The organism is Variovorax paradoxus, from assembly GCF_022009635.1.
Taxonomy (GTDB): Bacteria; Pseudomonadota; Gammaproteobacteria; order Burkholderiales; family Burkholderiaceae_C; genus Variovorax.
Map to the genome: position 1 here is coordinate 6,258,855 of NZ_CP091716.1, position 55,704 is coordinate 6,314,558.

Sequence of the window (55,704 nt, forward strand, 5' to 3'; positions counted from 1 at the left end):
CGGCACGCAGCGCCTGCCGCGCGCGGTGGGCAAGAGCAAGGCCATGGACATGGTGCTCACGGCCCGCATGATGGACGCGGCCGAAGCCGAGCGCGCCGGCCTCGTGAGCCGCGTGGTGCCTTTCGAGAAACTCGCCGACGAGGCGCTGGGCGCGGCGCTGATCATCTGCGGCTACTCGCAGATTTCGGTGATGGCGGCCAAGGAATCGGTCAACCGCGCCTTCGAGGGCGGCCTGAGCGACGGCGTGATGTTCGAGCGCCGGCTGTTCCACGCGCTGTTCGCCACCGTCGACCAGAAGGAAGGCATGGACGCTTTCCTGAACAAGCGTCAGCCGGATTTCAAGAACGCCTGATTCCGGCGCGCGCCGGGCTGCCGGCCGTGCTCAGCGCGTGAGCAGCGAGCGCAGCGCGTCGAGCGCCTGCGCGGGCGGCGTGCCGACGAGCGCGCTGCCGTTGGGCTGCGGTGTCCAGCGCACCTGGCCGCCAGCAATCTCCAGCACGGCGACGAGCGTGCTGCCCCGATAGAGCGACAGGCGCGCCTCGACCGGTGCGACGAGCGGCTCGTCGCCTGCCGCGGCCGAACGGGCCACCGTGCCGACGAGCGCGGGCAAGCCTTCGACGTCGCCGCGCTCGTGGCGCACGTCGGCACCCGGGCCTGTGAAGCTGAAGGATGTCCATCGATCCAGGGCCGTGAAGGCCGTGGCGCCTTCGCTCCGTGCGACCGCCTTGGGGGCTGCGGCACGTGATGCGGGGGCGCGCAGCGCGCCTGAGGCGTCCGCGCTCGGGCTGCCGCCCTGGTACTGCGGGGCGGCCGCTGCTGCTGCCGGAGCAGGTGCAGCAATCGGCGCAGGTGGTGGCGGCGCGACGCTGGGCGCGGGCGCTACGGCCGATGCCGGGGCCTCGACGGCATAGGCGCGGCGGCGTTCGTTTTCTACGCGCTCTTCACGTTGCTCGTCGCTGCGCGCGGGAGCGGCCTGCTCGGCCACTGCGGCTGGAGGCGATGCAGGAGCCGGCGCGACGGGCGCAGGAGCCGCCTGAGGTGGTGGTGGTGGCGCAGGGCGACGAACGGTATCTGCATCTGCACCAGCGATGCCAGGAGCTTCCTTGGAAAAAGCATCGCGCTGGGCCTGCGCTTGTTTCTGTTCAGCAGCAGGCGCTCTTTTTGCGGCAGCCGATGGCGGCGGTGCCTGCTGAGGTGCGGCCGCAGCGGCTACTGGCGGTTCGGCCGGAGGCGCGGCCTCTGCCGCGGGTTGAGCCGGCGCAGAAGCTGGTGGCGGGGCCGCCGCCGGTGCCGCGGCGCCGGCAACACGCGCCTCGCCATCCAGCTGCGCATCCGGCACCGGCTCGCGATGCCAGAGCACCGTCACGAAAGTCGCCAGCAGCACCGTCGCGAAAGCCGCATTCCACGGCATGCGCGAACGCGGCTCCCCGCCACCCCCGAACACGCGGCGCCACCACGGCGCGGCGCTCGCGCTGTTGGCGGCAGCGTTCTTTGCAGCCGGCACGGTGGCGGCAAGGTTGTGCGCCATCTTCAGGATGGCATCGCGCGTGCGTGGATCGGGCGTCGCGTTGCTGTCGGGCGCATGGTCCAGCGCGCGGCGCAGCGCCGGATCGCGCAGGTCGCCGCCGTCGTCGCGGTCGAAGCCTGTGGTGCTGCTCATGCCCGCTGCTCCAGCACCGCCAGGTAACGCGCCATGCAGCCGCGCAGCTTCTGCAGGCCGTAGCGCAGGCGGCTGCGCACGGTCTCGAACCCGATCTCCAGGCTCGCGGCCAGCGCCTCGACGGTCAGGCCGTCTTCATGGTGCAGCAGGAACGCAGCACGCTGGTCGGTCGGCAGTTCGTCGAGGCAGGCGAGCAAACGGCGGCCCGCGGCGCGCCAGAACGCGAGTTCCTCGGCCGACGGGTGCGCGGCAGCGTCCACCGCGCCGCGCACGCCGCGGTCGAGCGTGGGCACGGGGTCGCTGTCGTTGTCGGGATGCGCGTCGAGCGCCACTTCGCGCCCGCTCACGCGCAGGCGGTCCATCGCGAGGTTGTGCGCGATGGTGAAGGCCCAGGTGCGCCACGTCGCGCCCTGCGGCGAGAAGCTGTCGCGCGCAGAGATGATCCGCACCCAGGTGTCCTGGAACACCTCATCGGCCTGCGCCGCCAGCCGCGCGCCCAGCAGCCGCTTGACGAAGCGGAACAGCCCGCCTTCGTGGCGCGCGTAGAGCACGTCGAACGCGGCGGCATCGCCTTGCGCGTAGGCCAGCATCAACTGGTCGTCGGGCATGGCCTGTCGCTCGGTGGCGCTGTTGGCGGAAGGGGCGCGGGGAAGCGCGGACATCGGAGGATTTTCACCTGAGCTTGTACGTGCGACGAACCGCATCGGGGTTCGGGCCGGCAAAAATCGACTCGAAGAAACCGCAGGCCGTTGAACTCGGGCAAAAAGCTGGGCTATAATTTTGGGCTCGGCACCAAACAATGCCGAACGGCTCTTTAGCTCAGTCGGTTAGAGCGATGGAATCATAATCCACAGGTCCGCGGTTCGAGTCCGTGAAGAGCCACCAACAATAAAAGCCTTGCAGGTCAATGACTTGCAAGGCTTTTTTCTTGCCTCGGTGGATAATCCGCGCCGATGCCAGCCCCCTCCCGCCCCGCACCGACCATGCTTGCCGCCCGCGCAGGCCTGATCCGCTGGGTCTTGCTGTGGTTCGCGCTGTCCCTCGGCGTGGCCATCGCGTCGCCGGTGGTGCATCCCCAGGCCGTGGAGCTGGTCTGCTCGAGCGCCGGCGCGGTCAAGGCCATCGTGCACACCGACGATGGAGCGCAAGAGCTGGGCATGGGCCATATGGACTGTCCGCTGTGCGTGCTGGCCGGCGCGCCGCCCGTGACACCCACGGTCGAACTGCCCGTGCTCATGCCTCTGTCCCATGCGGTGCGGCCGGTTCCAGCCGCGCACATTGCAGCGGCCGCCGCGGCGCCCCTGCCGGCGCGCGGGCCTCCTTCGCTCTCCTGACGCTTCCCGTTTCGTTCGTTCGCGCCTGTCCGTGATGCCCTCGCCTGAGGGCAGCTTCATGGCATCGCGCGTCCCCGCACAACGCATCGATCGGCGCTCGCGCACGGGCGCCAGAGAGCTTTTTCCTCATGACTCATTCCACGCTTTCACGCCGCGGCCTGCTGCTGTCCGGCGGCACCGCGCTCGCGGCAATGGCCCTCGCTGGCTGCGACAGCAAGGTGCTGCCCGCCAGCTTCAACGGCATCGACATCAGCGGCGCCAAATATGCGCAGGACTTTCGCCTGACCGACCCCGACGGCCGCGAGCGCACGCTGGCCGACTTCAAAGGCAAGGCCGTGATGATGTTCTTCGGCTTCACCCAATGCCCCGACGTGTGCCCTACCGCGCTGGTGCGCGCCGCCGAGATCAGGCGGCTGCTCGGCGCCGACGGCGAGCGCCTGCAGGTGATTTTCGTCACGGTCGACCCCGAGCGCGACACGCCAGTGGTGCTCAAGGCCTACACCCAGGCGTTCGACCCGAGCTTCATCGGCCTCTACGGCGACCTGCAGAAGACCAGCGATACCGCCCGGGACTTCAAGGTGTTCTACAAGAAGGTGCCGACCGGTTCGTCGTACACCATGGACCATTCCGCCTTCAGCTACGTGTTCGACCCCAAGGGAAAGATCCGCCTCGTGCTGCGCCACGAGCAGAGCGCGCAGGAATGCGCGCAAGACCTTCGCCAGATCCTCGGATCGGCGTCCGCCTGATCTTCGCCATCACTTCAAACCCAGGAGATTCTTTTCATGAAACCCATCGCACACGCCCTCCTCGCCGCCGCCGCGCTCATCGCCGCGGCTTCCGCCCATGCGCAAGTCACCGTCAAGGACGCGTGGGTCCGCGCCACCGTGCCGCAGCAGAAGGCCACCGGCGCGTTCATGCAGATCAATGCGGCGAAAGACACCAAGCTGGTGTCCGCAAGCTCGCCCGTCACGCCCGTGGTCGAAGTCCACGAAATGGCCATGCAGGACAACGTGATGCGGATGCGGCAGGTTCCCGCCATCGAGGTGCCCGCCGGCAAGACCGTCGAGCTCAAGCCCGGCGGCTATCACGTGATGTTGCTCGACCTCAAGCAGCAGGTGAAGGAAGGCGACACCGTGCCGCTGACGCTGTCCTTCGAAGGCAAGGACGGCAAGCGCGAGACGGTGGAGGTGAAGGCGCCGGTGCGGGCGCTCAATGCGTCAGCGCAGCCGGCTGCGGCGCACAGCGATCACAAGCACTGATCGCATCAGCCCATTGCGGGCAAGCCGTTACCAGCAAGCGGCGGCGCCCAAGGTTCCGCTGCTGCTCTGGGTGCCGAGCTGGTCGATGGTGTACGTGCCGCACAACGTGTCGCTGGCCTGCGCATTCACGGGCGTGGCGGTGGCGGTGAAGCCCGTCGCCGACGACGCGGTGACGTTGAGCTGATAGAACGCGGTGCCGCTGGTAAGCACGTCGAGCGGGAAAGGCCCGCCGTAACCCAGCTTGTCCGCCGCGCCTACATAGGTGTTATTCATCGTGAAGTAGCGCTCCTGGCGCGTCGCCAGATCCAGCAGTGCTGTTTTGGCGTCGGTGCGGCGCGACTTCTGGATCTGCCGCTGGTACGCCGGGTAGGCGATGGCAGCAAGGATCGCCACGATGGCCACCACGATCATGACTTCGATCAGCGTGAAGCCCGCGCCGGCACGCCGGCTCGTATTGGAACGTTGTTGAAGTGTTTTCATGGCGGTCAGCGCAGCTTGATCCAGGTGAGCCGCTTGCCTTTGCCGTTGGCGGCGGGGTTGATCTTGGTGACCACGCCCGTGCCGCCCACCGTCTGCTGCACCAGGTAGGGCCACTTGTTCGCGGTGACGATCGACGGCGTGCCTGTCGCGCTCAGGCCGATGCCGCTCACGATGCCGCCGTTGTAGGTGACGAAGTTACCGTTCTGGTCGCCGAAGAAAGAAGCGCCTGGCGCGCCGCCGGTGTTCAGCGACACCGCCATCGTGTAGCCCGCCGCGGGCTGCGTGTCGCAGGTGAGCACCTGCGACACCGCCGGAATCGTGGTGTTGACCAGCAGCATGCCGTAGGCCGTGGTCGGGTTGTAGATGACCTGCTCGTTGCCGGTGCTGGGCAGCGGCAGCGTCCAGCCGAACTGGGTGTTGCCGGTCTTGCAGCTGGGCGAACCCTTCCAGCAGACCTTGTTGGTGCTCAGCGTCCGATAGCCGGAAATCGAACCACTGCCGGGCTGCGTCGCGGTGATGCTCTGGGCCTGCAGCGTGGTGGTGTCGACCGTCTGCGGCGAGGCGAGCGCGGCATATTGCGCGGACGCGCCGCCCTTGGCGTTCCAGCCGCTCATGTCCCAGTCCCAGATGCCATACAAGGCCTGGGTCGCGGACGCGTAGGTAGCCGAGTTGACCTGCGTCTGCGGAAACTGCTGCCCCGTGCCGAAGCTCACGACCACGCCCGGCTGGCCGGCGGCGCCGATGCCCAGCACGGACGAGACCGTCACCCGCGTCGTGATCGGCTGGCCGGCCGCGGTCTTGAAGATCGGCGCCGACGATGCCGCCCACTTGGTGGGGTCGGAGCTGGTCAGGTCGAAGCGCCACAGGTTGCCCAGCACGTCGCCGGCGTAGACATAGTCCGTCACGTGGTCGCCGTCGAGGTCGGCCGAAGTCACGTAGGCGATGCCGTTGCGTGCGGTGACCGTGGTCCCGGTCATGGTGGGGCCGGCGCCGGTGTCGATGAAGCGGAAGGTGATGCCGCCGGTGGCCGGGTCGACCAGCATGACGAACAGGCCCGCCGTGCCCGTGCTGCTGTTCAGGCCGTTGCCGAACAGCGCGGCCCACTGGCCGTTGTGCAGCCGGCGGATGATCGGCGTTCCGAAGGTGCTGCCGAGGTTGTTGCCGCAGTTCGCATTGCCGGTGCAGGTGATGGCGCCGGTGCCCGTGCCGGAAGTCCATTCGCCGCGCACCAGCGAAGCTGCGTTGGTTTCCGAGAACTGCGTCGGGTCGGTCACGTCCAGCGCATAGATCACGCTACTGGCCACCGTGGTCTTGTCGCCGATCGGTCCCGTGGTGCTGCCCCCAGGGCCCACGCCGCTGACCAGCCATGTGTGCCACGCCCCGCCGTAGTAGAGGTCGCCGGTGCCCGGTGTGGCATCGGTGTAGAGGTTGTGCGAGTACTGCGTCGAGCTGAAGTCCAGACCCGGCGTGGTGGAGTGGATCATCTTCGTGATCGCTCCGGGGATGTACGCGAGCACCTCGTTGCCGTCGTTCGTCGTCTTGACGAAATTACCGCTCGCGTCGTACGTGCCGCTGCGAAAGCCGTGAAGGAAGCCGTCGTTGGCGCCGATGTAGACCACGTTCTGGCGACCGCCCTGGGCCGTGGTGGCGGTGGTGCCGGCGAAGTCGGCGTAGGAGCCCGCGGGCTCCGCCGCGGTGCTCTTCGGATAGAGCGCGTCGAGCCAGGGGCCCTTGTAGGGCAGCGACGGCCCACCGATCCAGGTCGGGCTGGAGTCGATGATGTCGCCGAGCACGCCGGTGCGCGTGCGCAACGTGCCGCCGCTGCTGGCCAGCTCGTTGCTCCGGTCGCCGCGCAGATAGCGCAAGCGAATGTCCGTCTGCGTGGAGTCGCCGGCGCTCAGAGCCGTTTGCTGCGTCGTGCTGAGCTTGTTCCACTGGAACGGAATGCCCCCGGTGCCGTTCCAGCTCAGCATGGTGCGGTTCGCCGACGTCTGCGCCGTGTTGGTCTTGGTGGTGGCCTGGCAGGCCCCGCCGGTCAGCACGCAACTGGCGTCCCAATTGGCGATCGGGTTGATCGACACGATGCCGGAGGTGGGATCGCTCACCAGGTCCTGCGCGGTGAGTTCGCCCCATGAATTGGTCTGGTGGTAGTAGGCCAGGTACACCTGCGTGCCAGCCTCCACGCGCGCCGACTGCTGCACGTTGGTACCCGCCGAGCTGCTCGACTGGTTGACGGGCGCGGCCTTGAAGCAGGTGATTTCGTGGACGTTGCTGGAGCCGCCTGTACCCGCCGAGAAGCCGAAGCGGAAGTTGTCGGGCAACGGTCCATTGGTATCCGTGATCGACTGCTTGTTGATGACGTTCTGAGCCGCGCCACCATTGACGCTGTACGAAAGGCTCAGCAAGCCGTCCTGCGTGATCTGCAACGCGTAAGTGATAGGTGTGGCTTTGCCGCGCAGAGGCATGTTGACGCCCTGCTGGTTCGAGATCGAAAGTCCGGCCGGCAAGTTGCTGTATGCAGTCCCGTTGAGAAGCAATGGGTAATCGGGCAGCGATGTCGCGGTCGCTTTTCCCGATGGAGTCGAGGTGGCGACGGCGGTGCAGTTGTTGCCGTTGCTGTCGCACTTCGTCTTGGTGGTGACGCTGTAGTCCATCACCTTGCCGGTCTTGCAGGTGTTCTGCACGGCGGCTTTCTGCTGGTCCGGGGTCAGTATCGTCCCGGGAGGATAGTGAACCGGATCCATCGCCGACAACGAAGCCCAATTGATGTTGCCGGCCCCACGAACGCTGATGCGGCCAGCCTTGAAACCCGGTCCGCTGTTGGTGTTGTCACCGGGATTGGAGAAGTTTCCGTACTCGTCGATGCCGATACCGAGGTAGCCACCCACCACGCCGTCGTATTGGGCATTCACGTTGGAACAGCTGTAGCCCAGGCTACCACCGAGGCCTCCGACGGAAGGGGCGTATTTCCCGTCCGATAGAAAGAAGCTGATGCCATCCGCGCCAGTGCCATTGTTGCCGTCGCCACCGTAGGTCACAGTGGTGAAGGTGACCTGCAAACCTTGATTGGTCGGAAAGGTCTTTGTTCCGACCACAGCTCCGGTTTGGTTGTCGCCATTGGAGCCGCCATTCGTTATGTCGCCATTCGTCAGGCGCAGCGCGCCGAAGCCCACCGTGTCAGGCAGGCGGCCGTTGGTCCCCCCCACCAGCAACGAGTTGTTTTGCGTGTAGTAGGTCAGTTTTTTTCCGATGCACGCCGGAATGGTGCCCGTGTCGTTCCCTGCCGTCAGGCATGCGCCGTTGAGCGCCTGCCAGTCATAGGACGACGACGCCCCCGTCAGCGTGTCGCTGATGATCAACTGCGCATGCGCTGCCCACGGTGCGCAGGCCAGCATGCCGAGCAGCATCGTGCCCAGGAATTTCCGCGAACGATTCATGTCCATGTTCCCTCGCTTCCCTCGCTCAAGGTTGGTCGAGCGGCTTGTTGCCACCTGATACCTGGTAGGTGCTCTGCACCACCGCGGCCGTCGTCTGGCGGCCTCCGTACCCGAAAGCCGAAACCTGGTAGAGCAGCGACATGCCGTCGGTCGAGAGTCCGAGGTAGCCGATGCTCAAGCCGGGCTTGGCGTAGTAGTTGATGTCGCCGCTGCTCGTCGTGCCTCCGCCGGCCTGCGGCGACCCCATGTTGGGGGGCAGGTAGTCCGCGCGCGCCGACCAGGGCAGGGTCGCCGGATTGGCCTGCGGCGTGGCGCATACCTGCATCTGCGACAGCGTGTTCGCGTTCAGCACACCCGAGCAGGCGGAGCCGGTGGTCCCGTTGCCCTGGCTGAGCCACCATTCGCCGTATTGCAGCGCGCTTTGCGCCGCTTCCAGCGCGCGCTCCTTCTCGCGCGTGTTGCCCGCGATGCGCTCCTGCAGGTTGTAGCTGCGGAACATGCTGACGGACAGCACCGTCAGCACGATCAGGAACAGCATGGCGACGATCAGGACGAAGCCGCGCTCTCGCGAGCGGACGGCGGGCGGCGTACGCGCATGCATGCTCATGACCTGTTCATCAGGTTGACGATCTGCGTCCAGGCGATGGTGGCCGGCTGGCCTGCCTGGGTGGCAAAGGGATTGGCGAAAGTGATCGTGATGCGCGCGGTACGCACCTGCGGCCACCAGCCATGCGAGGTCACAGTCGCGGCATCCACGTACTGCAACGCGGTGCCGTCGCCCGTGGTGTCGGTGGCATACACCACCTGCATCGCGGTGACGCCGCCGGTCGCGCCGCCGACGAGCGGCGTGCTAGTGGTTCCGCCGTCGTTGGAGCACCGCAGTTCGTTGGAAGCGCTGACCGTGAAGGTATTCATCATCAGCTTGGTGGTGCCCGAGGAAGCCGGGTTCACGTTGCCAAGGCAATCCATGACGCCGTCTCCATTCGCAGTCACGTAGCGCGAGGTGATGGTGTCGCTGGCGCCGGAACTTCCCGTCAGCCCGACCAGGCCCTGGCCCGCCGCGAGGCTGCCATAGCCGGTGCCCGAGGCGGCAGGCATCAGGCCGACCGAGGTGTTCACCCGCGGATCGGGAAAGTAGCCCGCCGCCTGCACGGTGGTCGTCAACACGGTGAGCACCATCCGCTCGTTGTCCTGCAGCTGCGCCAGTTGGTCCTGCGAGGTGAAGGCCTGCTTCATGTTCAGGAACAGCACGCCCAGGCCCGCCAGCAGGAACAAGCCGATCAGCAGCGCCACCATCAGCTCGACCAGCCCCAGGCCGGCCTGGCGCCTCGAGCTTCTGGACAGGGAGGTCATGCGGTGGTGGTTCATGGTTCGACGTAGAGGCTGTACTGAAGCGCGGACGAGCCCTGCACCGCGCCGCTCGCAGCAGCGGTCGAGCGATTGACCGCGACGTACTTCTCGGTCCAGTTCAGGCCGATCACGCAGCTCACCGGCGTGCCGATGACCGTGGTGCACTGGATCGTGGCCGCATAAGTAGGGAAACGCGCGCTCATGCTCTTGGCCCACTCCTGCAAGTCGTAGGCCGCCATCTGCGCGGCGGAGCATCCCTTGGCGGCGCCGGAACTGCAGTCCGCCGTGGCATTCAGGATGCCCGAGGCATCGGTCACCGTGGTTCCCGTGACGCTCACCGAGCCCGGCGCGGTGCCCGCGGCCCAGAACCCCGGGTTGCCATGCATGGCTTCCGCAAGGCTGGAGACCTGCAACGCGATCAATGCGCGCGAGCGCGCGTTCTGCGTATTCGAGAGCGCGGCGGCCTGCATCTTCGACAGGCCGATGAGGCCCAGCGAAACGATCAGCAGCGCGACCAGCACTTCGAGCAGCGAGAAACCGCGGGACAAACGCCGTGCAAGCTCAGCCTTCATGCGCAGCCTCCCTGTCCGCCCTGCAGCACCACCTGGTGGCCGACACGGTTGATCGAGACGCAGCGCGTGGCGTTGGCATTCACCGGCGCCGTGCGCAGCGCGAGCATGATCCACGAAGTCGGCGAGGCGACGGGCAGGTTCGCGAAGCCGTCCCTGCTGTAGGTCACGACATTGATCGACGGTGTTCCCGCGAACGTGTCCGTGCTCGACCAGGCCGGGCGGGTGCGCAAGAGGGTGTCTCCGGCAGTGAAGGTACCCGAGCCATCCGGATCGGCGAACACGATCCAGCCGCTCTGCCAGCTGTTGGTGCCCAGGCAGCTCTTGCTGTCCGACGATGCGCACACGCTCACCGGCACGCCCTGCCTGATCGCCTCCGAACGCGCGTACTGCAGATCGCCGGCGAAGGAATTGACCTCGGTGCTAACCCTGTTGCTCTGTATGAGGCTCACGAAGGACGGCACCGCGATCATCGTCAGGATGGCCACGAGCGCGACCACGACCATCAGCTCGATGAGCGTGAAACCCGTCTGGTGTCGAGGCATGTTCATGGACGTTTCTCTTGCATGGGCCGCTTGCCTTTGCGGATTTGCACGGATGAAGTCAGGCGTAACAAGTGTTTTAAAAACGTACTGACTTGCTACTGACCGTACGGAGGCTTGCGCCGACAAACGGCCATGCCTGCCGGTCGAGCGGTCGAATGAAAGCCCATTGAAAGCAATGAGGAAGCGCCTCCCGGCGCTGCGCCTCATCGGCAGGCACTGCGCAATGTGTTCAGTGCGCCGATGCCACCGGCGCCACGCGCAGATGCAGCGCCTTGTCAGGACGCAGCGTCACATTGAGCACCGGCCGCGGCGCCTGCTGCCCTTCCGGCACCGACAGCACATGGCGCTGCAGCAGCAGCGCGGCCACCACGGTCATCTCCGTCATGGCCAGGTGCTGGCCCAGACATACGCGTGGTCCGGCACCCAACGGCATATATGCACCGCGCGGCACTTCAGGCGCGCCGGGCGCGAAGCGTTCCGGACGAAACGCCATCGGCTCCTCGAACCAGCGCGCATCCCGATGCAGGAGCTGCACCGGCACCATGAACATGGTGCGCGCCGGAAACTGCCACGCACCCAGCGTGACCGGCCGCGTCGCGCGGCGACTGAAGAGAACGGGCGCCGCGGGATAGAGGCGCATGGCCTCCTGCAGCGTGCGGTTCAGCATCCGCAACTCGGGCAGGTCTTGCGATGTGGGCGCGCGGCCCTGCAGCAGTTGCCGCACTTCGTCGGCGGCCTCGCGTTGTGCTTCGGGGTTGGAGGCAAGGCACCAGGACCACCATGTGAGCGTGGCTGCAACGGTCTCGTGCCCCGCGAGGAACGCGGTCATGCATTCGTCGTGCACGGCCTGCAGTGGCCACGCCGCGGGATCGTCGCTGTGCAGTTGCAGCAGGCGCGTCAGCAGGTCGTCGGGGCGGGCTTCGGGCGCGACCTTCAGGCGCGCTTGCAGATGCCGGTCGATGAGCGTCCTCAGCGTTGCCTTGGCGCGGCGCTTGGCGCGCTTCCAGGGCATCGCGTCGGGCCAGCTCGCGGGCCAGTAGAACTCGCTGTCGGCGGCCGCGCCGACGGTGTGCACGGCTTGCGCGGCCAGTGCCGCGTCGTCGCCCATCGGGCGCGAGAACAGCATGCGCACGATCACGTCCATGGCCAGCGAGGTGAGTGCGTGTTCTATCGGCCAGTCGGTGTCGCTGCGCGGCCATGAGCGCAATGCCTGTTCGGCGGTCTCGGCGATGGTGGGTACGAAGCTCTGCACGGACTTCGGAGAAAAGGCCGGCTGCAGCGCATGCCGCTTGTCGCGCCATGCAGCCCCTTCGGAGACCAGCACGCTGTGGCCATGCACTTGCGAGAAGACGCTCATGCCGCGCTCCCAGCGGATGAGGCTGCCATGGTTCGCGACCAGCAGCTCGCGCACCAGCGCCGGGTCGGTCACGACGACCTGGTGTTCGGGCCAGATGCGCAGGTGCACCATGTCGCCGTAGCGCTGCTGCCAGTCGCCCAGCGTGCCCAGCAGGTCGCGCGACATGCTGTTGAGCAAGCCCCAGCCCGTCACGCCGGAGGGCGGACCGGGCGGCCAGTGGCCCAGTGGATGAAGCGCCGGCGGAGCCGCGGGCGCGGTCGCGTGCATGGGGCATCCGGATGAGGAAGCGGGGGACGAGGCGGTGTTCATGCCCGCATGGTCCGCCTTCCCGCCCGCGCCGTCTTGAACCGAAACGACATCGGCGCGGCCGCCTGCATAAACTCGATGCCCGATGCGCACCGCTCTCCAGTCTTCACCGCCCGCCTGCCCCGATCCATTGGCGCGCGCACCCCGCATCGGCCCGCAGGATGCCGCGCGCTTCCTGCCGACACCGCCCGTGCTCCAGGGCTCCATGGTTGCCGTGATCTGCCGCGACACGCGAAGCCTGCCGCTCGACGACGCCCAGCGCCTGACGCACTTCCCGGCCTCGCCGCTGATGAGCCTGTCGTGGTTCCAGGACGTCGAGGTGAGCCTCGCGGCGCGCGGCGATGCGCAGCCCGCCACGTGGCAACCTGTCGGCGCGAAGGTCGTGGTCTCCGGAAGCCAATCGCTCCCCACCGTCTGCTGGGCGCCCTCGACCGGGCGCGCCGGAATGATCTGCTTCACCGCGGACATCGCACGCACCCTGTTCGGCATCGACCCCGCCGCCGTGCACGACCGCTTCCGCGACGCGCGCGAGGTCATGGACGCCGCATGGTCCCCGCTGCTCGACGCATTGATCACGGCCCCCGATGACGCCGCCACGCTGGCCGCTCTGCGCGAACACATCGCACCGCGTTGGCAGGCGCTGCACGGGCGCTCGGCCCATGCGCCGTCGCTGCGCCAGTTCGGCCGCCATTGGGTCGAACGTCTTGCGTGGCAGGCCCACGAATGGCGCCGCACGCACAGCCCGCGGCAGGTGGAGCGCCGCGTCAAGGCGTTCAGCGGCCGCTCGCTGCGCGAGTGGCAATCTCTGGTGCGCACCGAAAGCCTGTTCTTCGCGGCACGCGAGCGCTACGAGACCGGCCAGCCCTTCGACTGGGCCACGCTGGCGCTGGACCACGGCTTCGCCGACCAGTCGCATCTGGTGCGCGCCGCGCGACACATCGCGGGCTTCTCCCCGGGTGAATTTGCCGAGCGTTTCGCGCAGGACGAATCCTTTTGGCTGTACCGGCTCTGGATGTAGGCCGCGTCTTTTTCGCGCAGCACGCGAGGCTGCCTATTCAACAGGCAACGTGGTGGGAACCCACGCCAGTCCTTGCTCCGCCGATTCGACTCCCCGCACAACCCACAGAGTTGTCCACAGAAAAATCGAACAAGTCATCAAACCGTCAAACGGATGTCGTTGCCGTGTAACCCTTGAACTGCTCGCGCAGCTTTGTCTTCAGCAGCTTGCCGGTGGCGGTGTGCGGAAGGCTGTCGACGAAGACCACGTCTTCCGGTAGCCACCATTTGACGACGCGCTCTGCAAGGAATGTGAGCAGTTCCTCCCTTGTCACTTCCGAGCCGGCACGCTTCACCACGATGAGCAGCGGCCGCTCCTGCCACTTCGGGTGCGCAATGCCGATCACCGCCGCCTCTGCCACCGCCGGGTGCAGGCTCGCCGTGTTCTCCAGGTCGATGGAGGAAATCCACTCGCCGCCCGACTTGATCACGTCCTTCGCGCGGTCGACGAGTTGCACGTAGCCGTCCTCGTCGATGTTGGCGACGTCGCCGGTGGGAAAGAAACCTTCCGCGTCCAGCACCGGCCCGCCTTCGCTCTTGAAGTAGCCGCTCGCGATCCACGGCCCGCGCACATGCAGGTGGCCGAAGGCCTTGCCGTCGTGCGGCAGGCGCTGACCGTCCTCGCCGACAATCTTCAGCTCCACGCCCCACACGCCGCGGCCCTGGCGCATCTTCACGCGCAGTTGCTCTTCCTTGGGCATCGACAGGTGCTTGGGCAGCAGGTTGCCGATCACGCCGATGGGACTGGTCTCGGTCATGCCCCAGCCCTGCACGAAGTCGGCGCCGAAGTCGCGCTCGAAGCGCTCGATCATGCTGCGCGGCGTGGCGGCGCCGCCCACGCCGATGCGCTTGAGGCCGATGGCGCGGGTGTCGATCTCCGGATGCGCATCGAAGTACTGGAACAGCATCAGCCAGATGGTGGGCACCGCCTGCGAGAAGCCGACCTTCTCGTCGCGCATCAGCTCGTACAGGCTCTGGCCATCCATGTGCGGGCCGGGCATGACCAGCTTCATGCCGGTCATCGCCGCCGCATACGGCATGCCCCAGGCGTTGGCATGGAACATGGGCACGGCGAGCAGCAACGTCATCTGCGAATTGACGCCGAAGGTGTCGGGCGCGCATTCCATCAGCGAGTGCAGCACGGTCGAACGGTGCGAATACAGCACGCCCTTCGGATTGCCGGTGGTGCCCGAGGTGTAGCAGAGCGACGAGGCGGTGCGCTCGTCGAACTCGGGCCAGTCGTAGGCCTCGCTCTGCGCGCCGACGAGCTCGTCGTAGCACAGCAGGTTGGGCACGTCGATGGCGGGCATGTGCGCGCGGTCGGTCATGGCGATGAAGGCGCGCACCGACTTCAGTCCGGGCGCGAGCTTCTCGACCAGCGGCGCGAAGGTGGTGTCGAAGAACAGCACCTTGTCTTCGGCGTGGTTGACGATGTAGTCGATCTGCTCCGGAAAGAGCCGCGGGTTCACCGTGTGCAGCACCGCGCCCGAACCCGACACGCCGAAGTACAGCGCGAGGTGGCGGTACGTGTTCCAGGCCAGCGTGCCGACGCGGTCGCCGGACTCGACGCCCAGCGTCCGCAGCGCGTTGGCCACCTGCTTGGAGCGGCGCTGGATCTCCGAATAGTTCGTGCGGTGCACCGGCCCCTCCACCGTGCGGCCCACGACTTCGGCATGCGGGTGGAAGGTCGCTGCGTAGTCGATGAGCGACGAGATCAGCAGCGGGCGGTCTTGCATCAATCCGAACATGTCTTGTCTCCTGTACGCTGGGGCGATGCTAGGCAGCAGCCATGCCGCGCGGCATCGTCGGAACGGACGATTGAGGCCATCCGAGGGTTGCCCCTAGCATCCCCATCAAGAGGACTTTTGCATGAACGTTCAGGAAGCCGTCGCCACCCGCCGCTCGGTGCGCGAATTTCTAGACACGCCGGTGCCCGGCGACGTCATCCGCCGCGTGCTCGCGCAGGCGCTGCGCGCGCCTTCCGGCGGCAACCTGCAGCCGTGGCACCTGCACGTGGTGGGTGGAGAAAAGCTCGCCGAGCTGAAAGCCATCATGCGCACCCGCGTGCAGGAGGCACCCGCCGGCGAAGGCAGCGAGTACGACATCTACCCGCGCGAACTGGTCGCGCCCTACCGCGACCGCCGTTTCGCCGTGGGCGAGGCCATGTATGCGCGCCTGGGCATTCCGCGCGAGGACAAGGCCGCGCGCCGCGAATGGTTTGCGCGCAACTACCAGTTCTTCGGCGCGCCGCTCGCGTTGTTCTGCACCGTCGACCGCCGCATGGGGCCGCCGCAGTGGTCCGACCTGGGCATGTTTCTGCAGAACGTCATGCTGCTGCTTCGCGCCGAAGGGCTCGACAGCTGCCCGCAGGAGTGCTGGGCGATCTATCCGCAGACCATCGGCCGGTTCATCGAACTGCCGCCGGAGCGCATGCTCTTCACCGGCATGTCCATCGGCTACGCCGACAGGAGCAGGCCGCTCGATGCGCTGGTGACGGAGCGGGCGCCGCTGGACGAGGTGGCGGAGTTCGTCGGCATCTGAGCGGGGCGGGAAGACGCAACGCAAGGAACGGCGGCTGATGCCCAGCGAACGCACCCTCCTCTACGCCGGAACCGAGTTCACGGTGGAACACGTGTGCTCCCGCACGCACGGGCCGGACTGGAGCGCGCAGTACACCATCGACTCGCGGCGCATCGTCCTGCCGGTGGGGCGCACGGTGCTCGACGTGCGATCGGGCGACAGCACCTGGCTGGTCGACGGACTGACCGCCATGCATCTTCACGATGCCATGGTCTACCAGCTGCGTCCCTCGTCGGCGCACGCACCTCGGCACAGCATGGTGGTCAGCGGCCATGGCTCGCCTCAGGCAAGCGAGGCGCCGGTTTTCAGCCTGCTGTCGCCGGCTGCGCTGTACCGTGTGCACGCGACGCAGAGGCAGCTGCTTTCCGGCGGCGCGGGTCCGCGCGTCGTCACTTCGCTGCTTGAAGAGCTCGGCACTGCGCGCCGACTGATGCCTTTGAACGGCACAGTGGCGCGCGCGAAGAGATTGCTCGCGGAAACCGCCGACCGCGAGGCCCGGCTTTCGATGCACGCGCTGGCCGATGCTGTCTCACGCTCGCCGTTCCACCTGGCGCGAAGCTTTCGCCAGCAGACCGGCCTGAGCCTGCATCAGTACCGCCAGCACCTGCGGCTCGCCACAGCCATGGATCGGCTGACGAGCGGTGACCGCGACCTCGCGGGTATCGCGCACGATCTCGGCTACTGCAGCCAAAGCCATCTGGGTGCGGTGTTCCGGCGCGAGGTGGGCGTGACGCTGGGCGAAGCGCGCCGCACCCTGGCCACCGCACGAATCTGATAGCCGCAGCGCAGCGTGGCGGCGAAACTCCACACGATGGACAAGAAGAACCTGCGCACCGGTGTTCTCGCCGCGCTCGCCGCGGCACTGATCGGCAGCGCATGGCAACTGGCCTCGCGCCACGGCGTGACCACCACGCTGGGCCCGATGGAACTGGTGCTGCTGCGCTACGGCATTCCGGCCCTGCTGCTCGCGCCGCTGTGGCTCGGCAAGGGCCTGATCCCGCCCAAGGCCCCGCGCCTTGCGCTCGTGCTGCTCGTCATCGGCGGTGGTCTGCCCTTCGGCCTGCTCGTGCTGGCCGGCGCGCGCTGGGCGCCCGCCAGCCACATGGGCATCCTCATGGCGAGCAGCCTGCCGCTCTTCACCGCCATCGGCGCGTGGCTGCATAAAAGGCAGAAGGTGGGCGGCATCCGGTTGCTGGGGCTGGGCTGCATCGCGGCCGGCATCGCGCTGTTTGCGGCGGAAAGCTTTCGCGGCGGCTCGCTCGACTGGCGGGGCAACCTGCTCTTTCTTGCGGCGGCGGTGCTGTGGACCGTCCACTCGCTCGCCTTCGCGCATTGCGGGTTTACGCCGTGGCAGGGCGCGGCGTTCGTGAACGGATGGTCGAGCCTTCTCCTGCTTCCGCTGCTGGTCACGGTCGGTGCACCGCGCCTGCTGACCGCGCCATGGACGGACGTCGCCCTGCAGGCCGCGATGCAAGGCGTGGTCGCGGGGCTGCTGGGACTGGTGGCCTATCTGCTGGCCGTCGAGCGGCTGGGCGCGGCGCGTGCGTCGCTGTCCGCGGCGCTGGTGCCCGTGTTGACCACGCTGGGCGCCGCGGCATGGATGAACGAACCGATCACCAACGAAGTGCTGCTGGCCCTTTCGCTGGTGGTGCCCGGCATCGTGCTGGCAAGCGGTGCGGTCCGATGGCCAGCCCGGGCGATGCGGCCGCGCTCATAACGTCTTCAGGCCGGGCGGGCAGAATGCCGCGAACATCGAAAGGACGCCCGCCTTCATGAAAAAGCTGATCCTCCTTGCCGCCTCGCTGCTGTGCTTTGCCACCGCCTCCTGCTGGGCACAGGAACGCAGCACCGTGCGCGTGCCCACGCCCTTCGTCGAAGGCGGCGCACCCGTCACGCTGGAGATGGTGATCTTCAAGCCCGAAGGCGCCGGCCCCTTCCCCACGGTGGTGTTCAACCACGGCTCCACGGGCATCGGCAACGATCCGAAGCTGTTCAAGCACACCTACGCACCCGAGCGGCTGGGCAAGTGGTTCACTCAGCGCGGCTGGCTGGTGGCGTTTCCGCAGCGGCGCGGGCGCGGCCAATCGGACGGGCTGTACGACGAAGGCTTCACGCCCAAACGCGATCACTACAGCTGCGACCCCGCGCTGTCGCTGGCGGGCTTCGACCATGCGCTTGCCGACGTCGACGCCGCCGTCGAGTGGCTGCGCAAGGACCCCGACGTGGACACGAAGCGCATGGCCATCGCCGGTCACTCGCGCGGCGGCATCCTCGCCATCGCCTATGCGGGCGCGCGGCCCGATGTGTTCCAGGGCGTGATCAATTTCGTCGGCGGCTGGATGGGCGACAAATGCCCCGGCAACACGGCGGACGCGATCAACCCGGCCAGCTTCAAGCGCGGCGCGGCGTTCCCTCGCCAGACACTCTGGCTCTACGGGGAGAAAGACAGCTTCTACGCGCTCTCGCACAGCCGTAAGAACTTCGAAGCCTTCACCGCCGCAGGCGGCAAGGGCAGCTTCTCGACCTATGCGCTGGAGCCCGGGGTGAACGGGCACGAGCTGGTAGTGCAGCAGGAACTCTGGGGGCCGACTGTCGAGGCGTACCTGGCGAAGTGAGCGCGCGGCACCGCACTGGCCGAAGACGACCCGATACCAACTGACGAGGAAACGTGATGACGAAGCAACCCTACTGGTTCCCCGCCAAGCGCTACGGCTGGGGCTGGGGCCCGCCCACCTGCTGGCAGGGCTGGGTGGTGGTGGCCGTGTATGCGGCGCTGCTGGTGACTGCCGTGGTGACGATCCGCCCCGCGCAGCAGCCCTTTCTCTTCGCCGGGGCCGTCGCGGGCCTGAGCATCGCGCTGGTCGCGGTGTGCTGGATCAAGGGCGAGCCGCCGCGCTGGCGCTGGGGCGGCAAGTAGCCGGCAACGGCCATTGGACATGAGCAATATCGGAAACCTCGAAACCCGCATGCGCGCCCTGATGGACGCTTCGGCCATTCCCGGTGCCTCGCTCGCGGTGCTGCGCCGCGGCAAGGTCGACGAACTCATCGCGCTCGGCACGCGGGACGCCGCCACCGGCGAGCCCGTGACCGCGCAGACCGTCTTCCAGGTCGCCTCGCTCACCAAGCCGATGGCCGCCTATGCGGCGCTGCAACTGGCGGATGCCGGCGTGCTCGATCTCGACGAGCCGCTCGCGCGCTTCGTGCCCACGGTGCTGCCCGGCGATGCCGCATTCGCCGCCATCACCGCGCGCCATCTGCTCACGCACACCTGCGGCCTGCCCAACCTGCGCGCCAGAAACCAGCCGCTGAAGGTTCACTTCCAGCCCGGCGCCTGGTTCAGCTACTCCAGCGTGGGCTTCACCTATCTGCAGACCGCTGTCGAGGCGATCACCGGCGAGCCTCTGGAGGCGACGATGCAGCGGCTGGTGTTCGAGCCGCTGGGCATGCGCTCTTCGAGCCTCGAGCCGCAGGCGCGCTTCATCCAAAACTTCGCCACGCCGCACGAGGGCGACGAGCGGGTGAGCGTGCAGCCGCATACGGCCAATGCCTCCTACTCGCTGCAGACGACGGCGGCCGACTACGGCGCGTTCCTGGGCGCCGTGCTGCGCGGCGACCAGCTGAAGGAATCGACACACCTCGCATGGCTGGCACCGCATGTGCACGTTCCGAAGGGCGGCCGGGCGGAGCACCTGCATGCCGCTCCCATCGAGACCGAGCCCGACATCGCCTGGGGCCTGGGTTGGGGACTGGAGCCAACCCACGGCAATTTCTTCCAGTGGGGAAAGATGGACGGCGTGCGCGCCTTCGCCATGGGCAGCGTGGCCGGGCAATCGGCGGTCGTTCTGCTGACCAACAGCAACAAGGGACTGCGGCTGATGCGCGAGGCCGCAGCCTGCGTGCTGCCCGGCGCGCATCCGGCCATCGGATGGCTCGAAACCTGCGTGAACGAATGACGAAGAAGGGCTACGCCTGCGCCCTGGCCGGCGTGCTGCTTGCATGCGCGTCCTTTCCCGCATCGGCCAACGGCAGCCTCTTCTGCGAAGGGCGCCCGTACTCGGCCGAGGTCCAGTTCAGCCTGTCCTCCGGCCGCCTGACCGACCTGATCGTTTCACGCGACGACGGCGTTGCGCCTGCGTCGTCCGAGCGATTCGAGCTGCAACGCCGATCCGTCGACTACCGCCGCCAGTCTTTGCGCGCCGGCGCCGGCAAAGGCGTAGCGCTGCGGGTCGCCAAGACCATGGGCACGCTGACCTACGCCGGCAAGCGGCACACGCTGCGCTGCGACTGGTCCAGCCTCGGCTGAAAAGAGAAGGAAAAGAAGAACCGCCAGCGCGTTCAGGCAGCCGCGATCACCTGGTCGCGCCCCATCGCCTTGGCCTTGTAGAGCGCAGCGTCGGCCCGTGCCAGCACCTCGTCGACGCCGCGCCCGCCGTCGCTCGCGGCCACGCCGATGCTCACCGCGATCGAGCCGACCTCGGCCATCGGCGAGTCGGGCGCGAAGGGTTCGCCGATGGCCTGCTTGAGCCGGGCGGCGATGGCCATTGCCTCGACCTTGCCGGTGCCGGGCAGCAGCACCACGAACTCCTCGCCGCCGTAGCGCCCGAGCACGCCCGCGTCGCCCACCGCGCGCTGCATGCGCCGCACCGCCTCGCGCAAGACCTTGTCGCCCATCTGGTGGCCGAAGCGGTCGTTGACGGCCTTGAAGTGGTCCAGGTCCACCATCAACAATGCCATGTGCCGCCGGTCGGACGCGAAGGCGCCGCGGCAGGCGTCCAGCAGCGCGCGGCGGTTGAGCGCGCCGGTGAGGGAGTCGCGCGTGGCCATGTACTCGAACTCGGTGTGCACGCGGTCCGTGGCCATCAGGATGACGGAGATGGACAGCAGCAGCACCGAGAACGAATACATGCTGATGTAGAGCGACTGGATCCAGTTGCCGTCCATCAGGTTGCTGCCGGCCATGCCCATCACCACCGACACGAAGCGCAGCGCCGCCACGATCGCCTGCGCCAGCAGCAGGCCGATCATCAGCCGCTGGCCGAACACGCGCGGCCGGTGGCGCAGGTAAAGCAGGGCATGGGAGAAGAACAGCAGCGACACCGCGAAGGTGACGATCAGCAGGCGGGCTTCGAAGTCGGGCTTGATGCTGCTGAACCAGAACATCGACAGCCCGATCACCCCGTTCAGCAGCGTCCAGCCCCGCACGTCGCTGTGCCCCAGCAGGAACTTCTGGCTGCCCGAGTAATAAAGGATGCAGCCCTGGAACAGCACGACGTTGGCAACCACGATCGTGAGGAAGTCGGGGATGTAGTCGCGCCCCGCGAACAGCATGGTGCTGGCGAACGCCACCAGGGGTGCGAGCGCCCAGTCGCCCAATCCGCGGATGCTGGGCGGGTAGCTGCGCCGCATGAAGAACATGACCAGGGCCATCATCACGCCCATGAGGCCGGCCAGCACGATGACGGAGCGGGGGTCGAGGAAGGATGGCAATGCGCCCATGGGGCGAGATTATTGATTATGTTGACATTGCCGGCTTCACTCTTTCCGGGGAGCCGCGTAAGCTTCCCCGCGCGCGGGTCAGAGCCGCTCGACGATGGTCACGTTGGCCATGCCGCCGCCTTCGCACATGGTCTGCAGGCCGTAGCGCTTGCCGCGCTGGCCGAGGGCATGGACCAGCGTGGCCATCAGCTTTGTGCCGGAGGCGCCGAGCGGGTGGCCCAGCGCGATGGCGCCGCCGTTCACGTTCAGACGCGCGGGGTCGGCGTCCAGTGTCTGCAGCCAGGCCAGCGGCACCGGTGCGAAGGCTTCGTTGACCTCGTACAGGTCGATGTCGCCGATCTTCATGCCCGCCTTCGCCAGCGCCCGCTGGGTGGCGGGAATGGGCGCTTCCAGCATGATGACCGGGTCGTGGCCCATCACGCTCATGTGGTGGATGCGTGCGAGCGGCTTCACGCCCAGCGTCTTCAGGCCGCGCTCGTTCACCACCATCAGCCCGCTCGCGCCGTCGCAGATCTGGCTGGCCGTGGCGGCGGTGCATCGCCCGCCCTCGGCGATCAGCTTGACGGCGGCGATGCTCTCCAGCGTGGCGTCGTGCCGGATGCCTTCGTCGACCGTGTGCAGCTCGCCGGGCTCGGTGCCGTCGGCCATGCGCACGGCCACCGGTACGATCTCGCGCTCGAAGTGGCCGGCCTTTGTCGCGGCGATGGCGTTGCGGTGGCTGCGCAGGGCGTAGGCATCGAGCTCGGCCTTCTCGATGCCGTAGTTGCGCGCGATCATCTCGGCGCCGGTGAACTGGCTGAACTGCACGTCGGGGTAGCGCTTGGCCATTTGCGGGCTGACGTAGAAGCCCAGCCCGTTCTTCAGCGGCAGCGTGGTGGGCAGGCCCATGGGCACGCGCGTCATGCTTTCCACGCCGGCCGCGATGACGATGTCCATGGTGCCCGACATCACGGCCTGCGCCGCGAAGTGCAGCGCCTGCTGCGACGATCCGCACTGCCGGTCCACCGAGGTGGCCGGCACCGATTCCGGCAGCTTCGACGCCAGCACCGCGTTGCGCGCGATGTTCGAGGCCTGCTCGCCGGCCTGGCCGACGCAGCCCATGATGACGTCCTCGACCAGCGCGGGGTCGGCGCCGGTGCGCTCGACCAGCGCGTCGAGCACCTGCGCGGCAAGGTCTGCCGGATGCCAGCCGGCCAGGCGGCCGTTGCGGCGGCCGCCCGCGGTGCGCGCGGCGGCGACGATGAATGCTTCGGGCATGAAAGTCTCCTGTGTTCCGGGGTGGTGCGGGTTCAGCGCGGCGCCATGCGGATGGCCCCGTCGAGCCGCACGCTCTCGCCGTTGAAGTAGCCGTTGGTGATCATCAGCTCGGCCAGCGTCGCGTACTCCGCCGGATTGCCCAGCCGCTTGGGGAACGGCACCGACGCCGCCAGCGCCGCCTTCACGTTGTCGGGCGCGCCTTGCAGCAGCGGCGTGTCGAAAATGCCGGGCAGGATGGTGTTGACGCGGATGCCCTCGCTCATCAGGTCGCGCGCGATGGGCAGCGTCATGCCGACGATGCCGGCCTTCGAGGCGGTGTAGGCCGCCTGGCCCATCTGCCCGTCCTGCGCGGCCACCGAGGCGGTGTTGACGATGGCGCCGCGCTCGCCGTCCTGCAGCATGTCGAGCGTGAGCATGCCGGCCGCCGACTTGGCGATGCAGCGGAAGGTGCCGACGAGGTTGATCTGGATGATGCGGTCGAAGTTGGCGAGCGGAAAGTGCTTGATCTCGCCGGTGGCCTTGTCGCGGCTCGCGGTCTTCACCGCGTTGCCGGTGCCGGCGCAGTTGACCAGCACGCGCTCCTGCCCGTGCGCGGCGCGGGCCTTGGCGAAGGCCGCGTCCACCTGTTCCTCGGAAGTGACGTCGACCTTGCAGAAGACGCCGCCCAGTTCCCTGGCCAGGGCCTCGCCCTGTTCGGCGTTGAGGTCGAACAGCGCGACCTTCACGCCGTGGCCGGCCAGGCGGCGCGCGGTGGCGGCGCCCAGGCCCGAAGCGCCGCCGGTGACGACGGCGGCAATGCTGGAATCGAGTTGCATGAGATGCGGTCCTTGCAGGGTAAGTGGCGGTTTTCGCGGGCCAGTTTAGGAAGCAGAATCGACGGCGGCATCGTCGGAAACGACGGAAATCCGGGCCGCTCGGGCTCCGGTGCGCCAACTTGCATTGCCCGCACGCCGATGTCGCCTCCCACGCCCCGCATCCTCGAAACCAAGCTGAACCCGCCGGCCGCCACCGCCACGCAGGTGCCGCGCACCGCGATCCGCGAAGAGATCGCCGCGGCCACCGTCAAGCTGGTGCTGGTGCGCGCGCCGGCCGGCTTCGGCAAGACCACGGCCATGGCGCAGATCCGCGAGCGCATGGAGGCGCAGGGCATCGCCACCGCCTGGCTCACGCTCGACCGCGCCGACAACGACGTCTCGCGCTTCCTCGACTGCCTGGCCGAAGCCGCGCAGCGCCTGGGCGTGGAAGAGCCGCGCGCCAACGGCCCGTTCGACGCGGTGGCCGCGCTGGCGGCGCACGACGCGCCCTTCACCCTGTTCCTGGACGACTTCGAGGTGGTGCAGGAGCCGGCGGTGCTCGGCCTGGTGCGCGAGATCGTCGAGCACCTGCCGCGCCGCGGCCAGCTCGTGATCGGCTCGCGCGGCCTGCCGGACCTGGGCCTGGGCCGGCTGCGCGCACGCGGGCAACTCATCGAGATCGACACCGACCGGCTGCGCTTCAGCCTGGAGGAAACCAGCGCCTTCTTCGGCCTGCGCATGGCGCATGCGAAGCAGGCGCTGCAGACGCTGCCGGCCGAGCTGCTCTCGCAGCTGCACCGCAAGACCGAGGGCTGGGTGGCCGCGATCTGGCTGGCGTCGATGGCGCTGGAGCGGCACGGCACCGAGACCGGGTTCGTCGAGCGCTTCTCGGGCTCCGACCGCGCCGTGGCCGACTACCTGGCCGAGGACGTGCTCGCGCACCAGCCGCCGGACATCCGCGACTTCCTGCTGCGCACCAGCATCCTGCGGCAGCTCGACGCCTCGGTGTGCCAGGCGCTGTGCCCGCGCGCCGACTGCGCCGCCATCCTGGAGCGGCTGGCCGCGTCCAACCTGTTTCTCACGCCGGTGAGCGGCGACGGCGCAGACAGCGCGTGGCGCTATCACAGCCTGTTCGCCGACTTCCTGCGCGCGCGGCTCGCGCACGAGCAGCCCGGCGAAACCGCGCGGCTGCATCTCTCGGCGGCCGGCTGGTACGAGTCGCACGACCGGCCGGTGCCCGCCATCGACCATGCGATCGAAGGCGGCGACCATCCGTATGCGCTGGCGCTGCTCGACAGCTACGCAGCGCAGTTCCTCGAGCAGGGCCGCATGCGCATGCTCGCGCGCTGGTTCTCGGCCATTCCTGAACACCAGTTGCGCGAGCACCCGTTCCTGCAGCCCATTGCGCTGTGGGCCACCTGCTTCACGCACGGCCCGTGGGAGGCGATGCGCATGCTCGAACAGTCGGGCTGCCTGGACAGCCCCATCGCCGAGGTGCGCGCGAGCGCCCACACGCTGGTGCCGCTCTTGCTGGCCATGCAGGACCGGCACGATGAGGCTTACGAAATCGGCCGCCAGAGCCTGGCGCGCCTGCCCACCGGCCTGCCGTTCGCCGACAGCGTGCTGCTCAATGCCATGGCCCACATCCTCGCGGTGCGCGGCGACCAGCACGAGGCGCGCCGCATGCTCGAAGCCGCGCGCGAGCGGGGCAGCAGCACCTTCAACCGCATGTACACCGAGTCGCTGGCCGGCCTGTTCGACCTGCACGAAGGGCGGCTGCGCCAGGCCACCGCGCGGCTGCGCATGGCGGTCGACTCGACGCATGCCGTGTCCTACAACCACAGCCACGGCAACGCCTGGGCCGGCGTGCTGTACGCGGGCGCGGTGTACGAGACCAACCAGCTGGTGCAGGCCGAGCACCTGCTGAACGTGTACCTGCCGCTGGCGCGCGACGTCGGCCTGCCCGACCACATGATCCTGAGCCACGTGATGCGCTCGCGGCTGGCGTTCCATGCGGGCGACATCGACGCCGCGTTCCAGGCGCTGACCGAGCTCGAATACCTCGGCCACCACCGGCAGTTGCCGCGCGTGGTGGCGGGCGCCAAGCTGGAGCGCTCGCGCATGCTGCTGCTGCAGGGCAACGGCCCCGCGTCGCGCGACGAACTCGCCCGCGCCGACGACCCCGCCCTGTGGGACCGCGAGAAGCGCCAGCGCCTGCCGGCGCACGACCTCGACTACATGGCGCTGGCGCGGGCGCGCTGGGACATCGCGTTCGGCGACGCGCGCGCCGCGCTGGACGTGCTCGACGCCGAGCTGCACACCGCGCTGGCATCGGCGCACAACCGCCGCGCGCTCAAGCTGCGGGTGCTGCGCGCGCTGGCGCTGCAGGCCGCGGGCGACACGGCCGCCGCCGTGCGGGAGATCGAGACCGTGCTGCAGGCCGCGAGCCAGGAAGGCTTCGTGCGGCTGATCCTCGACGAAGGCCCGGCCGTCGGCACGCTGGTGCACCGCTACGCGCTCTCGGCGCAGGATGCCCCCGCCGCGCGCGGCGACCCGATCCTGGCGGACTACCTGCAGCGCCTGCTGCAGCTCGCCGGCCCGATGCCGGCGGCCGAGCCGGAATCGCCCGCCACCGGCGCCGACGCGATGAAAGAGCCGCTCACGCGCAAGGAAATCCGCGTGCTGCAGCTGCTGGCCGAGGGATATTCGAACAGCGCGATGGCGGAAAAACTGTTCGTCTCCGACAGCACGGTGCGCACGCACCTGCGCAACATCAACATGAAACTCGACGCGAAGAGCCGCACGCAGGCGGTGGCCATCGCGCGCCGGCTGGGCGTGATCCGGTAGCGGGGCCACCGGCGGTATTACAAATACTACGGATTCCGGTGATACCGCCCCCCTCTCGCCGTCCCTAGCATTCCCTCGGAGATCAGAGCCTTCCAACTGCCGCGATTGCCTTGATGCAGCGCGGCGGCGGAAGAGTGATGCCCAGCCCGATCCCGCAGGCTGCGCAGGGAGCCATAGACACGCGGAGCGTCAGGAGTAGAGCCACCATGCCCAAAGGAATACCCAACCCGGCGCCAATGTATGGCATCGCCCCTCGCGCCTGGGGTTTCGAGGTCTCGATCGTGCGCAACGGCAACCGCTTCTACAAGCAGTTCGGTCGCGCCAGCTACGGCAGCGAAGAACAGGCCCTGCTGCAGGCGCAGGCCTGGCGCGACGAGATCGTGCGCAGCTTTCCGCCGGTCGCGCGGCGCACGCGGGCCGAGAAGCTGCGCGCCAACAACACCACCGGCGTGTCGGGCGTCTTCTGCCAGGTCGCGTCGGGCGGCAAGGTGCGGGCCTGGGTCGCCAAGACCTACCTCGGAGAACACGAGATCCTGCGCACCGACTTCCCGGTCGGCACCGCCGGCGGCGACGCGCAGGCGCTGGCCATCCAAGAGCGCGCGCGGCAGCTGGAACACATGTCGGGCCTGGCCCGTCTGCATCCGGCCGAGGAATCGATCCGCAAGAGCCAGACCAAACTGCCTGTGGAGCTGTTGTCGCCCAAGCGCTCGAAGTCCGAGATCCGGCGCAGCACCAATTCCAGCGGGGTGAGCGGCGTGCATTTCAAGGCACCCAACGTCGGCCACCCGGGCTACTGGCTCGCCATCACCTACACGGCCGGCAAGGGCAGCGTGAGCAAGGCCTTCTCGATCAAGGAACACGGGCCCGACGAAGCCAAGCGCCTGGCCATCGCGGAGCGCGAGCGCCAGCTCGAGGCCAAGCTGTCGGGCAGCAGCACCCGCGCCGGCACCGGCGTCCGCACCGACACCGCCATCGCCCCCGTTGCCCCCATCGCACCGATCGCCTACCTGCAGGAAACGCTGCCGCTCGGCGGCGCGGCACCGGCCGGCGCGCCAGAGGCAAGGCAGGCCCGGCTGTGAGGCTTCGGCGGCGGCGACGGCATTCGGGCAGGGCGTGCATATTCGCGGAACCGTCATGCCGCATCGGCCAAAATAGCGGGCAAATGCGTGCGCCGACGAGCGCCGCGCAGTTCGGGGAGCCCGCCATCTGCGGTGCTGAAAAAAGCAGCACGTCGAGAATGCCCAAAGGTATCCCCAATCCGGCCGCCATGTACGGCATCTGCGTCAGACCCTGGGGTTTCGAAGTCTCCATCGTGCGCAACGGCGTGCGCTACTACAGGCAGTTCGGCAAGGCCAGCTACGGCGGCGAGGCGCAGGCACTGCTGCAGGCACAGGACTGGCGCGACGCGGTCGTGCGCAGCATGCCGCCGCCCACGCGGCGCGAGCGCGCCGAAAAGCTGCGCGCCAACAACAGCACCGGCGTGCCGGGCGTGTTCCACCAGATGTCGGCCGGAGGACGGGTGCGGGCCTGGATGGCCAAGACCTACATCGGGCAGGGCGAGATTCTTCGCGCCGACTTCATCGTCGATCACCTGGGCGACGCGGCGCAGTCGCTGGCGATCCGCGAGCGCGAGCAGCAGCTCGAGCGCATGTCGGGGCTGGCGCGGCCGCATCCGGCCGAGGAAGCCATCCGCATGGGCCTTTCGACCCATTCGCCAGGGCCGCGCTCGGCCAAGCGCTCGAGGTCCGAGATCACCCGGCGCAACAACACCAGCGGCGTGAGCGGCGTGCACTTCAAGACGCCCAACGCCAGCCACCCCGGCTACTGGCTGGCCATCACCTACACCACCGGCAAGGGCAGCGTGAGCAAGGCTTTCTCGGTGAAGGAACACGGATACGAAACGGCCAAGCGCCTCGCGATCGCCGAACGCGCGAATCAACTCGCCGCGAAGCTGGGCCAGGACCACTGATGACGCAAGACAGACACGGCTTCGCCGTTGCGGCGAAGCTCGCCAGCCCTCGCGCGCCCGCGGCGTTCCGCTGCATCGACTGCAGGCGGGGCGCCCGGCCATGACGCTCAAGTCCATTCACCAGCTGCTGCGCGTGGCGTCGCACCTGCTGGACCAGGCCGCCACGGAAGTCCATGCGACCGGTCTGGAGCCCGTGCAGGACAACGTCGAGCACATCGGCCGCGCGCTGATCGAGGTGATCGAGGTGCAGCGCCGCATCTACGACGAGCAGCCCGAGCTCGCGCCCAAGTCTCTGGCCGCCTCGCCGAAGGAGGCCGACGCCAGCCGGCTCTTCACGGAATTCACGATGGAGGCGCTGGCGCTCGAGGAGGCTGGCCACACCGACGCGGCGCGCGAAAAGTACACCGCCTTCATCGGCATCTCGCCGTCGCACCTGCACCGCGAGATCGCGCGGGCGGAGATCCGGCGCCTTTCCTGACCGGCGGCGCGGGTCAGAGCGCGCGCGAGATCACTTCCTTCATGATCTCGTTGGTGCCGCCGTAGATGCGCTGCACGCGGGCATCGGCGTACATGCGCGCCACCATGTATTCGTTCATGAAGCCGTAGCCGCCGAACAGCTGCAGGCACTCGTCGATCACGCGTCCCTGCGCTTCCGAGCCCCAGAGCTTGGCCATCGACGCGGTGGCGGTGTCGAGCTTGCCGGCCACCAGGTCTTCGACGCAGCGGTCGATGAAGGCGCGGCCCACCTTGATCTGCGTCGCGATCTCGGCCAGCTTGAACTTGGTGTTCTGGAACTCGGCAACCGGCTTGCCGAAGGCCTTGCGGTCGCGTACGTAGTCGAGCGTGGTTTCGTAGGCGCCCTCCATGGTGGCCAGCGCGCTCAGGCCGATGATGGTGCGCTCGTACGGCAGGTCGCTCATCAGCTGGAAGAAGCCCTGCCCTTCCACGCCGCCCAGCAGCGCGTCGGCCGGCACGCGCACGTCGTCGAAGAAAAGCTCCGAGGTGTCCTGCGCCTTCATGCCGATCTTGTCGAGCACCCGGCCCACGCGAAAGCCCTCGCAGCCCTCGGTCTCGACGATGAGGATGGACGTGCCCTTGGCCCCCTGCGCCGGATCGGTCTTGGCCACCACCAGCACCACGCCCGCGAGGTAGCCGTTGGTGATGAAGGTCTTGGAACCGTTGATGACATAGCCGCCATCCGCCTTCTCGGCGCGGGTGCGCACGCCCTGCAGGTCGGAGCCGGCGCCGGGCTCGGTCATGGCGATGGCGCCGACCATCTCGCCGCGCGCCATGCGCGGCAGGTAGCGCAGCTTCTGTTCTTCCGTGCCGTGGTTGAGGAAGTAGTGCGCCACGATGGCGTGCACCGAGGTGGCCATGCCGGTGAGCGCGCGGCGCGACATCTCTTCGTAGAACACGGCCTCGTGGCGGAAGTCGCCGCCGGCGCCGCCGTACGCTTCGGGAATGTCGGCGCACAACAGGCCGAGCGCGCCGGCCTTGCGCCAGACCTCGTGGCCGACGTGGCCGCGCTTTCGCGCTTCCTCGTCGTGCGGCAGCACTTCGGTCTCGATGAAGCGCACCACGTTGTCGCGGTACAGCTCGAGGTCTTCGTCGCTCCAGGAGCGGCGGAAATCGATGGGCATTTTCTTCTTCCTTGAGTATTTTTTCGGTCAGCCGACGCGGCGGCTCCTGCCGGCCCAGAAGGGCTCGCGCAACTGGAACTTCTGCAGCTTGCCGGCGGCCGAGAGCGGCAGCGCGTCGCGGAACTCCACGCTGCGCGGGCACTTGTAGCCGGCAATCTGCTCGCGGCAATGCGCGATGACGGCCTCGGCCTCCAGCGCCATGCCTTCGCGCCGCACGATCACCGCGTGCACGCGCTCGCCCCACTTGTCGTCGGGCACGCCGATCACCGCGGACATCAGCACCTGCGGCAGCTGCGCGATGGCGTTCTCGACCTCGGCCGAATACACGTTCTCGCCGCCGCTCACGATCATGTCCTTCATGCGGTCGACCACGAAGACGAAGCCCTCCTCGTCCATGTAGCCGCCGTCGCCGGTGTGCATCCAGCCGCCGCGCAAGGCGGCCTCGGTTTCCTTCGGCTTGTTCCAGTAGCCCTTCATGACCATCGGCCCGCGCGCGACGATTTCGCCGACCTGGCCGAAGGGCACTTCGTTGTCGTCGCCGTCCACGATGCGCAGCTCGGCGATCGGGATGGGCGTGCCGGCCGAGCGCAACAGGCGCTCGCGGTCGGGACCCGGCGCATGGCAGTGGGACGGCAGCGCGGTGACCACGGGCGACAGCTCCGTCATGCCGTAGACCTGCGCGAACGCGGTGCCCGGAAAGGCGCGCATGGCCTGGTCGAGCAGCGCCGCGTCGATGGGCGCCGCGCCGTACGACAGCAGGCGCAGGCTCGACAGGTCGAACTCGGCGAATCGCGGATGCTCGATCACGCGCTTGATCATGGTGGGCACCAGGAACATCTCGGTGATGCGCGCCGACTGCAGCGTGCGCAGCACCGCCAGCTCGTCGAACACCGGCACCACGTGCACCGGCACCAGCCGCATGAGGCTCTGCAGCGCCACGCCGCAGCCGGCCACATGGAACATGGGCGCCGCGACGATGGCCGCGGCGTCCTGCGTGTCGCGCGGCAGTGCGGCCACCGTGCCCAGCGCGTTGATGCACAGGCTGCCGTGCGTGAGCATCACGCCCTTGGGCTGGCCGGTGGTGCCGCCGGTGTACATGACGGCGGCCAGCTCGTCGCTGTCGTGCGGCGCGTCTTCGGCGGGGTCGGTGGCGGCGAGCAGCGCCTCGTAGCCGACCATGCCTTCGGGCACCGCGCCGTCGCCGCAATAGACCACGGTGCGCAGCGAGCTGGAAAGCCCGCGCAGCTCGGCGGCCATGGGCGCGAAGACGTCGTCCACCAGCAGGATGCGGGTGTCGCAGTCGTCGAGCGAGTACGCCACTTCCTTGGGGTTCCAGCGGATGTTGACCGGGTTGATGACGCCGCCGCCCCACCAGGTGCCGAAGAAGTATTCGACGAAGCGGTGCGAGTTGAGGCTCATCATGCCGACGCGGTCGCCCGGCCGCATGCCGAGCTGCCGCAGCACCGCGCCGAGGCGCGCGACGCGGTCGGTGAACCCGGCGAAGTCGAGCCGCGTGTCGCCGCAGACCACGGCGGCGGCCTTGCCTTTTTCGCGCCGGCCCTTGTGCAGGGGTTGGGTGAGGAACATGGGGTCTTGTCTCCGTTCTTCGTTGTTCTGCTCTTCCTGTCTTCTCAGGAAGCGCCCGGCGGCGCGACGGCCTCCGCCGCCGCGCCCCAGCGGCGCAGCAGCGCGGGGCCGTCGTCGTGCGCGGCGGCCGGCGGCATCACCGGCGCGGTGCGGCTGAAGCGCGGCGCGGGCGCGGGCTGCACCACGCCGCCCACGCTGGCGAAGGTGCCGCGCGCCACGTTGTGCGGGTGGGCCGGCGCCTCGTCCCAGTCGAGCACGGGGGCGAAGCAGGCGTCGCTGCCCTCGAGCAGCACGCACCACTCGTCGCGCGTGCGGGTGCGGAAGATGTCGGCCATGCGCAGCTTCAGCACCGGCCAGCGGTCGGCGTCCATCTGCGCGTCGAAGGCCGGGTCGTCGGCGATGCCGCAGCGCTCGCGCATCAGCGCATAGAACTGCGGCTCGATGGCGCCCACGGCCACATGCTTGCCGTCGGCGCAGGCGTAGGTGTCGTAGAAGTGCGCGCCGCCGTCGAGCATGTTCTCGCCGCGCTGGTTGCTCCACTGGCCGGCCGACTTGAAGCCGTACATCATGGCCGACAGCAGCGCCGCGCCGTCGGTCATGGCGGCGTCGACCACCTGGCCGCGCCCCGACTGCTTCGCCTCGTGCAGCGCGGCCAGGATGCCGAAGGCCAGCAGCATCGCGCCGCCGCCGAAGTCGCCCACGTAGTTCAGCGGCGGCACCGGCGGCTCGCCGGCGCGGCCGATGGCGTGCAGCGCGCCGCTGATCGCGATGTAGTTGATGTCGTGCCCCGCCGCGTGCGCCAGCGGACCGTGCTGGCCCCAGCCGGTCATGCGGCCGTAGACGAGGCGTGGGTTCCGCTCGTGGCAAGGCGCGGGGCCCAGGCCCAGCCGCTCCATCACGCCGGGGCGAAAGCCTTCGATCAGCACGTCGGCCTTGTCGATGGCGTCCAGCACCTGTTGCGCCGCGCCCGCCGCGCGCAGGTCGACCTGCAGCGTGCTGCGGCCGCGCGCGAGGATGTCGTGCGGCGCGGTGCGCGTGCCGGGGCGCTCGATGCGCAGCACCTCGGCGCCCATGTCGGCGAACAGCATCGCGCAGAACGGCCCGGGGCCGATGCCCGCCATCTCGATCACCCGTAGTCCCTGCAATGGGCCTGCCATGGCTAGTCTCCTGTTGCGAGCGGCCATCTTGGCGCGCGGGCGGCGGCGCTGCATCGTCCAAAACGACGAATGCGGCGCCCGGTGCATCAAGTCGGGCCGCGCAGCCGCGCCACGCGGCGCAGATGCCATGCGGGCGGGCCGAACTGGCTTTCGACGAGCGTGGCGCGCCGGAAGTAGTGGCCCACGGCCAGTTCCTCGGTCATGCCCATGCCGCCGTGCATCTGCACCGCGCCCTGGCCCACGGCCCGGCAGGCCTTGGCGACCGCCACCTTGGCGGACGACACGGCGCGCGCCCGCTCGTGCGGCGTGGCGTTGTCGATCGATTCGCCCACGCTCGCGGTGAGCGCATCGGCCTGCTCCAGCGCCATGTGCATGTCGGCCAGCCGATGCTGCAGCACCTGGAAGCTGGCGATGGGCACGCCGAACTGCTTGCGCTGGCGAACGTAGTCGAGCGTGTCGCGCATCAGGCGGCGCATGACGCCGATGGATTCGGCGCAGACCGCGAGCGTGGCTTCATCGAGCGCGCGCTCGATCTGCGGCAGCGCCTCGCCTTCGATGCCGAGCAGGGCACCGGCGGGCAAGCGCACGTTGTCGAGAACGATGTCGGCGGCACGACCGCCGTCGCGCGTGAGGTAGGCGCGCATGCGCAGGCCCGGCGCGTCCTTCGGCACCACGACCAGCGAGAGGCCGTCCGCGTCGCCAGGAGCGCCCCGGCTGCGCGCCGTGACGATCAGGTGGCTGGCCCAGGGCGCGGCCTGCACCACCGCCTTGTGGCCGTCGAGCCGGAAGCCGTCGCCTTCGCGCACGAGGCGCGCCTGAACGTCGGCGGGGTCGTGGCGGCTTTGCGGCTCGCTGTGCGCGAAGGCCAGCACGGCCTGCCCCGCGACGACGCGCGCGAGCAATGCATCGGACGGCGCGCCAGGATGGCGTTGCAGCAGGCCCGCGCCGATGACCATCGTGGACAGGTACGGCTCGCCCGCGAGCGCGCCGCCCAGCGTTTCCATCAGCGCGAGGTGCGCGGCCATGCCGAGGCCCATGCCGCCTTGAGGCTCGGGCAGGGCTGCGCCCAGCAGGTCGAGTTCGCGCGACAGGCCCTGCCAGAACGGCGGCGGCGCGGCGTCGGCACCGGCCAGCGCATGCAGGCGCTGCTCGAAGCCATGCTGGTTGTCGAGGTAGCGCGCGAGGCTGTCGCGCAGCATCGCGAGGGTGTCTTCCTGTTCGGTTCGCGTGTCGTTCATGGCGGCGGCCTCAGCGGGCGAGCAGGTGGCTGGCGACGATGTTGCGCTGCACCTCGTTGGAGCCGGCATAGATGGAAGCGGCGCGGTCGTTGAGGTAGGCCGACATCGAGAACACGGCCTCTTCCGGAATCGGCAGTTCGCCTCCGAGGCCGTCGTCCAGCGGCAGGCTGGCGGCGGCGTAGTGGCCTGCGATCTCCACGCCCAGCTCGGTCAGCCGCTGGCGCAGCTCGGAGCCGAGCACCTTGCCCATCGACGGGCGAATGCCGTGCGGCTCGCCGCGTGCCTGCGCGCGCAGCGACTGCAGCTCGGTGGCTTCGAGGGCGTCGATGGCGCAATCCATTTCGGCCAGGCGCAGGGCCATGTCGCCGGCTTCGTCATGGTTGCGGGTGCCTGCCGCGAACGCCGCATCGGCCGCAGCGCCCAGGCGGCGCAGGCGCGCGCGCAGCATCGGCGCCCATGCGCCGCCGCGCTCGTGCTGCAGCAGGTACTTGGCGATGGTCCAGCCCTGGTTTTCCTCGCCGATCAGCCCTTCGGCCGGCACGCGCACGTCGTCGAAGAACACCTGGTTGAGCTCGTGGTCGCCCGAGATGCTGATGATCGGCCGGATGGTGATGCCCGGCGTCGGAATGTCGAAGCACAGGAAGCTGATGCCCTGCTGCGGCTTTCCGCCCGAGGCGGTGCGCACTAGGCAGAACATGCGGTTGGCGTACTGCGCGTGCGTGGTCCAGATCTTGGTGCCGTTGATGACGTAGTCGTTGCCGTCGCGCACAGCTTTGCATTGCAGCGAAGCCAGGTCGGAGCCCGATTGCGGCTCGGAGTAGCCCTGGCACCAGTAGTCCTCGCCCGAGCGGATGCCGGGCAGCCATGCGCGCTTCTGCGCCTCGGTGCCGAAGGCGATGATCACCGGCGCGACCATGCCGGGGCCCATGGGCGCGCGCGGCGGTGCGTCGGCCGCCGCCAGCTCGCTCGCGAACAGGTAGTGCTGCATCGGCGTCCAGCCGGTGCCGCCGTGCTCCACGGGCCAGTGCGGCACGCTCCAGCCGCGCGCCGCGAGGATGCGGTGCCAGCGGTTGCCGTATTCGTAGTCGCTGAAGATGCCGCTGCAGCGGCGGCCCGCCGCGCGCAGCTCGGGCGTCAGCTCGCGCGCGAGGAAGTCGCGCACCTCGTCTCGGAATGCGGTCTCCGCCGCGCTGAGGGTCCAGGCCATGGTGTCGTCCCGTTGGAATGCACCACGCAGTGTGCGCCCGGAATGGCCGGGCGGCATCGTCGGATCGGACGAAGATCGGGCGGGGCCCTTCGCCCCTCAGGCGACGATGGCTTCGCGCGGCGCCTGCGCCTTCGACGGCACGGGCATGTGCTTGGCCCAGTCGATGATCTCGAGCCTGCCGTCGGCGTGCTCGGCCAGTGCGGTGAGGCTCTCGACCCAGTCGCCGTCGTTGCAGTAGAGGATGCCGTCGATGTCGCGCATCTCGGCATGGTGGATGTGGCCGCAGACCACGCCCTGGGCGCCGCGGTTGCGGGCCTCGCGGGCCACGGCGGCCTCGAAGTCGCCCACGTAGCTCACGGCGCGCTTGACCTTGCCCTTGAGGTACTTGGACAGCGACCAGTACGGCAGCCCCATGCGCGCGCGCAGCGAGTTGAGGTGGCGGTTGAGCTTGAGCGTGAATTCGTAGAGCGAGTCGCCCACGTAGGCGAGCCACTTGGCGCACTGGATCACGCCGTCGAACAGGTCGCCGTGGATGATCCAGAGCTTGCGGCCGTCGGCCGTTTCGTGAATCCATTCCTCGGCCACGTCGATGCCGCCGAAGTTGTGGTGCAGGTATTTGCGGGCGAACTCGTCGTGGTTGCCCGGGATGAAGATCACGCGGGTGCCCTTGCGCGCCTTGCGCAGCAGCTTCTGGATGACGTCGTTGTGCGCCTGCGGCCAGTACCAGTGGCGCTTGAGCTGCCAGCCGTCGATGATGTCGCCGACCAGGAACAGGGTCTCGCACTCGGTGTGCTTGAGGAAATCGAGCAGGGCGCGGGCCTGGCAGCCGGGCGTGCCCAGGTGCAGGTCGGAGATCCAGAGGGTGCGGAATTGCAGGGGTGGACGTGCGCGATCTTCGTCCTCTGGGTCGAGGGCCCGGGTCGCGGTGTCGCGCCATGCGCGAAGGAAAGCGTCGTCGCGTTGCATGGACGGGTAGGCTCCCACTGCCCGATGACCACGCGATGGCACACCCGTGACATCCCGGTGACGCGTTGCCGCCCGGCAACGCCACAATCCCGCGATGCGCCCTGGCCAGATCATCGTTCTTGCAACGCCTGTCTTCTTTCTTCTTATCGCGATCGAATTCGCGGTAGGGCGCGCGCGGGCCCGCCGGGGCACGGGACAGGACACCTACCGCCTCGCCGATGCGGTGAACAGCGTCGGCCTGGGCATGCTGAGCCAGATCAGCGCGGTGCTCACCGGCCTCTTGCGCATCGGCATCTACACGGCGGTGTATTCGGCCGTGGCGCTGTTTCCGCTGGAGGCGGCGCGCGACTTCTGGACCACCTGGTACGGCTGGCTGCTGGCGCTGCTGTTCTACGACTTCTGCTACTACTGGCTGCACCGCATGGGCCACGAGTCGGCCGTGTTGTGGGCGGCGCACGTGGTGCACCACCAGAGCCAGCACTACAACCTGTCGACCGCCCTGCGGCAGACCTCCAGCGGCGCACTGTTCGGCTGGATCTTCTACCTGCCGATGGCGGTGGCGGGCGTGCCGCCGCTGGTGTTCGGCGTGGTGGCGCTCATCGATCTGCTGTACCAGTTCTGGGTGCACACCGAGCAGGTGGGCAAGCTGGGCTGGTTCGACCGCTGGTTCTGCTCGCCGTCGAACCACCGGGTGCACCACGCGGTGAACGACCCATATCTGGACCGCAACTACGGCGGCATCCTGATCGTGTGGGACCGCATGTTCGGCACCTTCCGCGAGGAAGGCGAGCGCTGCGTGTACGGCACGCGCGGCGAGTTGCGCAGCTGGGACCCGCTGTGGGCCAACGCCGAGGTGTACTGGGCGCTGGCCAAGGACTCATGGCACGCGAAGAGCTGGGCCGACAAGCTGCGCGTGTGGCTCAAGCCGCCGGGATGGCGGCCGGCGGACGTGGCGGCGCGCTTTCCGAAGCCGGCCTTCGACATCGCCAGGGTGACGCGGTACGAACCCGAGGTGAGCCGCGGCGTGCAGTGGTTCGCGGGGCTGCAGTTCCTGCTGCTGGTCGGCTGCGCCATGGTCTTCCTGTGGTTCTCCGATGTCACCGCGCTGCCGCGCGCTGCCGTCTGGCTGGCCGCGCTGACAGCGAGCCTGTGGGCCATCGGCGGCGCGCTGCAGGGGCGCCTGACGGTGACCGAAGTACTGCTGGTCGAGGCCGCCGCCCTGGCCACGGCCAGCTCGGCGCTGGGCATCGGCTGGCTGCACTACATCTTCAAGCCGCTGGCCCTGGCCATCGCGATCTTCTTCGCGGCGCGGCGGGCAATGGCGTCCGGCGCGGTGACGGGCTTCGACGGCCTGCTGCTGACCGGGCTGGTGGCCTCGCTCGCGGGCGACGTACTGCTCATGGGCCCGCAGACGCTGTTCGTGCCCGGACTCGTGGGCTTCCTGCTGGCGCACCTGGCGTACATCGCGCTGTTCAGCATCGGGGTCGGCATGTTTCCGCGCCGCGGGGTGCTGGCGGCGACGCTGCTGATCGGCGCGGGCATGTATGCCTTCCTCTGGCAGGGCGGCCTGCCCGCGGCCTTGCGGATTCCGGTCGGCGCCTACGTGGTGGTGATCGCCTGCATGGCGGCGCAGGCCATCGGGCGCGCGGCCGTGCTGCGCGACGCGGACCCGTCCGCGCGGTGGGTGGCGGTGGGTGCGTGCTTCTTCATGCTGAGCGATTCGCTGCTGGCGACGAACCGTTTCGTCACGCCGCTGCCGCTGGCGGCGCTGTGGGTGCTGGGCACCTACTACACCGCGCAGATGTTGATCGTGCGGAACGCGCGGCCCAGGGGCTGACTTTGTATTTCTCCCTCCCCTCCCGGGGGAGGGCAGGGGTGGGGGCAAGCGGCGCTCGCGATGAACGCCCTGCCCGCCCCCATCCCAGCCTTCCCCCAGCGGGGGAAGGAGCCAAGACCTAATCGACGCAGCGCTGGATTTCCACCGTCGAGTGGCGGATCTCCTCGTGCATCGAGAAGCAGGCGCGCACCTGGTCGGCCGTGAGCGTCGCCGAGTGGGTCACCACGGTGAGCGCGCAGGCATAGGCCTCGCGGCCCACGCGCCACACGTGCAGGTCGGCCACGCGGGTTTCCGAATCGGCCAGCAGGGTCTCGACGCCTTCGCGGATTTCTTCGGTCACCGGATGGTCCATCTCGCGGTCGAGCAGCACCTTGCCGGTTTCCTTCAGCAGCCCCTTGGCCCAGGCCGCCACCAGCACCGCGCCGACGATGCCCATCGCGGGGTCGAGCCAGGCCCAGCCGTAGAACCAGCCGCCCAGCAGCGCGGCGATGGCCAGCACCGAGGTGGCGGCGTCGGCCACCACATGGATGTAGGCGGAACGCAGGTTCAGGTCATGCCCGTGGCCGTCGTGCGCATGGTGATGCCCATGGTCGTGCCCGTGATCATGGCCGTGGTGGTGCGCCCCGCCCAGCAGCCGCGCGCAGACCAGGTTGACCACCAGCCCCAGCACCGCCACCGAGATCGCTTCGGGGTAGTGGATGGCCGCGGGCGACCACAGCCGCTCCAGCGAGCCCACCATCATCAGCACCGCGATGCCCAGCAACGCCAGCGCGCTGGCGAAGCCGGCGAGCACCTCGATCTTCCAGGTGCCGAAGGCGAAGCGCGGGTCTCGCGCATAGCGCCGCGAGGCGGCATAGGCGAAGGCGCTCAGGCCGATGGCCAGCGCGTGCGAACTCATGTGCCAGCCGTCGGCCAGCAGCGCCATCGAGTTGAACCACCAGCCGGCGCCGATCTCGACCACCATCATCACGGCGGTGATCCACATCACGAGACGCGTGCTGCGCTCGGCGGAGGTGTTGTCCGCGCCGAAGTGGTGGTCGTGCCGCCAGGCGCTCAGGTCATGGGTGTGCATGGGATGCTCAGGCTCCGAAGAGGTCGGGAACGTCGCCGCGGCCCGACGGGGGTGCCACGCCAAGGTGGCGGTAGGCCGCCAGCGTGGCGATGCGCCCGCGCGGCGTGCGCTGCAAATAGCCCTGCTGGATGAGATAGGGCTCGATCACGTCCTCGATGGTGTCGCGCTCCTCGCCGATGCTGGCCGCCACGTTGTCCAGCCCGACCGGACCGCCGTCGAAGCGGTGGATCACGGCCTCCAGCAGCTTGCGGTCCATCAGGTCGAAGCCCTGCGGATCGACGTCGAGCATGGCCAGCGCCTTGTGCGCGATGTCTTCGGTGATGCGGCCGTTGCCCTTGACCTCGGCATAGTCGCGCACGCGGCGCAGCAGGCGGTTGGCGATGCGGGGCGTGCCGCGCGAGCGACGGGCGATCTCGAAGCCGCCGGCGGCGTCGGTCTCCACCTTGAGCAGGCCGGCGCTGCGGCGCACGATGAGCGCCAGTTCCTCGGGCGTGTAGAACTCCAGCCGCGCCACGATGCCGAAGCGGTCGCGCAGCGGGTTGGTCAGCATGCCGGCGCGGGTGGTGGCGCCCACCAGCGTGAAGGGCTGCAGGTCGAGCTTGATGCTGCGCGCCGCGGGGCCTTCGCCGATCATGATGTCGATCTGGTAGTCCTCCAGCGCGGGGTACAGGATTTCCTCGACGACCGGGCTCAGGCGGTGGATCTCGTCGATGAAGAGCACGTCGTTCGGCTCCAGGTTGGTCAGGAGCGCCGCCAGGTCCTTGGGCTTCTCGAGCACGGGGCCGGAGGTCTGGCGCAGGTTCACGCCCAGTTCGGCCGCGATGATGTGCGACAGCGTGGTCTTGCCCAGGCCGGGCGGGCCGAACAGCAGCACGTGGTCGAGCGCCTCTTTGCGCTTGCGCGCGGCGCCGATGAAGATCTCGAGCTGCTCGCGCACCTTGGCCTGGCCGACGTACTCGTCCAGCAGCTTGGGTCGCAAGGCCCGCTCTATCGCCTCTTCGTTGGGCGAAGCAGGTGCCGCGGACACCACGCGTTGGGGAACGGGCGCGAAATCGTCTGTCTGGATAGTCATGAGAGAGGGTTTTTCGCCTACGAGTTTAGTACCTGCACACTGGCAGAATGCTCCGGCCACATAACGAACGAGGGGAAGCCAGCACGTGTCGATCTACGAACTGAAGCCGCGTTTCCAGGCCCTGCTGCGGCCGCTGGTGGTCCGCCTGCATGCGATGGGCGTCACCGCCAACCAGGTCACGCTGGCGGCATGTGTCGTGTCGGTGGTGCTCGGGCTCTGGCTCTTCTTCGCCGCGCCCTCGCTGGCCGCCTTCGGGCTCATTCCGCTGTGGATGTTCCTGCGCATGGCCTTCAATGCCATCGACGGCATGCTGGCACGCGAGCACAACCAGCAGAGCAAGCTGGGCGCCTTCCTCAACGAACTGACCGACGTGGTGTCCGACGCCGCGCTCTACCTGCCCTTCGCGCTGGTGGCGCCCTTCAGCGGCTTCTGGGTCGGCACGGTGATCGTGCTGGCAGGCCTGAGCGAATTCGCCGGCGCGCTCGGTCCCACGGTGGGCGCCTCGCGCCGCTACGACGGCCCGCTGGGCAAGAGCGACCGGGCCTTCGTGTTCGGCGCGCTCGGCCTCTACGTGGCGCTGGGCTGGCCGCTGCCGGGCTGGACGGCATGGCTGATGCCGCTGCTGGCGGCATTGGTGGCCTGGACTACCGCCAACCGCATCCGCCGCGCGCTGGCCGAGGCCGAGGCAGGCATCCCCGCCCGCCACTGACATAAAACAAAGACTCACAGGGATTCAATGACCGACATCACGCAACGCGTTCCGCACGAACACCATTTCCAGACGCACGACGGCGAATCGCTGTTCTACCGCCACTGGCCCGCCACCGGCGGCGCACGGCGCGGCGCCATCCTGCTGTTCCACCGCGGCCACGAGCACGGCGCGCGCATGGCGCACCTGGTCGACGAACTGGACCTGCCCGACTTCGACTTCTTCGCCTGGGACGCGCGCGGCCACGGCCGCTCTCCGGGCCAGCGCGGCTACAGCCCCAGCTTCGGCACCTCGGTGCGCGACGTGCAGACCTTCGTGCAGCACATCGGCGCCGCGCACGGCGTGCCCGAACAAGACATCCACGTGGTCGCGCAGAGCGTGGGCGCGGTGCTGATCGCCACCTGGGCGCACGACTACGCGCCCAAGGTGCGCGGCCTCACGCTCGCCTCGCCGGCCTTCAAGGTCAAGCTCTACGTGCCCTTCGCGCGGCCCGGCCTCGCGCTGATGCACAAGCTGCGCGGGCTGTTCTTCGTCAACAGCTACGTGAAGGCCAAGTTCCTCACGCACGACCCCGAGCGCATCGCCAGCTACGAGAGCGATCCGCTCATCAGCCGGCCCATCGCCGTGAACATCCTGCTCGGCCTGTACGAGGCGGCCGACCGCGTGGTGGCCGACGCCAACGCGATCACGCTGCCGGTGCAGCTGCTCATCTCGGGCGCCGACTGGGTGGTGCACCACAAGCCGCAGCACCGGTTCTTCGACCGGCTGGGCAGCGCGGTGAAGACCAAGACCGAACTGCCGGGCTTCTTCCACGACACGCTGGGCGAGAAAGACCGCGCGCCGGCCGTGGCGCAGATCCGCGAATTCATCCTGCAGCGCTTCGACGAGCCGGCCGTGCCGGTGGACCGCCGCGAGGCGCACCTGAGCGGCGACACGGCCGACGAGTCGCGCGCGCTGGCCGAGCCGCTCTCTCCCCTGTCGCCGCGCGGCGCCTACTGGGCCATGACCCGCGCCGGGCTGAAGCTGGGCGGCAAGATGTCCGAGGGCATCAAGCTGGGTCACGACACCGGCTTCGACTCCGGCAGCACGCTCGACTACGTGTACCGCAACCAGCCCAGGGGCAGCTCGTTCATCGGCCGCTCGATCGACAAGACCTACCTGGAGTCGATCGGCTGGCGCGGCATCCGCCAGCGCAAGATCCACGTCGAGGAGCTACTTCGCATCGCGATGGAGCGGCTGGCCGAGATGCACCGCGAGGTGCGCGTGATGGACATCGCCGCCGGCCACGGCCGCTACGTGCTCGACGCGGTGCTGGCGAGCCCGGTCAAGGCCAGCTCGATCCTGCTGCGCGACTACAGCGACATCAACGTGCGCGACGGCCGCGCGCTCATCGCCGAGAAGGGCCTGGAAGATGTCGCGCAGTTCGTGCAGGCCGACGCCTTCGACCGCATGAGCCTCGCCAGCGTCACGCCGCGGCCCACGCTGGCGGTGGTGTCGGGCCTGTACGAGCTCTTCCCCGACAACGAGATGGTGCGCCGCTCGCTCGCGGGCGTGGGCGACGCGGTGGAAGACCGCGGCTACCTGGTCTACACCGGCCAACCCTGGCATCCGCAGCTCGAGATGATCGCGCGCGCTCTCACCAGCCACCGCCAGGGCGAGGCCTGGGTGATGCGCCGCCGCACCCAGTTCGAGATGGACCAGTTGGTGGAGGAAGCGGGCTTTCGCAAGATCGACCAGCGGGTCGACGAGTGGGGCATCTTCACGGTGTCGCTGGCGGTGCGCACCGAGCGATGAGCGCCCGGCTGGCACGACGGCCCTGGAAGCGCGCCGCCGCATGGCTGGTCTTCCTCGGGCCGTTGTTCTATGCGACCTACGGCTTCGCCAACTGGTGGGCCACCACGCGGGCCCACGTGCCGTCGATGGCCTTCGACTGGGAGCGGCAGATACCGTTCTGGCCGTGGACGATCTTCCCGTACTGGACGATCAACGCCTTCTACGCGCTGTCGCTCTTCCTCGCGCGCGGCAAGCACACGCTCGACCGGCATGCGCTGCGGCTGGTGACGGCCACGCTGGTCGCCTGCACCTGCTTCATCCTCTGGCCGCTCCACTTCAGCTTCGGGCAGCCGCCGGTCGATGGCGCTCCGGCCTTCCTCTTCAACGCGCTGCGCGGCTTCGACCAGCCCTTCAACCAGGCGCCGTCGCTGCATATCGCGCTGGCGGTGATCCTGTGGGACTGGTATCGGCAGTTCATCCGTCCGCTGTGGGCGCGGCTGGTGCTGCATGCGTGGGCCTTCGCCATCTGCGCGTCGGTGCTGACGACATGGCAGCACCACTTCATCGACATCCCGACCGGCGCGCTGCTCGGCCTGTTCTGCGTTTGGCTGTGGCCGCTGGAGCGCAAGGTGTCGATGCCGCGCGCATGGCGCTGTACGCGCGATCCGCAGCGCTGGAAGCTGGCGGGCTTCTACGCCGTGGGCGCGGCGCTGTTCCTGGCGGCCGCGCTCCACGGCGGCGGCATCGCGCTGTGGCTGGCGTGGCCGGCCGCGTCGCTCGCGCTGGTGGCGCTCAACTACGCGGGTTTCGGCGCGCGCGGCTTCCAGATGAACGCGCATGGCCGCATGGGCTGGGCCGCGCGCTGGCTGTTCGCGCCCTATCGCCTGGGCGCCGCCCTCAACGCCTGGCTCTGGACGCGCAAGCTGCCGGCGTCGGTCGAGGTGGTGCCCGGCCTGCGGCTCGGCCGCCGGCCGACGCACGCCGAATGGCTGGCCGCCGGCAAGCCCCGGTTGGTGAGCCTGTGCGCCGAGCTGCAATTGCCGCCCGGCGTGCCGCATGCGCGCTGCGTGCCGCTGCTCGACCTGACGGTGCCGCCCACCGTTCGCCTGCGGCGCGCGGCGGCCGTCATCGAAGGCCAGCGCGGGAGCGCGGACGGTGCCACAGTGTGGGTCTGCTGCGCGCTCGGCTTCTCGCGCAGCGCGGCCGCGGTGATCGCCTGGCTGGGCCGCTACGGCCGGGCCGGCGGCATCGCCCGGGCCGAGGACACGGTGCGCCGGGCACGGCCGCAGATCGTGCTGCGGGACGCCTGGCGCATGTCGCTGGAGCCGCTCACGCCCTTGCAGGAGGTGCCGCCCCATGACCGATGACAACGACAGAACCACCTGCGCCGCGCTCGCGGCGCTGCTGCGCGCCATGACGGTGCTGGCCCTCTGGGGCTTCGCGCTCACCTGCATCTCGGCGCTGGTGCTGGCGCTCACGCTGCGTTCGCTCTCGACCACCTCGACCATGGGCTTCGGCGCGGTGGTGATCCTCGGCGCGCTGGAGCGCTACTTCGCGTTCCGGCTGCGCTTCGACGAGGCGCTGTTCGACGGCCTGGCGCGCAACACCGTCGCCTCGCTCGACGCGCTCGACCGCGCGCTCGCGTCCCTCGGACTGCGCGAGCCGCCGCCGTCCTCGCAGCACGCCGCCCGCCCGCTCGACGACCGCGTGGCCGGCACCCGCCAGCTCATGCAGCGCCATGCCATCGTGGTGGCCTGCCAGAGCGCCATGTTCCTCCTTGCCTTGATGACACAGGACATCTCTTGACCGAAGCAGACGACAACAACAAGAACGACACGCCGCCGTCCGAAAGCACGGTGCTGCGGCGCGGGCTCGCCGTGGTGGCGGGCAAGCTCATCATCGGCGTGGCCGGCCTGCTGACCGGCGTGCGCGCCATCTGGTCGGGCACCAGCCCCAAGGCCGAGCAGACGCTGTACTTCGCCAACCACACCAGCCACGGCGACTTCGTGCTGCTCTGGGCGACGCTTCCGCCCGACCTTCGCGCGCTCACGCGGCCGGTGGCGGGGCAGGACTACTGGGAGGCCTCGAAGCTGCGCAACTTCATCGGCCGCGACGTGTTCAACGCGCTCATGATCCGGCGCGACGGCTCAGGCCAGGGCGGCAACCCGGTCGACCAGATGAAGAAGGCGCTGGAAGGCGGCGACTCGCTCATCATGTTCCCCGAAGGCACGCGCAACACCGGCGACGAGATCCTGCTGCCGCTCAAGAGCGGCCTCTTCCACCTGGCGCGCGCCTGCCCCAACGTGCGGCTGGTGCCGGTGTGGATCGAGAACCTGAAGCGCGTGCTGCCCAAGGGCGTGCTGCTGCCGATTCCGCTGGCCTGCACGGTGCGCTTCGGCACGCCCATCACGCTGGGCGAAGGCGAGGACAAGGTGTCGTTCCTGGCGCGGGCGCGCGCCGCCATGCTCGACATGCGCCCCGAATACGACCGCGTGCCCGAACAAGAAAAAACGAAGACGACGACGCCATGAACATCTCCGCTTCCACCCAGACCACGCTGGAGCTGTTCGGCGGCGTCGCGGGCGTGCTGATCCTGGCCTCGGCCATCGGCGCGCTGCTCAAGTGGCGCGTGGCGCACGGCCAGCCCAACTCGGTGATCGACAACCTCAACGCCCGCGTCAACGCGTGGTGGGTGATGGTGGCGGTGATCGGCATCGCCTTCGCCTTCGGCAAGGGCGGCGTGATCGTGCTGTTCTACCTGATCTCGTTCTATGCGCTGCGCGAGTTCATCAGCCTGGCCTACACCCGGCGCGGCGACCACGGCGCCATCGCGCTGGCCTTCTACCTCGCGCTGCCGGGGCAGTACTTCCTGATCTGGATCGACTGGTACGGGCTCTACGCCATCTACATCCCGGTCTATGCCTTCCTGCTGCTGCCCATTCTGGCGGCGGTGGGCGGCGACACGCAGCGCTTCCTGGAGCGCACCTCGAAGATCCAATGGGGCCTGATGGTGTGCGTGTTCTGCATCAGCCACGTGCCCGCGCTGCTGACGCTGCAGATCCCCGGCTTCGAGGGCCGCAACCTGCTGCTGATCGCCTTCCTCGTGATCGTGGTGCAGGGCAGCGACGTGCTGCAGTACGTGTGGGGCAAGCTCTTCGGCAAGCGCAAGGTGGCGCCCGAGCTGTCGCCTTCCAAAACCTGGGAAGGCCTGGTCGGCGGCGTGGCGAGCGCCACCGCGCTGGGCGCGGCGCTGTACTGGGCCACGCCCTTCAACCCGTGGCAGGCGGCGCTGATGGCGTTGACCATCTGCCTCATGGGCTTCTTCGGCGGCCTGGTGATGTCGGCCATCAAGCGCGACCGCGGCGTGAAGGACTGGGGTTCGATGATCGAAGGCCACGGCGGCATGCTCGACCGGCTCGACTCGGTGATCTTCGCGGCGCCCATCTACTTCCACGCGCTGCGCTACTGGTGGGTGCCGTGAGCAAGGCGGCCAAAGACGCGGAGCGCGTCGCGCACGACATGCCCGTCGAGTGCGCCGACGCGGCCTCGTGGGCGCGCTGGCTCGAGCGCCACCATGGCAACGCCGCCGGCGTGTGGCTGCGCATCGCAAAAAAAGACAGCGGCATCGCCTCCATCGACCACCCGGCCGCGCTGGAAGAAGCGCTGTGCTGGGGCTGGATCGACGGCCAGCGCAAGAGCGACGACGCGCAATACTTCCTGCAGCGCTTCACGCCGCGCACCAAGCGCAGCACCTGGTCGCAGATCAACCGCGCCAAGGTGCTGAAGCTCATCGAGGAAGGCCGCATGCAGCCGGCCGGCCATGCCGAGATCGAACGCGCGAAGGCCGACGGCCGCTGGGACGCGGCCTACGAGGGCGTCGCCGCGGCCACCGTGCCGCCCGACCTGCAGGCCGCGCTGGACGCCAACAAGAAGGCCGCGAAGTTCTTCGCCACGCTCGACTCGCGCAACCGCTTCGCCGTGCTGTTCCGCACCCAGGGCGCGAAGAAGCCCGAGACCCGCGCGCGCCGCATCGCGCAGTTCGTCGAGATGCTGGCCAAGGGCGAGAAGATCCACCCCTGAGCGTCCGGCTCAGGTGCCCGCGGCAATGCGGGCCAGCCGCTCGGCGTTAACGATGCGGATGCGCTTGTAGCGCATGTCGATGGCGCCTTCTTCCACCAGGCGTCCCAGTTCCTTGTTGATGGTCTGGCGCGAGAGCCCGAGCATGGAGGCCAGGTCGTTCTGCGACAGGCGCAGCAGCGGGCCGGCGTCGTCTTCCGCCGCCGCCTGCCCCGGACCCTGCCCGCTGTAGAAGTGGACCAGGCTCATCAGCGTGGCCGCCACGCGGCCGTGGATCGAGTTGAGCATCTGGTTCTGCAGCAGCACGATGCTCAGCCGCTGGCGCTGCAGGCCCAGCTTGGCCACGTCGCGCCACAGCACCGGCTCGGCGTCGAGCACCGCGATCACCGCATCGCTGGGCAAGTGGACGATCACCGAGTCTTCGTGCGCGTGGTAGTCGTAGGGCAGCGGCACGTCTTCCAGCAGGCGCACCAGCGGCGCCACCTGGCCGGGGCCCAGCAGCGCGTTGACGTACTTGCGGCCGTTGCTGCTCATGCTGCTGATCTCGAGGCAGCCGGACACCACCACCAGCAGCTCGCGCCGGTGGCGGTCGTGCGCCAGCACCTGCGTGCGCCGGCTGTAGCGCTCCATGCGCGCCGACTTCATGAGCTCCGCGCGGCGCGCGTCGGGCCAGCGCGAGAACAGTTCGTTCCAGCGCAGCGCGCGTTCCAGGAGCGCGGCGCTCTCCTCTGCGTTGCGGGGGGTGGAAGGGGTCGATCGGGTCAGCGGGTTCTCCCTGCCGTGATGTTCATGAATCTGTCAAAGCGTTGACAGATTCGGGAGGCTGTCGTTTCTATCGTAAGCACCGGACATCGACAAGCACACAAGCGGCACCGGCATGCAAGCGCATGCGGCAAGCCTCACCGGAGACAACAACACATGAAGAAGACAGTCGCCGCCGGCCTCGTGCTGGCGGCCTACTCCTCGCTCACGCCGGCGCAGAGCAGCGTGACCATCTACGGCACGGTCGACCTGTACATGGCCTTCGCCAAGTCGGGCATCACCTCGTCGAAGCGGCTCGAGGACGGCGGCCAGACCGCCTCGCGCCTGGGCTTTCGCGGCACCGAAGACCTCGGCGGCGGGCTCAGCGCGCATTTCACGCTGGAAAGCGGCTTCGCGCCCGACACCGGCAACGGCACCCTGCCCGGGCCCGCCATGTCGTTCAGCCGGCAGTCCTTCGTCGGCCTTTCCGGGCCGTGGGGGCAGATCGACGCGGGCCGCATGTACACGCCGATGTTCTACACGCTGTTCAAGGCCGACCCGTACGGCGTGAACTCGGTGTTCTCTCCGATCAACCTGGTGGCCGCCACCGACGCGCAGCCGGGGCTCACGCCCTTCGCGGCCCGCGCCAGCAACATGATTCGCTACCGCACGCCGGCCAGCAGCGACTTCTTCGCGGACATCGCCTACGCGCCGGGCGAATCGAGCGCGCCCAGCCACCAGAGCGGCAACTTCTACGGCGGCAGCCTGGGCTGGTCGCGCAAGCCCTACTACATCGCCTATGCGTTCCAGCGCGCGCGCTCCGGCTCGGCGTCCGCGCCCGTGGCCGACCCGGCCGCCACCACCTACCAGGCGCTGAGCGGCGCCTACGAGTTGCCGGACATCGGGCTGCAGTTCTATGGCAACTACGTGCGCAACAGCTCCAACCTGCCGCGCGTGCCGACGGCGAAGCTGGCGAGCCTGGGCGTCACCTACAACGTGACGCCCGTCTCGAACCTCATGTTCGAGGCCATGCAGCGCAAGGTGGACGACACCGGCCGCTCGCAGCTGGCCTGGACGCTGGGCTACGACTACTACCTGAGCAAGCGCACGGTGCTCTACGCGCGCTGGCTTCGCCTGCTCAACCGCAACGGCGCATCGGCCTCGCTCGCGACCATCGCGGTCGCGACCGACAGCGGCAACGGCGTGCGCGTGCTCGCCACCGGCATCCGCCACAACTTCTGAAACCTCTACGCCACACTCCATGGATTTCTTCAGTTCCCAGGCCGAGTCGCTCTCGGCCCTGTTCGCGCCGCGCGCCATCGCGGTGGTCGGCGCCTCTTCCAACCCGCAGAAGATCGGCGGCATTCCGGTCGACTACCAGCGCCGCTTCGGCTTCGACGGCGCGCTCTACCCGGTCAACCCCAACGCCGACCGCATCCAGGAGCTGCAGGCATGGCCCAGCCTGCGCGCCATCGGCCAGCCGGTGGACCTGGCCATCCTCGCCGTGCCTGCCGCCCTGGTCGACAGCGCACTCGACGATGCCATCGCCGCGAAGGTGAAGGGCGTGGTGCTGTTCTCGTCGGGTTTCGCAGAAATCGGCGCCGAGGGCACGGCCGCGCAGGCACGGCTGGGCGACAAGGCGCGCGCGGCCGGCGTGCGGCTCATCGGGCCCAACTGCCTGGGCTTCATGAACATCGCGCGCAACGTCTACGCAACCTTCTCGCCCGCGCCCGGCGTGGGCCGCGTGACGGCGGGGCGCATCGGGCTGGTGAGCCAGTCGGGCGCGTTCGGCGCGTATGCGTACTCGATGGCGCGGGCGCGCGGCGTGGGCCTGTCGCTGTGGGCCACCACCGGCAACGAGGCCGACGTGCAGTTCGCCGACTGCCTGGCCTGGCTCGCGCAGGACCCGGCCACCGACGTGATCATGGGCTACATGGAAGGCTGCCGCGACGGCCCCCGCCTGCGCGCGGCGCTGGCCCTCGCGCAGGCGAACGGCAAGCCGGTGGTGATGGTCAAGGTCGGCAGCACGGCGCTGGGCGCGCAGGCCGCCGCCTCGCACACCGCCGCGCTGGCGGGCGACGACGCGGTGTACGACGCGGTGTTCCGCCAATACGGGGTGCTGCGCGCGCGCAACCTCACCGAGTTCTTCGACCTGGCGCACAGCGCGGCCGTGGCCGGCAGGCCACGCGACCGCTCGATCGGCCTGTTCACGCTCTCGGGCGGCGTGGGCGCGCTGATGGCCGACGAGGCCTCGGCGCAGGGCCTGGACGTACAGCCGCTCAGCGATGCAGCGCAGGACACGCTGCGCGGCTGGGTGCCCTTCGCCGCGCCGCGCAACCCGGTCGACATCACCGGGCAGGTGACCAACGACATGAGCCTGCTGGAGCGCAGCGCGCGCGTGATGCTCGACGACCGCGGCTTCGCGTCGTGGATGGGCTTCCTGGCGGCCGCGGGCGCGTCGGATGCGTTCTGGCCGGTGCTGCGCGAGCTGGTGGGCTCGCTGCGCAAGGCCTACCCCGACACGCTGCTCGCCATCAGCACGCTGCTGGCGCCCGAGCGCCGCGCCGAGCTGGAAGCGATGCGCTGCCTGGTGTTCGCCGATCCGTCGGACGGCATCCGCACGATTGCCGCGCTGGCCGGGTTGAAGACCGGCGCGGCGCGCTCGGCGGATTCGACGCCCCCATCGAATCCGCTGAAGCTCGCGCCCGGCACCATGTCCGAGCCCGACGCGCTGTCGCTGCTCGCCGAAGCCGGCGTGCCCGTGGTCGAGCACCGCGTGGTGCGCAGCGCCGACGAGGCGGCAGCCGCCGCCGAAGCCATCGGCGACGCGGTGGTGGTGAAGATCGTGAGCGCGGACATTCCGCACAAGTCGGATGTCGGCGGCGTGGCGCTCGGCCTGCGCGGCGCGGCGCAGGCGCGCGCGGCCTTCGAGCGCACGCGCGACCACGCGCTCACCGCGCGGCCCGATGCGCGGCTCGATGGCGCGCTGGTGGCGCGCATGCTGGGCGGCGGCGTCGAATGCATCGCGGGCGTGCACCGCGACCCGGTGTTCGGCCCGGTGCTGATGTTCGGCCTGGGCGGCATCCACGTCGAGACGCTGCGCGACGTGTCGCTGCGCGCGCTGCCGATCGCGCGCGACGACGCGCTGGCCATGGTGCGCGAACTGCGCGCCTTCGCGATTCTCGACGGCGCGCGCGGCCGTGCGCCGGTCGACCTCGAATCGATCGCCGATGCGCTGTGCGCGCTGGCCGGCTTCGCGCTGCGCGCCGGTGACTCGCTGGACAGCGCCGAGATCAACCCGCTGATCGCGCGGCCGCTGGCCGACGGCGGCTGCGTGGCGGTCGATGCATTGGTCGTCGGACGTGGCGAATGAACAAGCACTGGAGACAGATCGCATGACGACATCGAAAAGACAACGCGCCGTGCTCGGCAGCATCGGCGCCGCCATCGCGCTCGCAGCAAGCAGCGCGCAGGCCGAGGCGCCCTTTCCGTCGAAGCCGCTGCGCATCATCGTGCAGTACCAGGCGGGCGGATCCACCGACATCCTGGCGCGCATCGTGGCGGAAGGGCTGTCGAAGCGGCTGGGCCAGCCGGTAGTGGTCGAGAACCGCAGCGGCGCGGGCGGGATCATCGGCACCGACTACGTCGCCAAGAGCGCGCCCGACGGCTACACGCTGCTGCTGACGGTGCCGGGCCCAGTCACCGCGAACATGGTGCTCTACAGCAAGCTGCCCTACGACCCGCGCACCGACCTGCGCATGGTCTCGGACATCGCCACCACGCGCACCGTGCTGGCTGTACACCCCTCGGTGCCCGCGAAGGACTTCAAGAGCCTGATCGCCGCCGTGAAGGCCGCGCCCGGCAAGTACACGATGGGGTCGTGGGGGCCGGGCACGCAGCCGCACCAGATCCAGGTCTACATGGACAAGACCTACGGCCTGCAGACGCTGCACGTGCCCTACAAGGGCGAAAGCCCGATGGCGGTCGACCTGATCAGCGGCGTCATCAACATGACCGTGGGCTCCGTCACCACGCTGCAGCCGTACATCGCGGCCGGCAAGCTGCGTCCGCTGGCGGTGGCCGGCCCGCGCCGCGCCAAGGCGCTGCCCGAGGTGCCGACCTTCGCCGAGCAGGGTTACGCCGACGAGGTCTATGCGCTCACCGGCCCGACCTCGCTGATGGCGCCGGCGAAGACGCCCGACGCGGTGATCGAACGGCTCGGGCGCGAAGTCAGCGCGGTGGTCCGCCAGCCCGAGGTGAGCCGGCGCATCGAGGAGCTGGGCGCCGAGCCGGTCGGCAACCTGCCGGCCGAGGCCACCGCTGCCTACAAGGCATTCCTTCCCGTGACGCTGCGGCTCACGCAGGCCACGGGCGTGAAGCTCGATTGAGCGCCGCCCACCCGCATCCCCATGAACTCAAGCAAAGAGAACTCCGACATGAACGCTCCCGAACCCCAACTCGCCGTAACCCTCGCGCGCAAGGCGCTCGCCCGCTCGATCGGCCTGGCCGCCTTCGTCTACGGCTACCCGCTCACCGAAACCTACCGCACCTGCGCCATGCAGACAGCGCCGCAGGGCGAGCGCCGCGCCGGCGCCTCGCACGGCTCCGACGTGCGCGCGCCGCTGAACACGCTGCACCATTCCCCGCGCCCCTCCACCCATGAAGACCGCGACGTGGTGACGCCGGCCAACGACCTGCTCTACACGATGGCGTGGGTGCACCTGGCCCATGGGCCGATGCTGCTGACCGTGCCCGCGTCGTCGCGCCATCCGGGGCGCTACTTCGTGCTGCCGCTGTACGACGCCTACACCGAGAACTTCGAGAACCTGGGGCCGCGCAACTGCAACCCCGAGGGCGAGACCGTGGTGCTCGTCGGGCCGAACGGCACGGTGCCGGAATCGCTCGCGGGCCACCGCGTGGTGCGTTGCCCGACCGATCTCGTCTGGCTGATCGGCCGCATCCTGGTGGGCGACGAGAGCGACTGGCCGGCGGCACGCGCGCTGCAAGCGGAGATCAAGCTCGCACCCGCGCCCGGCACGGCACTGCAGGGCCGCCCGGCCGCCATCGAGCACTGGGAAGGCCCGCTGGTGGATGCGATGGCCGCCGCCTTCGAACACGACGAGCCGGCCGCGCAGGTGGCGCCGCGCTTCTTCACCAACATGTGCCGGGAGCTCGCCGAGGCGCCGGGCCGCGTGGAAGACCGCGTGCTGGTGGCCTGGTTCGGCCAGGCCGGGCTTCGGCCGGACACCGCATTCTCGTGGGACACGCTGGACGAAGCCGCGCGCGAAGGACTGATCGAGGGCTTCGCGGAAGGCGTGCAGCTGGTCGGCGCGGCGGGCCGCAACCGCCGCCCCAAGCCCTGGTCGATGGCGCCGGCCACCGGCCGCTACGGCAACGAGTTCCTCGGCCGCGCCCGCACCGCCTACCTGGGCCTGGGCGCACTGGCCACCAGCGAAGCCGTATACGCCGCCGCGCATCACGACGCGAAGCAGGAGCCGCTTGACGGCCAGCGCGGCTACACGATGCGCTTCGAGGCCGACGACCTGCCGCCGGCCGACGCCTTCTGGTCGGTGACGCTCTACGACGCCGACCGCTTCCTCTACCCCAACGAGATCAGGCGCCATGCGATCGGCGACCGCACGCCCGGCCTGAAGCGCGGCACCGACGGCAGCCTGGAGATCAGCATGAGCCACGTGCGTCCGGCCGACACCGCCAACTGGCTGCCCGCGCCGGCCGGGCGCTTCTACCTGATCCTTCGCATGTACTACCCGCGCGAAGGCGTGCAGAGCTGGCGCGTTCCCGCCCTGCAGGCACGGGAGGGCTGAGCCATGCCAGCGACCATCGACAACGAACTGCGCACGCTGGCCGAAGAGGCCGTCGTCTATGCCTTTCCGCTCCACGAGATGAGCCGCATGCGCGCGGCCACCTCGCCGCAGCGCACCGACATCGCCGGAGAAGCGCCGAAGCCCCATCGCTGGTGCAACGTGTTCACGCATGCGCGGCAGCTCTTGGGCGCGGGCAAGAGCCGCGTGGTGACGCCGAACAACGACACGCTCTACACCAACGCCTGGCTCGACCTGGGCGACGGCCCGCTCGTGATCGACGTGCCGGACACGGCCGGGCGCTACTACGTGCTGGGCCTGCTCGACTTCTACACGAACCCCTTCGCGCACATCGGCCAGCGCCTCACGGGCACGGCCGCGCGCTCCTTCCTCGTCACGCCGCCGGGCTGGCGCGGTGAAGTGCCGGCAGCGTTCCGCGAGGCCGGCGCGCACATCGAGGCGCCGACGCGCTGGCTGTGGGTCATCGGGCGCATCCTGGTCGACGGGCCGGACGACGTGCCCGCCGTCAATGCGCTGCAGGAGGGATTCGTCGTTCGCACGCTCGGCGACTGGCAGGCGGGCAAGACGTCTTCGATGCCGAAGCCCTTCGATCCGGCCTGCGATCCGAAGGCGCCGCTGAGCGCCGAGCACTTCGCGGCGCAGGTGAACCGCGCGCTGCGCGAGAACCCGCCGCCCGCGCGCGATGCGGCCTTGCTCGCGCGCTTCGCGCCGCTCGGGCTGGGCCCGGATGCCGATGCACTCGACGAAGCGCAACGCACGGTGCTGCAAGACGCGCTCGACACCGTGCTGCCGCGCCTGCGCAAGGCGCAGTCCGGCGCCACGACTTCCAGCGGCTGGGTGCAAATGCCGCTGGTCGAGGGCAGCTTCGGCGACGACCACCTGGCGCGCGCGCTGGTGGCGCTCAAGTACATCGGCATGCTCGAAAGCCGCGAGGCGACCTATCCGCTGGCATGGCACGACGCCTCGGGCCGCAAGCTCGACGGAAGCGGCTGCTACACGCTTCGCTTCGCGCCCGGCAATCTGCCGCCAGTCGATGCCTTCTGGTCGCTCACCATGTACGACAGCCGCGACTACATGCTGGTGGGCAACCCGATCGACCGCTACGCCATCGGCGACCGCACGCCGGCGCTGCGCCACGATGCCGACGGCGGCCTCACGCTGTACATCCAGCATGCACGGCCCGAAGGCGAAGCTGCGCAGGCCAACTGGCTGCCGGCGCCGGAAGGCGATTTCTATCTCTGCCTGCGCGCCTACGTGCCGCGCGCCGAAATGCTGGACGGCCGCTATGCGCTGCCGGCGCTGGTCCGCACCGGGGAGGCCGCATGAGCACGAACGACAGCACGAACACCGTGGAACAGGAAAAGCCTTTCCTCATCGTCGGCACGGGCACCGAGACGGTCGCGCCGGGCCTGCACATCCTGCGCGGACAAGGGCAGTCCTTCGTGGCCGAGACGGATGCCGGCCTGGTGGTGATCGACGCCGGGCCGGGCGGCCCGGTGACGCAGGGGATGATCGACGCGGTGCGCCAGCTCAGCAATGCGCCGCTGCATGCGCTGTGCTACAGCCACGGGCACGTGGGCTACAACTCCGGCGTGCCGATGTGGCTCGAACACGCCGCGCAGCGCGGCGATGCGCCGCCGCGCGTCATCGCGCACCGCAACGTGCTTCGGCGCCAGGCCCGCTACAGGGAAACCGAGACGCTGCAGCACCGCATGGCCGAGATCCAGTTCAACCGGCCCGCCGGCTTCTTCGACCGCCGGCTCGCCATGCACGCGCCGACCGAGACCTTCGACGACCGGCTGCAGATAGGCCAGGGCGACAGCCACATCGAGCTGCGCTGGGCGCCCTCGGAGACCGACGACGCGATCGCGCTGTGGAGCCCGTCGCAGCGGGTGCTGTACGGCGGCGCGGCGCTGATCGACTCGATCCCCAACATCGGCACGCCCTTTCGCACGATGCGCGACACGGTGCGCTGGGCCGACACGCTCGATGCGCTCGCGGCGCTCGGCGCGCGCAAGGCGGTGCGCGAGTTCGGCGCGACGCTGGAGGGCGAGGAGCAGGTGCGGCACGTGCTCACGCACACCGCGCGTGCGCTGCGCTGGCTGCGCGCGGAGGTGGTGCGGCTCATGAACGAAGGACTGAACGAGCGCGGCATCCTGGCGCGCATCCGCTTTCCCGACGAGCTGTTCGGCGTCGAGTGGATGAAGCCCACCTATGGCGACCCCGGCTACATCGTGCGCGACATCTACCGCTCCGAGAACGGCTGGTGGGACCGCAACCCCACCTCGCTGCATCCCGAGGCGCCCGAAGCCATCGGCCGTGCCGTGGCCGACGCCATCAGCGACAAGCGCGGCGTGATCACGCATGCGCGCTCGCTGGCGCAAGGCGGCCAGTGGCAGCTCGCGCTCCACGTGATCGACCTGCTGGCCACCGCCGACGGCGATGCGCCGGAGATCGCGGAGGCGCGTTCGCTCAAGGCCGAATGGCTG

The 55,704-nt window shown here is 69.1% G+C and carries 52 protein-coding genes and 1 tRNA gene (2 of these 53 running past the window's edge); 31 read left to right on the top strand and 22 right to left on the bottom strand.

Annotation, left to right across the window (positions count from 1 at the left end; genetic code table 11):
• Positions 1-352, top strand: the 3' end of a protein-coding gene (locus L3V85_RS29210; protein WP_237676125.1) for an enoyl-CoA hydratase. 428 nt of this gene lie to the left of the window's left edge; only the last 352 of its 780 coding nucleotides appear in the window; the start codon falls outside the window, past its left edge; its stop codon occupies positions 350-352.
• 30 nt (positions 353-382) lie between these two features.
• Here the strand turns inward: L3V85_RS29210 and L3V85_RS29215 are convergent, their stop codons facing one another.
• Positions 383-1,660, bottom strand: coding sequence for a hypothetical protein (locus L3V85_RS29215; protein WP_237676126.1), 1,278 nt, complete (start codon positions 1,658-1,660; stop codon positions 383-385).
• Positions 1,657-2,322 (bottom strand): sigma-70 family RNA polymerase sigma factor, encoded by a 666-nt coding sequence (locus L3V85_RS29220; RefSeq protein WP_237676127.1) that lies wholly within the window; start codon positions 2,320-2,322, stop codon positions 1,657-1,659. Before L3V85_RS29220 ends, L3V85_RS29215 begins: the two co-directional genes overlap by 4 nt.
• A 146-nt stretch (positions 2,323-2,468) precedes the next feature.
• Here L3V85_RS29220 and L3V85_RS29225 point away from each other — a divergent pair.
• The 4 genes from L3V85_RS29225 to L3V85_RS29240 all read left to right on the top strand — a co-directional run bounded on the left by L3V85_RS29225 (position 2,469) and on the right by L3V85_RS29240 (position 4,253).
• Positions 2,469-2,545: transfer RNA gene (locus tag L3V85_RS29225), tRNA-Met, on the top strand.
• Between the two features lie 68 nt (positions 2,546-2,613).
• Positions 2,614-2,994, top strand: a complete 381-nt coding sequence (locus tag L3V85_RS29230; RefSeq protein ID WP_237676128.1) for a DUF2946 family protein — start codon at positions 2,614-2,616, stop codon at positions 2,992-2,994.
• Between the two features lie 128 nt (positions 2,995-3,122).
• Positions 3,123-3,740 (top strand): SCO family protein, encoded by a 618-nt coding sequence (locus tag L3V85_RS29235; protein WP_237676129.1) that lies wholly within the window; start codon positions 3,123-3,125, stop codon positions 3,738-3,740.
• Between the two features lie 36 nt (positions 3,741-3,776).
• On the top strand, positions 3,777-4,253 hold the full coding sequence (locus L3V85_RS29240) for a copper chaperone PCu(A)C (protein WP_237676130.1): 477 nt from the start codon (positions 3,777-3,779) through the stop codon (positions 4,251-4,253).
• 27 nt (positions 4,254-4,280) lie between these two features.
• Here L3V85_RS29240 and L3V85_RS29245 read toward each other — a convergent pair whose 3' ends face one another.
• The 7 genes from L3V85_RS29245 to L3V85_RS29275 form a co-directional block, all read right to left on the bottom strand.
• A complete protein-coding gene (locus tag L3V85_RS29245; protein WP_237676131.1) occupies positions 4,281-4,733 on the bottom strand; it encodes a type IV pilin protein in 453 nt (150 codons plus the stop codon).
• Positions 4,734-4,738: 5 nt separating this feature from the next.
• The gene (locus L3V85_RS29250) at positions 4,739-8,176 is read right to left on the bottom strand and encodes a pilus assembly protein (protein WP_414080165.1); all 3,438 of its coding nucleotides are present in this window, start codon (positions 8,174-8,176) and stop codon (positions 4,739-4,741) included.
• Positions 8,177-8,195: 19 nt separating this feature from the next.
• Positions 8,196-8,777, bottom strand: a complete 582-nt coding sequence (locus L3V85_RS29255; protein WP_237676132.1) for a pilus assembly PilX family protein — start codon at positions 8,775-8,777, stop codon at positions 8,196-8,198.
• Positions 8,774-9,538 (bottom strand): PilW family protein, encoded by a 765-nt coding sequence (locus tag L3V85_RS29260; RefSeq protein WP_237676133.1) that lies wholly within the window; start codon positions 9,536-9,538, stop codon positions 8,774-8,776. Before L3V85_RS29260 ends, L3V85_RS29255 begins: the two co-directional genes overlap by 4 nt.
• Entirely contained in the window at positions 9,535-10,092 is a 558-nt protein-coding gene (gene pilV, locus L3V85_RS29265; protein WP_237676134.1) for a type IV pilus modification protein PilV, read from the bottom strand. The genes L3V85_RS29260 and pilV overlap by 4 nt, the downstream gene beginning before the upstream one ends.
• Positions 10,089-10,640 carry a GspH/FimT family pseudopilin gene (locus L3V85_RS29270; RefSeq protein ID WP_237676135.1) on the bottom strand — a complete coding sequence of 184 codons (552 nt, stop codon included), beginning with the start codon at positions 10,638-10,640 and terminating at the stop codon, positions 10,089-10,091. Before L3V85_RS29270 ends, pilV begins: the two co-directional genes overlap by 4 nt.
• A 223-nt stretch (positions 10,641-10,863) precedes the next feature.
• The gene (locus L3V85_RS29275; RefSeq protein ID WP_272934252.1) at positions 10,864-12,258 is read right to left on the bottom strand and encodes a cytochrome P450; all 1,395 of its coding nucleotides are present in this window, start codon (positions 12,256-12,258) and stop codon (positions 10,864-10,866) included.
• A gap of 124 nt (positions 12,259-12,382) precedes the next feature.
• Here L3V85_RS29275 and L3V85_RS29280 point away from each other — a divergent pair, with 124 nt between their 5' ends.
• Complete coding sequence (locus tag L3V85_RS29280) at positions 12,383-13,315, top strand: helix-turn-helix domain-containing protein (protein ID WP_237676136.1); 933 nt, start codon at positions 12,383-12,385, stop codon at positions 13,313-13,315.
• Positions 13,316-13,460: 145 nt separating this feature from the next.
• Here the strand turns inward: L3V85_RS29280 and L3V85_RS29285 are convergent, their stop codons facing one another.
• Positions 13,461-15,101, bottom strand: a complete 1,641-nt coding sequence (locus L3V85_RS29285; protein ID WP_237676137.1) for a 3-(methylthio)propionyl-CoA ligase — start codon at positions 15,099-15,101, stop codon at positions 13,461-13,463.
• A gap of 121 nt (positions 15,102-15,222) precedes the next feature.
• On the opposite strand from L3V85_RS29285, the gene L3V85_RS29290 reads away from it, so the two are divergent.
• The 7 genes from L3V85_RS29290 to L3V85_RS29320 are packed head-to-tail and all read left to right on the top strand — an operon-like array spanning position 15,223 to position 20,236.
• Positions 15,223-15,894, top strand: coding sequence for a nitroreductase (locus L3V85_RS29290; protein WP_237676138.1), 672 nt, complete (start codon positions 15,223-15,225; stop codon positions 15,892-15,894).
• Positions 15,895-15,931: 37 nt separating this feature from the next.
• Entirely contained in the window at positions 15,932-16,708 is a 777-nt protein-coding gene (locus tag L3V85_RS29295; RefSeq protein ID WP_237676139.1) for a helix-turn-helix domain-containing protein, read from the top strand.
• A 36-nt stretch (positions 16,709-16,744) separates the two neighbouring features.
• Positions 16,745-17,650 carry a DMT family transporter gene (locus L3V85_RS29300; protein WP_237676140.1) on the top strand — a complete coding sequence of 302 codons (906 nt, stop codon included), beginning with the start codon at positions 16,745-16,747 and terminating at the stop codon, positions 17,648-17,650.
• 55 nt (positions 17,651-17,705) lie between these two features.
• A complete protein-coding gene (locus tag L3V85_RS29305) occupies positions 17,706-18,548 on the top strand; it encodes a dienelactone hydrolase family protein (protein ID WP_237676141.1) in 843 nt (280 codons plus the stop codon).
• 56 nt (positions 18,549-18,604) lie between these two features.
• Complete coding sequence (locus L3V85_RS29310; RefSeq protein ID WP_237676142.1) at positions 18,605-18,850, top strand: hypothetical protein; 246 nt, start codon at positions 18,605-18,607, stop codon at positions 18,848-18,850.
• A 19-nt stretch (positions 18,851-18,869) separates the two neighbouring features.
• Positions 18,870-19,886: a serine hydrolase domain-containing protein gene (locus tag L3V85_RS29315; protein ID WP_237676143.1), complete on the top strand. Its 1,017-nt coding sequence runs from the start codon at positions 18,870-18,872 to the stop codon at positions 19,884-19,886.
• The gene (locus L3V85_RS29320) at positions 19,883-20,236 is read left to right on the top strand and encodes a hypothetical protein (protein WP_237676144.1); all 354 of its coding nucleotides are present in this window, start codon (positions 19,883-19,885) and stop codon (positions 20,234-20,236) included. Before L3V85_RS29315 ends, L3V85_RS29320 begins: the two co-directional genes overlap by 4 nt.
• A gap of 32 nt (positions 20,237-20,268) precedes the next feature.
• On the opposite strand, the gene L3V85_RS29325 is transcribed toward L3V85_RS29320, so the two are convergent.
• From L3V85_RS29325 to L3V85_RS29335, 3 genes are all read right to left on the bottom strand, one after another.
• Positions 20,269-21,429, bottom strand: a complete 1,161-nt coding sequence (locus L3V85_RS29325) for a GGDEF domain-containing protein (protein WP_237676145.1) — start codon at positions 21,427-21,429, stop codon at positions 20,269-20,271.
• A gap of 78 nt (positions 21,430-21,507) precedes the next feature.
• Positions 21,508-22,686: an acetyl-CoA C-acetyltransferase gene (locus tag L3V85_RS29330; protein WP_237676146.1), complete on the bottom strand. Its 1,179-nt coding sequence runs from the start codon at positions 22,684-22,686 to the stop codon at positions 21,508-21,510.
• Between the two features lie 32 nt (positions 22,687-22,718).
• Complete coding sequence (locus tag L3V85_RS29335) at positions 22,719-23,501, bottom strand: SDR family NAD(P)-dependent oxidoreductase (protein ID WP_237676147.1); 783 nt, start codon at positions 23,499-23,501, stop codon at positions 22,719-22,721.
• Positions 23,502-23,639: 138 nt separating this feature from the next.
• Here L3V85_RS29335 and L3V85_RS29340 point away from each other — a divergent pair, with 138 nt between their 5' ends.
• The 4 genes from L3V85_RS29340 (at position 23,640) to L3V85_RS29355 (ending at position 28,774) form a co-directional block, all read left to right on the top strand.
• Positions 23,640-26,327 carry a LuxR C-terminal-related transcriptional regulator gene (locus L3V85_RS29340; protein WP_237676148.1) on the top strand — a complete coding sequence of 896 codons (2,688 nt, stop codon included), beginning with the start codon at positions 23,640-23,642 and terminating at the stop codon, positions 26,325-26,327.
• Positions 26,328-26,533: 206 nt separating this feature from the next.
• Positions 26,534-27,406 (top strand): AP2 domain-containing protein, encoded by an 873-nt coding sequence (locus tag L3V85_RS29345; RefSeq protein ID WP_237676149.1) that lies wholly within the window; start codon positions 26,534-26,536, stop codon positions 27,404-27,406.
• 158 nt (positions 27,407-27,564) lie between these two features.
• Positions 27,565-28,296 carry an AP2/ERF family transcription factor gene (locus L3V85_RS29350; protein ID WP_237676150.1) on the top strand — a complete coding sequence of 244 codons (732 nt, stop codon included), beginning with the start codon at positions 27,565-27,567 and terminating at the stop codon, positions 28,294-28,296.
• Between the two features lie 100 nt (positions 28,297-28,396).
• Entirely contained in the window at positions 28,397-28,774 is a 378-nt protein-coding gene (locus L3V85_RS29355) for a hypothetical protein (protein ID WP_237676151.1), read from the top strand.
• 13 nt (positions 28,775-28,787) lie between these two features.
• On the opposite strand, the gene L3V85_RS29360 is transcribed toward L3V85_RS29355, so the two are convergent.
• The 6 genes from L3V85_RS29360 to L3V85_RS29385 form a co-directional block, all read right to left on the bottom strand.
• Positions 28,788-29,936, bottom strand: a complete 1,149-nt coding sequence (locus L3V85_RS29360; RefSeq protein ID WP_237676152.1) for an acyl-CoA dehydrogenase family protein — start codon at positions 29,934-29,936, stop codon at positions 28,788-28,790.
• Between the two features lie 27 nt (positions 29,937-29,963).
• The gene (locus tag L3V85_RS29365; RefSeq protein WP_237676153.1) at positions 29,964-31,523 is read right to left on the bottom strand and encodes a long-chain-fatty-acid--CoA ligase; all 1,560 of its coding nucleotides are present in this window, start codon (positions 31,521-31,523) and stop codon (positions 29,964-29,966) included.
• Positions 31,524-31,567: 44 nt separating this feature from the next.
• Complete coding sequence (locus L3V85_RS29370; protein ID WP_237676154.1) at positions 31,568-32,680, bottom strand: CaiB/BaiF CoA transferase family protein; 1,113 nt, start codon at positions 32,678-32,680, stop codon at positions 31,568-31,570.
• 86 nt (positions 32,681-32,766) lie between these two features.
• Entirely contained in the window at positions 32,767-33,918 is a 1,152-nt protein-coding gene (locus L3V85_RS29375; RefSeq protein ID WP_237676155.1) for an acyl-CoA dehydrogenase family protein, read from the bottom strand.
• A 10-nt stretch (positions 33,919-33,928) separates the two neighbouring features.
• Positions 33,929-35,125 carry an acyl-CoA dehydrogenase family protein gene (locus L3V85_RS29380; RefSeq protein WP_237676156.1) on the bottom strand — a complete coding sequence of 399 codons (1,197 nt, stop codon included), beginning with the start codon at positions 35,123-35,125 and terminating at the stop codon, positions 33,929-33,931.
• A gap of 96 nt (positions 35,126-35,221) precedes the next feature.
• Positions 35,222-36,091, bottom strand: a complete 870-nt coding sequence (locus L3V85_RS29385; RefSeq protein ID WP_237676157.1) for a UDP-2,3-diacylglucosamine diphosphatase — start codon at positions 36,089-36,091, stop codon at positions 35,222-35,224.
• Between the two features lie 94 nt (positions 36,092-36,185).
• On the opposite strand from L3V85_RS29385, the gene L3V85_RS29390 reads away from it, so the two are divergent.
• Positions 36,186-37,928, top strand: a complete 1,743-nt coding sequence (locus L3V85_RS29390) for a lysoplasmalogenase family protein (protein WP_237676158.1) — start codon at positions 36,186-36,188, stop codon at positions 37,926-37,928.
• A gap of 118 nt (positions 37,929-38,046) precedes the next feature.
• On the opposite strand, the gene dmeF is transcribed toward L3V85_RS29390, so the two are convergent.
• Both dmeF and ruvB read right to left on the bottom strand, forming a co-directional pair.
• Entirely contained in the window at positions 38,047-39,000 is a 954-nt protein-coding gene (gene dmeF, locus L3V85_RS29395; RefSeq protein ID WP_237676159.1) for a CDF family Co(II)/Ni(II) efflux transporter DmeF, read from the bottom strand.
• A gap of 7 nt (positions 39,001-39,007) precedes the next feature.
• Positions 39,008-40,072, bottom strand: coding sequence for a Holliday junction branch migration DNA helicase RuvB (gene ruvB, locus L3V85_RS29400; protein ID WP_237676160.1), 1,065 nt, complete (start codon positions 40,070-40,072; stop codon positions 39,008-39,010).
• 85 nt (positions 40,073-40,157) lie between these two features.
• Between ruvB and L3V85_RS29405 the strand changes: the two genes are divergently transcribed.
• The 7 genes from L3V85_RS29405 to L3V85_RS29435 are packed head-to-tail and all read left to right on the top strand — an operon-like array spanning position 40,158 to position 46,634.
• Positions 40,158-40,781 carry a CDP-alcohol phosphatidyltransferase family protein gene (locus L3V85_RS29405; RefSeq protein ID WP_237676161.1) on the top strand — a complete coding sequence of 208 codons (624 nt, stop codon included), beginning with the start codon at positions 40,158-40,160 and terminating at the stop codon, positions 40,779-40,781.
• Positions 40,782-40,808: 27 nt separating this feature from the next.
• Complete coding sequence (locus L3V85_RS29410; protein WP_237676162.1) at positions 40,809-42,575, top strand: bifunctional alpha/beta hydrolase/class I SAM-dependent methyltransferase; 1,767 nt, start codon at positions 40,809-40,811, stop codon at positions 42,573-42,575.
• Entirely contained in the window at positions 42,572-43,921 is a 1,350-nt protein-coding gene (locus tag L3V85_RS29415) for a phosphatase PAP2/dual specificity phosphatase family protein (protein WP_237676163.1), read from the top strand. The genes L3V85_RS29410 and L3V85_RS29415 overlap by 4 nt, the downstream gene beginning before the upstream one ends.
• Entirely contained in the window at positions 43,911-44,360 is a 450-nt protein-coding gene (locus tag L3V85_RS29420) for a hypothetical protein (RefSeq protein ID WP_237676164.1), read from the top strand. The genes L3V85_RS29415 and L3V85_RS29420 overlap by 11 nt, the downstream gene beginning before the upstream one ends.
• 50 nt (positions 44,361-44,410) lie before the next feature.
• Positions 44,411-45,085, top strand: a complete 675-nt coding sequence (locus tag L3V85_RS29425; protein WP_237680676.1) for a lysophospholipid acyltransferase family protein — start codon at positions 44,411-44,413, stop codon at positions 45,083-45,085.
• Positions 45,082-46,035: a phosphatidate cytidylyltransferase gene (locus L3V85_RS29430; RefSeq protein ID WP_237676165.1), complete on the top strand. Its 954-nt coding sequence runs from the start codon at positions 45,082-45,084 to the stop codon at positions 46,033-46,035. Before L3V85_RS29425 ends, L3V85_RS29430 begins: the two co-directional genes overlap by 4 nt.
• Positions 46,036-46,073: 38 nt before the next feature.
• Positions 46,074-46,634 (top strand): YdeI/OmpD-associated family protein, encoded by a 561-nt coding sequence (locus tag L3V85_RS29435; RefSeq protein WP_237680677.1) that lies wholly within the window; start codon positions 46,074-46,076, stop codon positions 46,632-46,634.
• A gap of 9 nt (positions 46,635-46,643) precedes the next feature.
• On the opposite strand, the gene L3V85_RS29440 is transcribed toward L3V85_RS29435, so the two are convergent.
• Positions 46,644-47,276 (bottom strand): Crp/Fnr family transcriptional regulator, encoded by a 633-nt coding sequence (locus tag L3V85_RS29440; protein WP_237676166.1) that lies wholly within the window; start codon positions 47,274-47,276, stop codon positions 46,644-46,646.
• Between the two features lie 273 nt (positions 47,277-47,549).
• Between L3V85_RS29440 and L3V85_RS29445 the strand changes: the two genes are divergently transcribed.
• The 6 genes in view from L3V85_RS29445 to L3V85_RS29470 are tightly spaced (at most 22 nt apart) and all read left to right on the top strand, a layout consistent with a single transcriptional unit that may run on beyond the window.
• Complete coding sequence (locus tag L3V85_RS29445) at positions 47,550-48,614, top strand: porin (protein ID WP_237676167.1); 1,065 nt, start codon at positions 47,550-47,552, stop codon at positions 48,612-48,614.
• Positions 48,615-48,633: 19 nt separating this feature from the next.
• On the top strand, positions 48,634-50,745 hold the full coding sequence (locus L3V85_RS29450; protein WP_237676168.1) for an acetate--CoA ligase family protein: 2,112 nt from the start codon (positions 48,634-48,636) through the stop codon (positions 50,743-50,745).
• A gap of 22 nt (positions 50,746-50,767) precedes the next feature.
• Positions 50,768-51,760, top strand: a complete 993-nt coding sequence (locus L3V85_RS29455; RefSeq protein WP_237676169.1) for a Bug family tripartite tricarboxylate transporter substrate binding protein — start codon at positions 50,768-50,770, stop codon at positions 51,758-51,760.
• Positions 51,761-51,781: 21 nt separating this feature from the next.
• Positions 51,782-53,197, top strand: a complete 1,416-nt coding sequence (locus tag L3V85_RS29460; RefSeq protein WP_423838518.1) for a DUF1254 domain-containing protein — start codon at positions 51,782-51,784, stop codon at positions 53,195-53,197.
• A 3-nt stretch (positions 53,198-53,200) separates the two neighbouring features.
• Entirely contained in the window at positions 53,201-54,541 is a 1,341-nt protein-coding gene (locus L3V85_RS29465; RefSeq protein WP_237676170.1) for a DUF1254 domain-containing protein, read from the top strand.
• A protein-coding gene (locus L3V85_RS29470) for an alkyl sulfatase dimerization domain-containing protein (protein ID WP_237676171.1) crosses the window boundary here: on the top strand, positions 54,538-55,704 show its 5' portion. 105 nt of this gene lie beyond the right edge of the window; only the first 1,167 of its 1,272 coding nucleotides appear in the window; the start codon lies at positions 54,538-54,540; the stop codon falls past the right edge of the window. The genes L3V85_RS29465 and L3V85_RS29470 overlap by 4 nt, the downstream gene beginning before the upstream one ends.

Coding starts and splice junctions, on each gene's coding strand:
- L3V85_RS29260 (WP_237676133.1), bottom strand. CDS start 9,538: ATGAACCACCACCGCATGACCTCCCTGTCCAGAAGCTCGAGGCGCCAG.
- L3V85_RS29445 (WP_237676167.1), top strand. CDS start 47,550: ATGAAGAAGACAGTCGCCGCCGGCCTCGTGCTGGCGGCCTACTCCTCG.
- L3V85_RS29385 (WP_237676157.1), bottom strand. CDS start 36,091: ATGCAACGCGACGACGCTTTCCTTCGCGCATGGCGCGACACCGCGACC.
- L3V85_RS29370 (WP_237676154.1), bottom strand. CDS start 32,680: ATGGCAGGCCCATTGCAGGGACTACGGGTGATCGAGATGGCGGGCATC.
- L3V85_RS29280 (WP_237676136.1), top strand. CDS start 12,383: ATGCGCACCGCTCTCCAGTCTTCACCGCCCGCCTGCCCCGATCCATTG.
- L3V85_RS29430 (WP_237676165.1), top strand. CDS start 45,082: ATGAACATCTCCGCTTCCACCCAGACCACGCTGGAGCTGTTCGGCGGC.
- L3V85_RS29380 (WP_237676156.1), bottom strand. CDS start 35,125: ATGGCCTGGACCCTCAGCGCGGCGGAGACCGCATTCCGAGACGAGGTG.
- L3V85_RS29310 (WP_237676142.1), top strand. CDS start 18,605: ATGACGAAGCAACCCTACTGGTTCCCCGCCAAGCGCTACGGCTGGGGC.
- L3V85_RS29390 (WP_237676158.1), top strand. CDS start 36,186: ATGCGCCCTGGCCAGATCATCGTTCTTGCAACGCCTGTCTTCTTTCTT.
- L3V85_RS29295 (WP_237676139.1), top strand. CDS start 15,932: ATGCCCAGCGAACGCACCCTCCTCTACGCCGGAACCGAGTTCACGGTG.
- L3V85_RS29320 (WP_237676144.1), top strand. CDS start 19,883: ATGACGAAGAAGGGCTACGCCTGCGCCCTGGCCGGCGTGCTGCTTGCA.
- L3V85_RS29455 (WP_237676169.1), top strand. CDS start 50,768: ATGACGACATCGAAAAGACAACGCGCCGTGCTCGGCAGCATCGGCGCC.
- L3V85_RS29440 (WP_237676166.1), bottom strand. CDS start 47,276: ATGAAGTCGGCGCGCATGGAGCGCTACAGCCGGCGCACGCAGGTGCTG.
- L3V85_RS29220 (WP_237676127.1), bottom strand. CDS start 2,322: ATGTCCGCGCTTCCCCGCGCCCCTTCCGCCAACAGCGCCACCGAGCGA.
- L3V85_RS29325 (WP_237676145.1), bottom strand. CDS start 21,429: ATGGGCGCATTGCCATCCTTCCTCGACCCCCGCTCCGTCATCGTGCTG.
- L3V85_RS29465 (WP_237676170.1), top strand. CDS start 53,201: ATGCCAGCGACCATCGACAACGAACTGCGCACGCTGGCCGAAGAGGCC.
- L3V85_RS29345 (WP_237676149.1), top strand. CDS start 26,534: ATGCCCAAAGGAATACCCAACCCGGCGCCAATGTATGGCATCGCCCCT.
- L3V85_RS29300 (WP_237676140.1), top strand. CDS start 16,745: ATGGACAAGAAGAACCTGCGCACCGGTGTTCTCGCCGCGCTCGCCGCG.
- pilV (WP_237676134.1), bottom strand. CDS start 10,092: ATGAAGGCTGAGCTTGCACGGCGTTTGTCCCGCGGTTTCTCGCTGCTC.
- L3V85_RS29230 (WP_237676128.1), top strand. CDS start 2,614: ATGCCAGCCCCCTCCCGCCCCGCACCGACCATGCTTGCCGCCCGCGCA.
- L3V85_RS29275 (WP_272934252.1), bottom strand. CDS start 12,258: ATGCACGCGACCGCGCCCGCGGCTCCGCCGGCGCTTCATCCACTGGGC.
- L3V85_RS29285 (WP_237676137.1), bottom strand. CDS start 15,101: ATGTTCGGATTGATGCAAGACCGCCCGCTGCTGATCTCGTCGCTCATC.
- L3V85_RS29435 (WP_237680677.1), top strand. CDS start 46,074: ATGCCCGTCGAGTGCGCCGACGCGGCCTCGTGGGCGCGCTGGCTCGAG.
- L3V85_RS29375 (WP_237676155.1), bottom strand. CDS start 33,918: ATGAACGACACGCGAACCGAACAGGAAGACACCCTCGCGATGCTGCGC.
- L3V85_RS29335 (WP_237676147.1), bottom strand. CDS start 23,501: ATGCAACTCGATTCCAGCATTGCCGCCGTCGTCACCGGCGGCGCTTCG.
- L3V85_RS29240 (WP_237676130.1), top strand. CDS start 3,777: ATGAAACCCATCGCACACGCCCTCCTCGCCGCCGCCGCGCTCATCGCC.
- L3V85_RS29315 (WP_237676143.1), top strand. CDS start 18,870: ATGAGCAATATCGGAAACCTCGAAACCCGCATGCGCGCCCTGATGGAC.
- ruvB (WP_237676160.1), bottom strand. CDS start 40,072: ATGACTATCCAGACAGACGATTTCGCGCCCGTTCCCCAACGCGTGGTG.
- L3V85_RS29330 (WP_237676146.1), bottom strand. CDS start 22,686: ATGCCCGAAGCATTCATCGTCGCCGCCGCGCGCACCGCGGGCGGCCGC.
- L3V85_RS29410 (WP_237676162.1), top strand. CDS start 40,809: ATGACCGACATCACGCAACGCGTTCCGCACGAACACCATTTCCAGACG.
- L3V85_RS29250 (WP_414080165.1), bottom strand. CDS start 8,176: ATGGACATGAATCGTTCGCGGAAATTCCTGGGCACGATGCTGCTCGGC.
- L3V85_RS29255 (WP_237676132.1), bottom strand. CDS start 8,777: ATGAGCATGCATGCGCGTACGCCGCCCGCCGTCCGCTCGCGAGAGCGC.
- L3V85_RS29415 (WP_237676163.1), top strand. CDS start 42,572: ATGAGCGCCCGGCTGGCACGACGGCCCTGGAAGCGCGCCGCCGCATGG.
- L3V85_RS29305 (WP_237676141.1), top strand. CDS start 17,706: ATGAAAAAGCTGATCCTCCTTGCCGCCTCGCTGCTGTGCTTTGCCACC.
- L3V85_RS29340 (WP_237676148.1), top strand. CDS start 23,640: ATGTCGCCTCCCACGCCCCGCATCCTCGAAACCAAGCTGAACCCGCCG.
- L3V85_RS29215 (WP_237676126.1), bottom strand. CDS start 1,660: ATGAGCAGCACCACAGGCTTCGACCGCGACGACGGCGGCGACCTGCGC.
- L3V85_RS29245 (WP_237676131.1), bottom strand. CDS start 4,733: ATGAAAACACTTCAACAACGTTCCAATACGAGCCGGCGTGCCGGCGCG.
- L3V85_RS29270 (WP_237676135.1), bottom strand. CDS start 10,640: ATGAACATGCCTCGACACCAGACGGGTTTCACGCTCATCGAGCTGATG.
- L3V85_RS29355 (WP_237676151.1), top strand. CDS start 28,397: ATGACGCTCAAGTCCATTCACCAGCTGCTGCGCGTGGCGTCGCACCTG.
- L3V85_RS29350 (WP_237676150.1), top strand. CDS start 27,565: ATGCCCAAAGGTATCCCCAATCCGGCCGCCATGTACGGCATCTGCGTC.
- L3V85_RS29420 (WP_237676164.1), top strand. CDS start 43,911: ATGACCGATGACAACGACAGAACCACCTGCGCCGCGCTCGCGGCGCTG.
- L3V85_RS29290 (WP_237676138.1), top strand. CDS start 15,223: ATGAACGTTCAGGAAGCCGTCGCCACCCGCCGCTCGGTGCGCGAATTT.
- dmeF (WP_237676159.1), bottom strand. CDS start 39,000: ATGCACACCCATGACCTGAGCGCCTGGCGGCACGACCACCACTTCGGC.
- L3V85_RS29365 (WP_237676153.1), bottom strand. CDS start 31,523: ATGTTCCTCACCCAACCCCTGCACAAGGGCCGGCGCGAAAAAGGCAAG.
- L3V85_RS29235 (WP_237676129.1), top strand. CDS start 3,123: ATGACTCATTCCACGCTTTCACGCCGCGGCCTGCTGCTGTCCGGCGGC.
- L3V85_RS29360 (WP_237676152.1), bottom strand. CDS start 29,936: ATGCCCATCGATTTCCGCCGCTCCTGGAGCGACGAAGACCTCGAGCTG.
- L3V85_RS29450 (WP_237676168.1), top strand. CDS start 48,634: ATGGATTTCTTCAGTTCCCAGGCCGAGTCGCTCTCGGCCCTGTTCGCG.
- L3V85_RS29460 (WP_423838518.1), top strand. CDS start 51,782: ATGAACTCAAGCAAAGAGAACTCCGACATGAACGCTCCCGAACCCCAA.